The following is a 57,671-nucleotide window of genomic DNA, read 5'->3' as shown; positions in this document are numbered from 1 at the left end:
ATATGGATAGACGGGACTATTATGTGGAGTATTATGAAGTACTGGATAGGGTGCTGTCTGACTACGTGAACCATTTGAGGGAAGAGAAAGAGTATTGGCTGAAAATGGGGAGGCATGATGTGGGCGTGCCTTTGATCAATTTACTATTCTGGCAGTTCACATGGCATAGAGAGGAGTACGACCGGTTACGTAAAGAAGGAAAGAGCTGTGGGGAAGCATTGGGTAGCGTAAAGGAGATACTGGCCGATAAGCAGGTGGAAGAATGGGAGCGACAGGAAGAGGAATACAAAATCTACGACCATGAATGGTATGAAGCACTGGCACCTTATGGCGGGCAGTTGGTGATTTATATTTATAATGCCCGTCAATTGGCTTATCTGACTCCGTTGATTGAACGTCTGGAAGAACCGGTGTTGCTCTTGTCGGAATATGAGATTCCGGATGAAACGGAGTTGCCGGACTTTGTAACGGCCATTACTCTTGAATTTACCAAAACAGCTCCATTGGTTAATCCATTCCTGAAAGAGTGGTTTCCCTTGATTTTTCAATATGCGAATACATTTGATATATTGATGAGGATCTTGCAACCTAAAGGATTGATTTTTCTGGAAGGCTGCCATTACCAGCAGTTATTGCTTGCCACCATAGGGCGTGATTATGGAATACCGACCTTGTGTATCCAGCAGGGATGGCCGTCATTGATGCACACAGCTTTCAGGAGGATGCCTTACCGGTACTATCTGATGTGGGGGGAAGGTTTCCGGACTTTGTGGGAGAAGCATAATCCTCTGCCGGACTTTGTTCCGACGGGCTATATGTATCAGGTGGAACCGCGTAATGAGACGAAAAAGGAGTGTGTTACTTTTTTCTTGCAGGGACCTTTTTTTCTGAGTGACAAAAAGTATCTTCAAGAGATGATCCGTCTGATAGGGACGGTAGCCGCGGAATTTCCCGTCCGGCGGTTTCTGGTGCGTGAACATCCTGAGTTCAGGATAGGTGAGGAGGTACGCATGGAATGGGAGCAGATTCCCAATATAGAAATGGTAAGGGATGAAAAGCTGGCAGAGGTATTTGCCCGCACACGGGTAGGGGTGGCACACTATTCTTCTTCTTTAATGGAGGGAGTGGCGCACGGTGCTGTCCCGTTGGTGTACGATCCGACCGAGGGATCGCGGTATTCTCCGGATGTGGAAGCCGAGGGGCTGGGGATGATAGCGAAAACGAAAGAGGAGTTGATCGGCGGTTTGTCCCGGATACTGGAGAATTATGGAGATTTTGAACAGAGGATGGAAAAGGGGCAGCCTCTGTGGTTTCAGGCAACAGGAGAAGAAACTCTCCGGAATATGGTAGGGTTTATTAAAGAAAAAATGCCTCCTGTTACTTTGAAGGAGATTTATGTGGTTGATGCGGATACGTTGACACGCGAATGGCCCGTCGGGGTATCGGGGTTATTGCGTTGTAAGAATTGTGAGGATTTTTTGGAGATGTGCATTGATTCGTGTATCGACGGATTGGATGAGTTGATAGCTGTCTATCATGATTGTACGGATCGTACGCCGGAGATTCTCAGGCAGAAGGCGGCACAATATCCGGATAAAATCAGGGTCTTTGAGTATCGGCCTTCTGTATATCCGATCGATCTGGATGATGAGGAGTTTGAGAAGGCAAAGCTGTTGCCGCCCGACTCTATCCATACGTTGGCAGGTTATTGCAACTATGCATTGTCGAAAGCAAGCTATCGGTACGCAGTGAAGATCGATGCCGATCAGGTTTATTTTACGGATCGGCTGAAACATATCTGTGATGCTTACCGTTCTGATAAAAAAGTGCGGTTCAACGTGGCGGAATGTATCTCTTACAACCTGTATCGGGCTTATCTGGACTCTTTCAACCGTATAGAGATGCGACCGTTCAGGTGGCTGGAACGAATTGCGTTGTGGACACATGCGTTGTATGCTTCTTATCTGGAGAAGATGATCATCCGGTATAAAGTGCCTGTCTCGATGTCGGGCATTAACTTGTTCCGGAAAGACCGGGAGTGGATGGTAGGGTTGGGGCAGGAACATCCGGAGCCTGACTGCAAAGAGATACTCCCTCCGTTTAATGGCGTGCGTGATACTTTCTTTTTTGAGGTGTCTGCGGACCGGATATTCAGGTATATGACGGAAACGAAACCGGATGGCCGTCATCGGGGACTGGAAGTGATGCGCTGTCCGAATGAAATATTGGATGCCGGCTTTTGTTGGTTTCATTTGCGTGCCCTGATGAAGGAGCATGAAGAGGGCTATCGGCAGTCTTACCGGAAACATCCGGAGCGGTTTATACCTTTGGGGACCTTTGTGAAGCTGTCGTACAGGAGTTTACAACAGAGATATAAACCTTTTGTTGCCGTACGTTGGGCGGAACCGGTATTCGCTTATTTCTTTATGGCGGGTAAAGGAAGGATTCCGTGGAAAAAGTTGAAAGAGATAGAATGAATAGTGGCAGATAAATGTGTTTCGCAGCTTGATAAAAGATAGATGGTGGATGGATATATTGATTCTTTTTTATAATACGATGTGGGGATTCCCACTCGAGTTCCGGAAGGAAGACTTACCCGGGGGCTGTGTGATAACGACTGATCGCAACCTCCTTTCAAAGGCGGATGCCGTGGTTTTCCATTTGCCCGATTTACCTTCGGTGATGGAGGATGAAATCGATAAGCGGGAAGGACAGATTTGGGTGGGATGGAATCTGGAATGTGAAGAGAATTATAGTTGGACCAAGGATCCCGAGTTTAGAGAGAGTTTTGATTTGTGGATGGGGTATCATCAGGATGATGATATTGTGTATCCTTATTATGAACCGGATTATGGGAAGATGCTGGTTGCGGCACGGAGGAAAAAGCCTTATAAGAAGGCATGTATGTTTATCTCGAGCGATATGAACCGGAGTCACCGGCAAGAGTATCTTAAGCAATTGATGCAGTATACCGACATCGATTCGTATGGGAAACTATACCATAATTGTGAATTACCTGTTGAGGACCGGGGACGGGATACACTTCTTAGTGTGATTGGGGATTATCAGTTCGTAATAAGTTTTGAGAATGCGATAGGGAAGGATTATGTAACGGAAAAGTTTTTCAATCCTTTGTTGGCCGGTACTGTTCCGGTCTATCTGGGAGCTCCCAATATCCGGGAGTTTGCTCCGGGAGAAAATTGCTTTCTGGATGTGTCGGCTTTTGATTCTCCTGAGGGAGTAGCTGCTTTTATGAATCAATGCTATGATGACGAGGCATTGTATGAACGTTTTCACGCATGGAGGAAGCGGCCTTTATTATTGTCGTTCACAAATAAGTTAGAGCAAGTCCGGAGTAATCCGTTAACCAGGCTTTGCCAAAAAATACACGAACTAAAATTGAGAGGGATATGAAGGAGGTAAAAAGACCGGTAGTTTCGGTGGTGGTTCCGGTCTATAATACGGAACTTTTTCTGGAGGAATGTCTGCACTCTTTGGAGAAGCAGACTTTGACGGATATTGAGATCATTCTGGTGAACGACGGATCGACGGATAATTCCGGAGAGTTGCTGCGGGAGTATGCGGGTAAGGATGCTCGTTGCGTTTATGTGGAACAGGCGAATCAAGGACTTTCTGCTGCACGGAATACCGGAATAGAACATGCATCCGGGCATTATCTGGCATTTCTGGATAGTGACGACTGGTTGGCGGAAGATGCTTTGCAGGTGCTTTGTGCTATAGCGATGAAGACCCGGACGGACATTGTCTCAGGAAATACATTGGCGGTACATCCGGATGGGCAGGTGCGAAGTTGGGAAAGAAGGAGCAGGGAGTTGTTTGCGGCGGGAACCGTGGTGTCTGGAAGTACGTATTTCTCAAGAGTGATGGATTGCAGATGTTATGTCCCTATGGTGTACAACTATTTATATCGGAGAGATTTTATTGAGCAAAACGGTTTTCGCTTTGAGCCGGGGCTGATTCATGAGGATGAATTATGGACTCCGCAGGTGCTGACAACCGCTCAGAAAATGACGGTTGCCGATATTGATTTTTATTATTACCGGCAGCGGGAAGGATCGATTATGACAGCGACAGCAGCGGGTAGGCGGATTGCTTCCATTCAATTGATTATTGAGAAGTTACTGGAATATAGCCGTAAACATTTGTTTGAGAAAAAACATAGAGAGGCAAAAGAAGCGCTTTATGTGAGGCTGTTGCAGATATATTCTACCGCCTGTACATTGCATCCGGACGGAACTTATACTACTTTGTACGATAGGGCGGGAGAAATGCTTCGTGTTTGTGAGGAACTCAGTCGGCAAGAGTCTCTTGGAAGATGGTATAGTGAGGAGATACTGAACAGGATGAAACTGTACTATGACCGGCTCCAGACGATGGAAGGATAAGGGGCTATGGCAGGGAACTGAATCACTTTATTGTATGTATGTTGGACATCGAAAATCGTAGTATATCATGAAAGATATTGCAATGCTAAACAAAGCACCATTAGACTTCTTCGGATGTAATTTTTGTCTTGTAGAGAAGCATCGTATGGCTTTTGTCCTTATCTCGAAATGTGGACTCACTTTTTTGGAGAATATAGCTATCTATGCGTCTATAGGTATGATTCCTGATACGGAAGATCAGACTCATTTTTATATCGCCCGGGTAAAACCCGAACGTTTTTTGGTACCGGTTTCTGAGATGTCCGGTTATGAAAAGGAGCATAAATCGTATTTGAAGGTAGCGGTTTGGAGGGATCCGGTGGAAAGACTGATTTCTGCTTATAAATATTTTATACTTGAACGTACTTTTAACCGTTATATGTATATGTGTAATCTTTATCAGGATCATTCTTTTGAACGCTTTCTTTCGTTTGTTGAGTTTGAATTGGGGAAGACAAATCCGTTGTGGCAGGATGAACATATACGCAGGCAATCTGATTTTTATACTTCTGCTGATGTGGACTGTATCGTACCACTCAGTAAATTAAACTGTTTCTTAGAAGAGAAAGGAGTTGATATACCTGAGGAGAGGTCGAATGCGACATCCGTTCAGTTTGAGCTGAGAGATGAGAAACAGATAGCACGGATAAAAGAACTTTATCGCCTCGACTATGAAATACCTGTCAGTTATTAAAAAAGAAATGTTATGGATGCACAGATAGAAAAGATAGCAAAATCACTTTATTTCTCCTACAGACAAACTGACATAGGGCTGTTTTATGGAAAGATGGGATATTGTCTTTTCTTTTTTCATTATTCTCATGTTGCCGAATCGCGAATTTTTGGAGAATTTGCCGAAGAGTTGCTGGATGAAGTGATGGAGTATGTTCGCTTGGGTATGCCGGTCGGTCTGTCTTTCGGATGGGCTGGCATAGGTTGGGGGGTAGAATATCTTGTCCGGTACGGATTTGTGGAAGATGCCGGCAATGAAGAACGGAATAAGATTGATAAGAAAGTGATGGAATATGATGTCAGGCGTTTGGATGACTACTCTTTAGCTACGGGACTGGAGGGCATTGCGTGGTATGTCCTGCTTCGATTGTCTTCGGGGGATAAATGTGTACGGATCAGAGAAGAAACCTATTTGTTTGATTTGAGCAATGCTTGCGAAAGAGTTTTAAAGAAAAGGCAGTATAAGGGCATGCTTTTGCTGCTGAATTTTCTGAACGGGAAACAGATAAATTATCCTTTCAGGGAATTTTTTTCACAAATTCCGGGAGAAGCGCATTATATTCCGGATATGTGATGTATTTTTGCTACGTAGACTAATATTATGAATAAATGAAGCTAAGTTCTTTTCCTCATTACCTCCAGTTGGACGCTATGGATTGCGGCCCTTCCTGCCTTCGCATGATTGCGAAGTACTATGGTAAGAGCTATTCCCTGCAGACCCTCCGTGCACGTTCTTTTATTACCCGTGAAGGAGTTTCCATGTTGGGCATCAGTGATGCGGCGGAATCCATCGGTTTCCGTACTTCGGGGGTCCGTATCTCTTTGGAGCAATTGAAAGAGGACGTACCGTTGCCTTGCATCCTGCATTGGAACCAGAACCACTTTGTGGTCTGTTATGATATAAAGAAGAAGCGCAGTGGCTACCGTTTCTATATCGCTGATCCGGCACGTCAGTTGATTTCGTACAGTGAGGAAGAATTTAAAAAGTGTTGGTTGTCTACCAAGGTGAATGGAGAAGAGAAAGGAGCTGCACTTGCGCTTGAACCGGGCCCGGAATTCCAAGGGCAGGGGGACGAGGAAGAGTCCGGCAGTCGCAGTCTTCGTTTTTTTCTTAAGTATTTGTCTCCTTACCGTAAACAGTTGATACAGCTCGTTCTGGGAATGCTGACAGCGAGCTTGCTGCAACTTATCTTCCCATTTCTGACACAGTCGTTGGTGGATGTGGGTATCCGTGACGGTAACCTGAACTTTATCACTCTGATCCTGATTGCACAGCTGGTGATCTCCGTTTCGCAACTTTCGGTCGAGTTTATCCGTAGCTGGATCATGCTTCACATGAACACACGTATCAACATCTCGCTGATCTCTGACTTCCTGGCGAAGTTGATGAAGCTACCGCTCCATTATTTCGATACGAAGATGATCGGTGACATTATGCAGCGTATCGGTGACCACGGACGCATCGAGAGCTTTCTGACAGGCTCGTCCATCAGTACGCTTTTCTCTTTCGTAAACTTCTTTATTTTTGCTTTTGTGCTGGCTTATTATAATCTGGGTATTCTTGCCATCTTTCTGGTAGGCAATTCACTCTATATCTGCTGGATTCTTGTGTTCATGAAGTACCGGCGTGAACTGGATATCCGCCGTTTTGCCCAGGCGGCGGGCGAACAGAGCAGTTTGATTCAGCTGGTGACTGCCATGCAGGAAATCAAGCTGAACAACTGCGAGAAGCAAAAGCGCTGGCAGTGGGAGCGCATTCAGGTGAAACTTTTCAAGATCAGCGTGAAGGGACTGGCATTGGGGCAGGTTCAGCAAGTGGGCTCTGTGTTTTTTAATCAGACAACGAATATCGTAATTTCCTTTATTGCTGCCAAATCGGTTGTGGAAGGGGATATGACTCTGGGTATGATGATGTCTTTGACGTATATCATCGGTCAGCTAAGTGGCCCTATCGGCTCTTTTATCGGCTTTGCCCAACAACTTCAGGATGCAAAGATCAGTCTGGAACGCTTGAACGAGATTCACGGTCAGAAAGATGAAGAACAGGATATCACTTCAAAACTGACGGTTCTTCCGGATCGGCGTGATATTCGTATTGAAAATCTGTCGTTTAGCTATGACGGGGCGGACCGTGACTATGTGCTGAAGGATGTGAATCTGGATATACCCGAACATAAAGTGACAGCGATCGTGGGGGCGAGTGGTAGTGGTAAGACTACACTGATTAAGTTGATGCTCGGTTTTTATACTCCGAATAAGGGGGATATCAAAATAGGTGAGACTCCTCTGGATGTGGTGAATCCGCATCTCTGGCGTGCGAAGAGTGGTTCGGTGATGCAGGATGGCTTTATTTTCTCTGATACGATTGCGAACAACATTGCTGTTGGTGAGGAGCAGGTGGATGTGGAACGTTTGCGCCATGCTGTGACGGTTGCCAATATCCGTGATTTTATCGATTCTCTTCCTTTGGGCTATAATACGAAGATCGGAATGGAGGGGAACGGCATCAGTCAGGGACAGCGACAGCGCCTGCTGATAGCCCGTGCGGTTTATAAGAATCCGGAGTTCCTGTTTTTCGATGAGGCGACGAATGCACTGGATGCCAATAACGAGCGTGAGATTATGGAACACCTCCATACATTCTATCGGGGTAAGACGGTTGTGGTGGTAGCACATCGTTTGAGTACGGTTCGTGATGCGGATAAGATCGTGGTGCTGGATAAAGGTGCTGTGGCTGAAGAGGGCACTCACCGGGAACTGACGGAGAAGAAAGGATTGTATTATCAGTTGGTGAAGAATCAGCTGGAGTTAGGAAGTTAGGTATGGAAAAGGAGCACACACATAAAGAAATCGAGCTTCGCAGTGAAGAGGTACAGGAGGTGATGAACCGTGTTCCGGCGTGGATTCTGCGTAGTGGCATTACGGTATTGTTTATCATCGTAGTGGTGTTGGTGGCAGGCAGCTATTGGTTTAAATATCCGGATGTGATAACTGCGGAGGTGACGGTGAGTACACAGGAGCCTCCATCTTATGTAATGGCACGTTCGGCCGGTAGATTGGCGGACCTGTATGTACAGAACGGCCAGGAGGTGAAGCCGGATATGAATTTGGGTGTAATAGAGAATACGGCTCGTGCGGTGGATGTGTTTTCTTTGAAGGGGAAGATGCAGAAGTGGAAGCAGGAAGGATATACACCGGAATCGGGGAAAAGCCTTTTTCTGCTTTCGGAGACCGACCGCTGGCGGCTGGGTGAGATACAGTCGGCTTATGCAGGATTTGTGAGTACCCTCTCCGAGGTGGTTCGTATGAAAGAGTTGGGATATTATGCAAAGAAGTTGCAGTCACAGAAAGAATTGCTGGCTACACAGAAGAAATATTATGATCAGGTTCGGAGGCAATATTTTCTGATAGAGAAAGAATATGCTTTAGCTCATGCCTCATATGCAAGAGATTCGATTCTTTATCATCGTAAGGCGATGATTATTACGGAGTTTGAACAGTCCGGCAGTCGCTACTTGCAAAGCCTTCAGTCAAAGGAATCGGCCCGTATGCAGTTAACTCAGGTAGATATGCAGATAGAGCAATCGGAAGAGGCATTGCTTGATCTGGAAAAACAGGCGTTTGAAGAGCAGCAGACGCAGGAGGTGAATCTGAGAAATGCTACGGATCAGTTGTTGGGTCAGCTTGCGGCGTGGGAACAACATTACCTGCTTCGAAGTCCGGTCGGAGGAAAAGTTACTTTTCTGAATGTGTGGAGCGTGAATCAGTATGTGGAGTCGGGGGCTACCGTTTTTGTGGTTGCCCCGAAAGAGGAATCCTTACCTGTAGGGACGGCATTGCTGCCTTTACAGGGATCGGGTAAAGTAAAGGCCGGACAGCGTGTGAATTTGCGTCTGAATAATTATCCGGACCAGGAGTTTGGTTATGTAAGGGGGGAGGTGAGAAGTGTTTCGCCTCTGCCGACGGCGGAAGGCATGTATGTGGTCGATATTGCTTTGCCGGATGGGTTGACAACCAACTATGGAAAGATGCTGCCGTTGACTCGTGAGATGAAGGGAAGTGCGGAAATTATCACGGACGATCTTCGCCTGCTGGAAAGATTGATTATGCCGCTACGAAAAATTTTCATGGAACAAAAATAGGTCAAAGTAGCTTTGGAGCTATATATAATAAGGTGTATCTCCGGATCTTTGTAGAAAATGCTTCGGAAATTTTCATTTATCCAAAACCTTTTAGTTTCGTTGGTGTTATTTAAATAGTTTCAATAATAAATAGGAAGATTTGTAATAACCACTTTAACTATTAAGGTATATGAAAAAGATTCTAATGCTGCTGGCTTTAGCCGGCGTTACATCTGTTGCTTCAGCGCAACAAACTACGATTACGGGATACGAAGTTATCCAGGTACAAGACAAATATCAAGTGATCACTAACTCCTTCTGGGATAACTGGTTCTTTTCTATCGGTGGCGGTGCCGAAGCCATGTTTGGTGACAACGACCATGCCGGAAAGTTCAGAGACCGTATCAGTCCGACATTGAATGTGGCTGTCGGTAAATGGTTTACTCCCGGGTTGGGATTGCGATTGCAGTACAGTGGCTTGCAGGGGCGCGGCTTTGCCCATTCGGAAACAGCCGATTTTGTGAAGAGTGGTAAACTGGCCAATGGGTATTATAAACAGAAATTCAACTATATGAATCTTCATGGTGACGTGATGTTCAATTTGAATGCTCTGTTTGGCGGATACAACTCTCACCGTGTATATGAAATTATCCCTTATTTGGGAGCCGGTTTTACTCATTCATACTCTAAACCTCATCGTGAGGCATTTGCTATGAACGCAGGTATTATCAACCGTTTCCGCGTATCGAGTGCGGTAGATATCAATATCGAAATCGGTGGTATGCTGGCTGAAGATAAGTTTGACGGAGAAATTGGTGGAAAACATGGGTATGATGGCGTTGCCAGCCTAACTGCAGGTCTGACTTACCGCTTCCCGGCCCGGGGATTTGCCCGTCCGATGCCACAGATTATCTCTGAAATAGAATTGGCCAATATGCGTCGCCAGATGAATGAAATGGCTGCTGCCAACCAGTCACTGCAACAGCAGTTGGTTGATGCACAGAACCAGCCGGTGGCAGAAGTTGCCGAACAAGTAGTTGTAACGGATGCTAATATTGCTCCGCGTACTGTATTCTTCACAATCGGTTCTTCTGAACTGTCTCCGCGTGAAGAGATGAACTTGTCTTATCTGGCTGCTAAGATGAAAGAATTCCCGAATACACAATATACCGTATACGGATATGCTGACTCGGCAACCGGTACTCCTGCATTCAATAAGGAGTTGAGCCAGAAACGTGCTCAGGCTGTTGTCAATGCATTGGTTAAGAAATACGGAGTAGATTCCAGCCGCTTGAAAGTTGATGCCGGAGGTGGTGTGGATAAATTCGGTAAACCTATTTACCTAAACCGCGTTGTATTAGTAGAGTCTGCTAAATAAATTCAGACTCAACCTTCTTTAAAAGAAAGCGCCCTGTTGCCGGACTGGTAACAGGGCGTTTCTTTTTTTATTTATTGAATCGCTTTACTTGTTCGTTAATCAGTTCGGCATCATCGAAATAGTTTATCTTCATGGCCTTACGAACATCGGATAACGTATCGGCAGCGGCAGCTCTTGCCACTTCACAGCCTTTTCTCAACATTTCGTAGATGGCAGGAATGTCTTTCTCAAATTCTTTCCGGCGATTACGGATAGGTTCCAGTTCTTCTTGCATAATAGCGTTGAGGAAGCGTTTCACCTTTACATCTCCCAGGCCGCCGCGTTGATAATGAGCTTTCAGTTCATCGAGGCTCGGATAGTCGGGCAGATAACGTTCGAAATGTTCGGGACGGCAGAAGGCATCCAAATATGTAAATACGGTATTACCTTCGATTTTGCCCGGGTCTTGCACCCGTAAGTGATCGGGGTCGGTGAACATGCTCATTACTTTCTTCTGTACCTCGTCCGCTTCTTCGGAAAGGTAAATGCAGTTGCCTAACGATTTACTCATTTTGGCTTTTCCATCGGTACCCGGCAGGCGCAGGCAGGCTGCGTTGTCCGGTAGAAGGATTTCCGGCTCGACTAATGTTTCTCCGTAGATATAATTGAAACGGCGGACAATTTCTCTGGCCTGCTCGATCATGGGCTCCTGATCTTCACCTACCGGTACTGTAGTGGCACGGAAGGCAGTGATATCGGCAGCTTGGCTGATGGGATAAGTAAAGAAACCTACAGGAATGCTGGTTTCGAAGTTGCGCATCTGTATTTCCGTCTTCACGGTAGGGTTACGTTGCAGGCGTGATACGGTGACGAGATCCATATAATAGAATGTCAATTCGCACAGTTCCGGAATCTGGGACTGGATGAAGATTGTCGACTTTTCCGGATCGAGTCCGCAGGCCATATAATCGAGGGCTACTTCAATTACGTTTTGGCGTACTTTTTCAGGGTTATCGATGTTATCGGTCAATGCCTGCGCATCGGCGATGAAGATGAAAGTTTTGTCAAACAAGCCGGAATTCTGTAGTTCGACTCTTCGTTTCAGTGAACCTACGTAGTGTCCGATATGGAGTTTTCCGGTAGGACGGTCACCTGTCAATATGATTTTTTCTTTTCCCATTATTTTTATTTTTAATCGAAGGACAAAGATAGTCAGAATCAGCTGAAGTAACAAATAAAACGAATATTCTTACCAGATTCCTTTGTAATTATAGAAATAAGTCGTTACTTTGCACAAACTTTGAAATAGCAATGAATCAACAGGAAATCAGAAGCAAGTATTATCTCCGTTCGAGTGTATTTCACCCGGAATCAGCCTACTTCTTCTCTTTTCTCCAAAAACGATATTTAGTTCTTTGGTAATGCGTTAGTCCTTTATTGAGGGTAACGCATTTTTTTTGTGCGGATACGTAGAAATAACAACTTATAATGACAATAAAAGAAATGGAAAAGGAAATGAAAAAAGTCCTTGTTTTGGGTTCAGGCGCACTCAAAATCGGACAAGCCGGAGAGTTTGATTATTCCGGTTCACAGGCACTGAAGGCCTTGAAAGAAGAAGGCATCAATTCGGTATTGGTCAACCCGAACATCGCAACCATTCAGACTTCCGAGGGAATTGCTGATAAGGTGTATTTCCTTCCCGTGACTACTTATTTTGTAGAGGAGATTATTAAGAAAGAACGTCCCGACGGCATTCTTCTCGCATTCGGCGGACAGACTGCCTTGAACTGCGGTGCAGAGCTTTATACACAAGGTATTCTGGATAAATATGGTGTGAAAGTATTGGGTACTTCGGTTGAGGCTATCATGTATACGGAAGACCGTGACCTGTTTGTGAAGAAGCTCAACGAGATTGATATGAAAACTCCGGTCAGCCAGGCTGTAGAAAGCATGGAAGATGCTATTGCTGCTGCACGTCGCATTGGTTATCCGGTGATGGTTCGTTCGGCTTACGCGCTGGGAGGACTCGGAAGTGGTATTTGTGCCAATGAAGAGGAATTCCTCAAATTGGCTGAGAGCTCATTTGCTTTCTCTAAACAGATTCTGGTGGAAGAGTCGTTGAAAGGATGGAAAGAAATTGAGTTTGAGGTGATCCGTGATGCGAATGACCACTGTTTTACGGTAGCAAGCATGGAAAACTTTGACCCGCTGGGTATTCATACCGGCGAATCGATCGTGGTAGCTCCGACTTGCTCATTGGATGACAAGGAACTGAAAATGTTGCAGGAACTTTCAACTAAATGTATCCGCCATCTGGGTATTGTAGGTGAATGTAACATTCAGTATGCATTCAATTCGGATACGGATGATTATCGTGTGATTGAGGTGAATGCACGTTTGAGCCGTTCTTCGGCTTTGGCTTCGAAGGCAACCGGCTATCCGCTGGCATTTGTGGCCGCTAAGGTGGCATTAGGCTACACACTCGATCAGATAGGTGAGATGGGCACTCCCAACTCGGCATATGTGGCTCCGCAACTTGATTACTATATTTGTAAAATTCCTCGTTGGGACTTGACTAAATTTGCCGGTGTATCTCGTGAGATCGGTTCAAGCATGAAATCGGTTGGTGAAATCATGTCGATAGGCCGTTCGTTTGAAGAGATTATCCAGAAAGGTCTTCGCATGATCGGTCAAGGCATGCATGGGTTTGTCGGTAACGACGATGTGCATTTTGAGGATCTGGATAAGGAGCTTTCTCACCCGACGGATTTACGTGTTTTCGCTCTGGCTCAGGCCATGGAAGATGGCTATACGATAGAGCGTATCCATGAACTGACAAAGATTGACCCGTGGTTCTTGGGCAAACTGAAAAATATCGTTGACTATAAAGCGAAGTTGTCTGCTTATGATAAGGTAGAGGATATTCCTGCAGACGTATTGAGGGAGGCCAAAGTGCTGGGCTTCTCTGACTTCCAGATTGCGCGCTTTGTGTTGAATCCGGCAGGAAATATGGAGAAAGAGAACCTGATGGTACGTGCCCGTCGTAAAGAACTGGGTATCCTTCCGGCCGTGAAACGCATCAATACCATTGCTTCCGAACATCCGGAACTGACAAACTACCTTTATATGACTTATGCGGTTCAGGGTTATGATGTGAACTATTATAAAAATGAAAAGTCAGTAGTTGTGTTAGGATCGGGTGCTTATCGCATTGGTAGCTCGGTTGAGTTCGACTGGTGTTCGGTAAATGCTGTGCAGACTGCTCGCAAACTGGGATATAAATCGATTATGATCAATTATAATCCTGAAACGGTGTCTACTGATTATGATATGTGTGATCGTCTGTACTTCGACGAACTTTCGTTCGAACGTGTGCTCGACGTGATTGATCTGGAACAACCTCGCGGTGTGATTGTATCCGTAGGTGGACAGATTCCGAATAACCTTGCCATGAAACTGTATCGTCAGTCTGTTCCGGTATTGGGTACTTCTCCTGTTTCTATCGACCGGGCAGAAAACCGTAATAAGTTCTCTGCAATGCTTGATCAGTTGGGTATCGACCAGCCGGCATGGCAGGAGCTGACCAGTCTGGAAGATGTGAAAGGTTTTGTAGAGAAAGTGGGCTATCCGGTACTGGTTCGTCCGTCTTATGTACTTTCGGGAGCTGCGATGAATGTTTGCTATGATGACGAGGAGTTGGAGAACTTCTTGAAGATGGCTGCTGAGGTATCGAAAGAGTATCCGGTAGTTGTTTCTCAGTTCCTTGAAAATACCAAGGAAATTGAATTCGACGCAGTGGCACAGAATGGAGAAGTGGTAGAATATGCTATCTCAGAACATATCGAGTTTGCCGGAGTGCACTCGGGTGATGCTACGCTGGTATTCCCGGCACAGAAAATCTATTTTGCAACAGCACGCCGCATTAAGAAAATCAGCCGCCAGATTGCGAAAGAGCTTAATATTTCGGGACCGTTCAATATTCAATTCCTGGCTCGCAACAACGAAGTTAAAGTTATCGAATGTAACTTACGTGCTTCACGTAGTTTCCCGTTCGTTTCTAAGGTGTTGAAACGTAACTTTATCGAGACTGCTACCCGCATTATGCTCGACGCTCCATACAGCCGTCCCGATAAGTCGGCATTTGATATCGACTGGATTGGAGTGAAAGCTTCTCAATTCTCTTTCTCACGTTTGCACAAAGCCGATCCGGTTTTAGGTGTAGATATGTCGTCTACCGGTGAGGTGGGCTGCATTGGTGACGACTTTTCTGAAGCACTGCTGAATGCAATGATTGCTACCGGCTTTAAAATTCCTGAAAAGGGAGTGATGTTCTCTTCAGGTGCAATGAAGTCGAAAGTCGATTTGCTGGAAGCAAGCCGCATGTTGTTCAACCAGGGATATAAGATTTATGCAACAGCCGGAACTGCTGCTTTTCTGAATGCACATGGTGTAGATACTACTCCGGTTTACTGGCCGGATGAAAAACCGGGGGCCGAGAACAATGTGATGAAGATGATTGCCGACCATAAGTTCGACTTGATTGTGAATATTCCCAAGAATCATTCGAAACGTGAGCTGACAAATGGTTATCGTATCCGTCGTGGTGCGATCGATCATAATATCCCATTGATAACCAACGCGCGTCTGGCGAGTGCATTTATCGAAGCATTCTGTGATTTGAAGCTTGAAGATATTCAGATAAAGAGCTGGCAGGAATATAAATAGTACTGTCCGTAGCGATAAATAATAAGGGAGAGGGGGGAAACTTGGAAACAGTTTCTCCCCTTTTTATAGTGACCTGTTGTCTTTTTCTCGTCTTTTTCTTCTGCCTGTCTTATAATTAACTTATATTTGTAATCTACTTAATATTTGGTATCAGAAGAATGTTCGTCCTTTTTTAATTTACATAATTCAGATTTTAATATGTTTGGAAAGAAAAAGAATGAAGATTATTCTGTAAAGACTGTGAAAGTCGGTATTGATAAACTGACTACAATAGCATTGGGAACAATGGTGAAAGGAGCAATCACGGTAGAAGGGGATTTGCGTTTAGATGGAATAATAGAAGGAAATGTTTCCTGTAAAGGGAAAGTAGTGATTGGTCCTCAGGGAAGAATCAAAGGAAATGTGACGTGTACCGGTGCTGTGTTACACGGGATGTTACAGGGAGATATTCAGGTGGCAGAAGATTTGGTTATGAAATCGGGATGTACAATGAATGGCGATGTTTATACATGTAAACTTGAAATAGAATCGAAAGCCAGATTTAACGGTACTTGTAATACTACTGAGAAAAATACACTTGTGACAAGTCAGGTTGCGAAGCCTGAGACTGTGAATACTGAGAAATGATTGAAACGGCTTCTTGAGAAGAACCGGTTTTGTCTATTCCAATTGTGGTTAAAAGTTTTTCGAAGGCTGCAAAGTTATCTAAAAAAAAGAGATAATTATGCAGTTGGTTTGTTATGGCACTACGCTTTTTGCAATTTGTTGAAATATCAGTCTGATATATGAAATGGATAAGCAAAAGCTTGCAATAATCTAATTTGTAATCTTAACAGACTTAAAATGAAAAAAGAACTTTTGACTCGATTTATGGAGAAGCGAATAGTCGAACTGAAAAAAGAGCAACGTAATGGTACTGCCCATGTATATCAGAGCACTTTAAATCGACTGAAAAAATTTATGAACGGACGTGAAATCACCTTTAGCCAACTGACTCCCGAATGGTTAGCTTTGTTTGAACAGAAACTGCTGGCTGATCAACTTAAATGGAACACTATTTCTACTTACATGCGTATGCTGAGATCTGTGTATAATCAGGCGCTGGAGCGGGGAGTGGCAACTTATGTGCCACGTCTTTTCAATAAAGTGCATACCGGAATTGACTGTCCCGTAAAAAGGGCTGTTTCGCCGGAGGTGATATGTAAACTGATGACGGACCAGAAACCATTGCCGGAAAAATTAGCTTTCAGCCGGGATTTGTTTGTTCTTTTGTTTCTGCTTCGCGGGATGCCGTTTGTAGATCTTGCTTTTTTGCGCAGATGCGATTTACAGGGAAATGTAATTACGTATCACCGGCGCAAAACCAGTCGTAAACTGACTGTGGTGGTGGGCAAAGAGGCAATGGAAATTATACGGAGGTATATGTATGCGATTCCGGATTCACCTTATCTTTTTCCTATTATCCAAAATCCCGGTGAGAATGAATATGGGCAATATACCCGTATGTTGCGTCTTCTGAACCATCGCCTGACACAGGTGGCAAATACCTTGGGAATCAGGGAACGGCTAAGTACTTATGTGGCACGTCATACCTGGGCGACTACGGCACTCCGGCAGAATTATAATTCAAGTTTGATTTGTAATGCTATGGGGCATTCTTCGGTGAAAGTGACTGAGACTTATTTTCAACCTTACAGGGATGATGAGGTAAACCGGATGAATCGTTCTCTTATTACATATATTTTATCGAAGAAGAAAAGAGGAACAGATAAAAACATTAGAGGATAATCAGTTGATTATTAGTTGAAATATTATCCGTTACTTCGTAGGTAACGGAAGGTGATATCGGCGGCAAATTTAAATATATTTTTTGAAATACGCATAATAAAACAATTATTTTTGCAATAGATATTAAATAACTGAACATTTTTATTGGGTTGTTCTTCGAAAAAGACAACAAAAGATTCTTCCATTTTTCAGGTTGAAAGATGGGAAAGGATTTTATTGTCTTTTTTGAGACCGTAAAGATTAATTTTAGTAAAAACAACTCCTTGAAAGACGCCTCTTTGTCTTGGAATTTGTGTAGACCCGTTACCTACGAAGTAACGGGCAGATCGATTGAGATAAGAAACCAACATTCTGTCTGAATCAAATATTAAGTAGAAACTAAAGTGAATTATTTATGAAAAAGAAATCTGTGTTTTTATGGTCTTTGCTCGCTGCAATGGCCATGAGTGCTTGTTCAGAGCACAATGAACTTCCTTCAGGAGAAGTTCCTGGTGGGAACTCGAAGGCTAACTTTATAGTTAAGTTGAACTTTGAAGGAACAAGTATGGAACAAGGAGGTAAGACGAGAGCTGCGCAATCTACTGCAGTGCCGGAAACGTCGTGGAGTAATATCCGTCAGGTACAGATTTTGCTATATGACGCAAGCAATATCGTGCGGTTTTCCGATGTCGTTACTCCAACAACTGGAAATACAACCTTTACTTATACAGATGTACCTGTAGGAACTTATACAATGGTAGCCATAGCAAATGCGAAGAGTTCAGTGGATGCTATCAATACCTATTTGGATGGAGGTACAATTCCTGTAGAGTGGGGCATGTGGAATGTACGTCAGAAGCAGGCGCAGAACATGGTGATGAAGTATAAGCCGGGCATGTTTCCTACATTTTGTGCGGCTGACTTGTCTGCTAACGTAGCTTATACCGAGCCAGCCGAAATTTTTATGGGAGCTGTTCAAGGGGTGACTGTTTCTTCGGATGGTCCTGTAACTCCTTCTCCAATTGCTTTGAAACGTGAAGTTTCTTTGATGCGTATCCGTCTGAACGTAAAGGATAAAGAAGGAAATACGAATAATGAGAATACTGCGAATGGTGTTGACTTTGCACAGGATGCTTCTATTATGATTTATCGTTTACCGGACCATTTGAAAGTGATGGCAGGGAATGCCGGAAGGGTAAGTGCTACCTCGACTGCTACTAATATATTGTCTATTTCGGGTGGTGAGGTCTTTAAAACGGCTGATCCTACATCCGGTTATAATGCAGGAGGTAAAATTCTGAGTGGAAACTTCACTATGTGGAGAGATGTGGTTGTATTCCCTAATAACGGTGGACGTGCTAATAACTCTGCAACTACCGGTACAGCCGACAAGCAGCGTCAGTATTTTATAGTGGTATCAGGACGTGGCAAATCCGGACATATTTTGGGAGATGGTACTGCACTTTCCGGTGATGCTACCGTTTATTGGTCCGGAGTGGTTAAAGAGAATTTTGTACCGAATGTGATTCGTGAAGTGAACCTGACTTTACGTACCGGTGGAAGTGCGACTGTACCTGTAACTCCTACGGAATTTGGTGGTTTAGAAATCACTGTGAGTGCTCCTACAGCCTGGGATAGCAATATTGTAAATTCAGATATTATAATGTAAAAACTTTCTTTTTACTCCCCTTGGAATCATGGTCCGGGAGCAGAGAATAGGCAGAAACGCTTGCTGCTCCCGAGAGCCTCGGGGGGAGGATAATGAAATAAACTATAGAACATGAGAAAAAACAGACTTCTCATAGTATTATTTACTGGTGTAGCAGTCTTACTTTCGCTTGCGTCGTGTACATATGATTATTTTGAAGATGAAACGAATTATCAGGTTTTTGTACCCGAGGTTCTGAACAAGACTGTCAGTGATTGTCGAGTGCTGGTCTATAACGATGCCGGAACATTGGTCGGCGCACGTTATGCAACCTCTCCATGGGATAAAGATCCGCGCATGGAGGCGGGCTTGTTTAGTTTTAGGTTAACTCCCGGCGAATATAAAGTATACTGTTATACCAATACGGACAGTCTTACGTTTGTGGACGGGCAACATCTGGATGCTTCTGCTTTTATTCTGAAAAGCAGTTCTACCGGACCGAACAGATATGTACAGCCTTCGGATATATTATTCCAGAAGTTCGTACCCGCAATTGTACATCCGGGCATTTTACAGACCGATACCACAGCATTGGAACGCTATACCGGACGTATAACGGTTCGGTTTAAGAAATTTCCCGGTGATGTATCGCATATAAAGAAGGTACAATTGCTTGCGGAAGGAGCACCTGTGATGCAATACCTCAAAAATGATACTCTGACCGGCCGATTGACTCCCGAGGATAAAATGTTTCATTTCGGAACATTACCCGTACAGGAGAAAGCCGATGTATTAGAGGTAGATCATCGTTTTATTCCTTCTGTGGAGAATGAACCGATGAGGTTGAATTATACATTTCTCGATGAAAATGGAGCAGTTGTCAACCATTTGCCCGTGGAAGTTACGGAAAGGGAGACAGGATTGCCGTTACGGTTATTGCATGGTAAACGTATAATTATTGAAATCGAATCTTATACCGTTATTAAGATATCGGTTGTAGGATGGAACGAAGATATCGAGAGTGGAGATACGGACATGGAATGATACATATATACATATAAAAGAGAATTAGAATGAAATCAGTTATACGACATATTTTGAGTGTCGCCGTTTTATTTTGCTTAATCAGCGGAGTACAGGCACAAAGTGTCAAAGTGAATATTCCTTTTTGGCTGACCGGTTCGCCTAACGTTGGCTTTGAGTATACATTGACGAGACAACTCACGGTGAACGGTGAAGTGCTATGGATGCCGTATTTATTCAAGAAACATGAAGAAGTGTTTCGGGCACTCCAGAGCAGTGTTGAATTGCGCTATTATGTGAATCCGCGTAACTTCTATACTAATGATTCGTGGGATGGATTTTACATAGGTCCTTATGCCATGTACGGTAACTTTAATATTGGTTTGTTGAAGCATAATGATCCGTTACAGAGTTATCGTCGTAAAGGCTGGGGAGTGTCAGGTGGTATCTCAACCGGATATAAATTTGCTTTCAACTCTCGTTGGGGGCTGGATCTGAATATTGGGCTGGGATATGCGCACCTCCAATATAATAAATATTATTTGGGCGGAGAGTATGTAAATTTCCCTTTGGAACGTAAGAAAACCAAGAGATGGATTGGTCCGACTAAGTTTGGTGTAAATCTTACTTATAATATATTCCGCTAATGTTACTGATAAAAAGTTGCTGAAATGAGAAAGAAGAAGATACAGATTCTCCTGTCGGCTGCCGCATTCCTTTTTTTAATGGGAGGAACTATGCCTTCCGTTGCGCAGGAGCGGAAGATAGGGCGGATAGAACGGCGGGCAGACCGTAATTTTATCAGGCAGAAATTTGATAAAGCGATGGCCCAGTACGAAACGGCTATCAGGCGTGAAAAAGATGAGGACAGTCAGGCTGCCCTTCATCTCAAAACAGCACGTTTGTATTTCATGGTGAGGGAATACGGTCGCGCCTCAGAACATTATGATAAAGCAATGGGGTTGCGTCCGGATCTGCTCGGGGTAGATGATGTCTGTGACTATATAGATGCCTTGCGCTTTCAGGGACAGGCCCGCAAAGCAGAAGCTATCTGCCTGGATAATGCCTATAAGGATATATATAGTCGCTATCAGCGTTATCAGAATACGTTAGAGGCACTTGCCATGCGCCATTCGGTTCAGGAAGACCCCGGATTTTCGGCAAAACGTTTATCACTGAATACACCGAATGCTGAATTTTGGGTTGGAAATTATGGTGAGCAGCCGTTTTATGCCATTAGCTACAGTAAATTCAATGATCCGGGAAAGTTGTTCTTTCATCGTACTCACTATTATGCACTTGACGAAACCGGTGAACCCGGTGCCGAGGCTCAGAAACCTCCGAGATATTATGGATATTTTCGGAAGATACCTGCTGACTTGCAGAATGGTCCGGTGACCTTTTCGCCGGATATGAAGTCAATGGTAGCTACAGTCATTGAGTACCATAAAGAGAAGACAACAGTGGAGATGGCAGACCGGAAACTACGCCCTTTCCGTACAAAGTTGTTCTATTCTGTGCTAAAGAATAAAAAGAAACGGTTTACGAAGTATGTTCCGGCTTTTCCACAGGAGGAGATGTCTTCGTATGCCCATCCTTACTTATTCAATGAAGGTAAATCATTATTGTTCACTTCTGACATGCCGGGAGGATACGGAGGGTTCGACTTGTATGTTGTTCATTGGGATGACGAGGCCCGGACATGGGGAACCCCTGTAAATCTGGGACCGGATGTCAACACGGAAGGTGATGAGATCTTTCCTGTAATCTATAAAGGACGTCTCATCTTTTCGTCTAACGGGCTGCCGGGATTCGGTGGTTATGACCTGTTCAGTGCTTATTATGATAAGGATGGGGTAGTGCCGGGCAGTATCAGTCATTTTCCCTATCCGGTAAATTCCGTCTTCAACGATTATTATATGTGTCCGCTTGATTTGCGAACTGCTTATTTCGTATCCGATCGTGAGATGGCTTCAAGAGATGATATTTATTACCTCCGTACGGTAGAAGATTTAGGTACTCAGCAGGGGATGCCCTTTTACGGGATGAGTGAGGAGAATGCGATTTTGGGTGGCGCTTTGTTGTTGAACGGAGCTACGGAAACAGTTTTTCCGGAGTCTGTTACATTGAAGCAATATGCACCTGAAGGTTTGCTGATGACTCTTTATTTTGATTTCGACTCGGATGAACTGACCGATGAATCTGTACGGAGGCTTGAGCAGTTTATCAATGAAATGGGTACCTACCAGTTTTCGGAACTGAGGTTCGATGGTTTTGCCGATGAGATAGGAAGTGACAGTTATAACTATTCATTGTCAGAACGAAGGGCAGAGAGTGTTGCAGAGTTCCTGCGCAATCATGGTTTAAATGTACGTTTCGGTATACAGGCCCATGGTAGGATAAAACTTTCTCCGGAAGAGGTGAAAGAGGAAATTGAGTATCATCGCTGGCCGGAGGGAGGTATCGACTGGATACAAGTGAACCGTCGGGCAAGGCGTGTCGAAATATATAATAAGAGGTAGAAATATAAAAAAGTAAACGATATATGAAGAAGACAAGAATTCATAGAGTGTGGATACTGTTCCTGCTGAGCGTCATAGCCTGTCTGCAGGTGAGAGCCCAATATATGCCGGTGGTTTTCGATAAGAAATATGGCGATAAGAACCAGATACAACTGGTATGCCCGTTGGCCGGTGACGAAGTGGCTATGGTAGGCAAAGAGGGACAGAAGTACAATCTGACCTGGATAGGAAGAGAAGGTGAAGTACTCTTTTCGTTACCGTTGGCCGGGTTTACTGCTGTTAATGAGCTGACAGAGTTGGAGGACAATCGTATCCTGCTTGTCGGACAATCTGCTGTGATGAATACAAAAGGCAGAAAGGATAATGTGACGCTGAGCGGACGGGCGGTCATATTAGACCGTAGTGGTCATATTGTTACCAATATTTATGCGGGAGGACAAGGAAGCGAGCTTCTGAAAGGTGCCTTGCTACGAAGCGGATCATTGATACTTTCCGGTATGGAGCCGAAAGGAGGAAGCGGTCGGCAAGGTATTCTCTTGAAAGTAGATAAATCGGGTAGAGTGATTTATCAGTATAAGAACACCGGAAGTGGCTATTGTGACCAGTTTGAGGTGTTGGGCAACACGACTGAATATATCTGTGCGGCTTTCTCCGGAGACAGAGAAAAAGAACAGACGGTGGTGGTCCGGTTAGATGATAAAGGGAAACCTTATTATGTGACTGCCATTCCGGCTAAACGATTTATAGTGACAGGCCTGAACGCCAATATCAATGACGGTTCGGTGATTGTTACCGGTAATTCATCGACAGATGGAGGTATTATTTATAAGATTCGTCCGGAAGGTGATATTGTTTTTGCTAAAACACTGATACCTGCCAACCAGGGATTGGCAACGCTCAACCATCTACGGGTGGCCCGCAATGGTAATATATTAGTAGGAGGCAGTGGTAATAAAGGATATTACGCTTTATTGCGAAATGACGGAACAGCTTTGTACTCAGGTACTTCGAGCGGAAGTGTGAGAGGTGTGGGTATGAACCGGACTACCGGCGAATCAGTGGTAACCACTTATGACGTCAACGCACGCAGAGGAACATTTGTCCGTATATTGCCGACAGGAAAAGCTGAGTTTGACCGAACGATTGATGGTAACTTTGATAAGATTAAGGTGACTAACAACGGTGAAGTGTTGCTGCTGTCTTCGGATGAGGGCCGGGTTTGTATGTATTCTGCTACGGGTGAGAAAGAGTTTGACCGTTATGTGACGGATAATAAACCTACCATTTACCGTCAGGCCTTGACTGCATCATCCGGGGAGTTGCTTTTTCTGGGTAGTGGTAGCCGTCTTGTCAAGCTCGGACATGGACTCTATGTCTCGGACGTGAAAATAACCAAGCCGGTAAACGGAACAGCCACCGCTGTGTTTACTGTGACACTGACCGGATATGCCACCACGAAAGAGGGAGCGCCTGTTCCTGTGAGTGTAGGTTATGCCACTCGCGAAGCATCGGCTACAACGGCCAATAACTTTACTCCGGTGAAGGGAAAGCTCTCTTTCACTCCCTCACGCGGAACGGCTGACCGCTATCTGGTGAAACAGGATATTGAGGTTCCGGTAAAGGCGAATGATCTGATCGAAGGTGTGAAGGACTTTGAATTGTTATTGTCAGATGTTCAGCAGAGTTATCTGGTGAAGCCTGTAGGAAAAGCGGTTATCGAAGATCAGCAGGCGGTTGTAAAGTTGGTACGTACGGAGCGCGGAGAAGAGGGATCCAAAGATATTTTATATGAACTGGGATTATTTAAGACCGACGGAACTCCTTTGACTAATGCAACGGGAGCCAATATTATAGTGGATGGCATTTATGGAGAAGGCACAGCCGATGCGCTTGATTTCGATATGGGATTGACGCCGAGAGTGATATTTGCCAATGGTTCGCAAAAGTCATCTTTTAATGTCAGAACATTGGAGGATACCCGCTATGAACTTCCTAAAACCGTGGTGGTGAATTTCAATAAAGTACATAGCCTGAGTGGTTCCAATGTCGCTTTTGATGGTGAATTGCTGAGTTGCAGCGGAATTGTTGTTGATCAGCCGGCACGCCTGGCCATAACTTCACTTGGCGACCACAGAGTAAATAATAATGTGGTGTCAGGCTTCTTCACCGTTTCGCTGTTGCGTGCTTCAGACGGAGCCTTACTGACTAATGCCACAGGTAGTGATATTATTGTTAACTGTGTGACATTGCCCGATGCTACGGCAAAAGAAGGAAAAGACTTTGTCTTTACCAATCTGCATGACCTACGCATCAGTGGAGACGGCAACCATAGTTCGGCCAATGTGAATGGAGTGGTATTGTTCAGTACGGATGCTTTGGAAAAACAGGTGAAACTGAAAATCAAATCTGTAAACCAGCCTACAGGTGCACAGCCGATCAGTGTGTCTGACGCAGAACGTATGGCAGAGTTTACGATCCGGAAATAAAATGATTCTTAGGGATAAGAGTGCCTTGCATTTCAAATGCAAGGTCTTCTTGTCTGCTCAGAAGAAAATGGATGAAAAAAGAACTATGACAGGAAAAAGAATATATACAGGGTTGATGGGCTTGCTGCTTTTTCTGGCGTTTGCTTGTACGGATGACAGGGAATCGCCAGGGGGAACCAATGGTAATCCTTCATTGGTTTTCAGGATGACGAGAGCTTCTGCTGATATTATCAATAATACGCAAGTCTATCTGTTTGATGGAGATGGGGCTGCTGCCGGACAGTTCAGGCAGAAAGTGCCGGATGTGACTTACGCTGCAGACCGCCTTACCATGCCGGTTGCGGCAGGTACGTGGGATATTACGTTGGTCAGTGCCGACAGGGATATAAACAGTGAATTGGTTCAGCCTGTCCGTGGACAGGGGCGTTCATCACTGAAAATGTGGGAAACCCGTTCCTCCGGTGGAAATTTGCCGTCTATGCCTGAGTTGCGTACGGCTTATATTACCGGACAGCAGGTTATTGCCGGTCAGGATAATGTCGCTTCCGAAACAGCATTACTTTCACGGAACGTTGCATTGGTCAAAGTCGTGATAGCTGATGCCGGAGGACTGGATATCAATGGCACCCACACGATGAAATTGAGTAATGTGCCTACGACTCTTAATTGGGAAGGAGGGTTATACCCCAATAAAAACAACCCTACTGTGAGTGCGGAACCTATGACCGGTACCTTTACTATACATAATAATACTGCAATGGCGGGTCATCAGTATAGTGATACGCTTCGGTTTATTGTGCCGGCCCATAAAGGAACTGATTATCTGAATGCGCTTCCGACCGACACGACTACCAGCCATCTTAAACTGAGTGTCGATCTGGCCAGTGAAGGAGGTACACGTTTCGAGAAGACAGATGTGGTAATTCCTCGGGTTCCACGAGTAAACGGAATTTTGTTGGTACGCATTTTCCTTGGTGGAAAGCTTGATGTCTCTACTGAGATATTAAACTGGCAAGATACACAGTTGGAAGCCGATTTGTCACAGACCCAACTCTATACGGATAAAGCTTCGGTGGGGATGGCATTCAAAGACACGATACATGTAAATACCAATGCCCGGGAATATACAGTGGAGAAGGCACCTGAGGCCACGTGGATTACTTCGGTGAAAAAGTTGGATGGGAATGCGGTGGAAATTACTGCTGACCTGGATAGCTATGTGGATAATCATCCTCGTACTTCGTATATTACCATTAAAGCAAATAATGTGACCAAGAAAATACCGGTTACACAAAGACCGGATAGAGGTACTATCAAAGTTAGTGAACATAAACTTATATTTTGTCCTAAAGCACATGAAAATCGCTCGGTGGAGGTTAAGAGTATTGGAGGTGACTGGATATTCTTAGGTAGTAGTCCCAAAGCGACTTCAGACATACAGAGTGGGGTGAAAGGAAATACCACAGTCAACTTTACACGTACTTCGACGATTAAGCCGGATGATTTTGATACTTGTTATGGAGATGGTCAGATTGTTGTGAAGAATAAAACAACGCTTGATACGGATACGATTTCGTTAATGAACTGCTATATCCATGTGGATGATGGGGTAATAAATGCACTTGCTCCAACAGGTTCAGCGCAGACTGCAGTCACTAATTCACAAGATGTGACTGTGTTGGGTGGTAGTAGAAATATTATTTTCGATTCATGGGAGTCCTGGATTCATAGTGATTTGAGATGGAATCCGTTAACGCAAGTGCTGACTATGACAACCGACCGTGAACCTTCCGATGAGGCTCGTGACGGATCATTAACTTTCCATCATGCCGATTGCCCGGATTATCAGGTTACGGTTAAAGTACACCAGGATATTATAGTGACAATTCCTCCTTTCGACTATTTTGTTGTTAAATTTATGTGGGATAGGTCTGATGTGGATATTGCGGTTGAATTCCAAGGTAATAATGTATCTGGTGATGGAAGTAATAATTCTTCTTATGATAAAAAGCCTGTTGGATGGAGCAAGAATCAGACTGTTAATTATAATGGCAAACTGCTGCTACAGTGGGGTGGTGATGCACGTCAAGGACAGGGAGAAACTGCATTTTTTAATGCCCCTGTATTGGAAGGCGATGTAAACTCTCCCCGAAAAATAAAATTGGATGTTTATGCAACATGGTATAGTTCAGGGATAGCACCTGCTCCTATGACTTTTGAAATGACTGCCTATAAAGGAGGAACAATGTCTAAAGGAACTGCTGAAACCGGGGATTATAATAAATATAATTATTATAATGAAGGTGGTGAAAGGTTGTATAATGATACTTATCGGGTACTTATTACTACTACCGGAGGTAATGGAACGTATGATCAAGGAGGTTATACAAAAGTTGCAACAATTGTATATGACCGTATTAAACATTCGGCATCTGTAACAGTACTTGCTGCTGCCCCTGCCAATACTCGCTCATCTCATTCGGTAAAGGTGCCGTTCCGACCGGAAGAAAAGCCCTTCTGGACTCCCGTAATCGTGAATACCTATTCCGATAATTATCAGGGGGAGAGGAAATAGATTTTAGTGTAAACAATGAAAATGCGCTATAGTATGAAAATACAATATATAATAGGTATACTGGTTGCCCTTCTGTTTGTCTCGTGTAGTCATGAGGAAGAGGAACAGAAACCCGCTTATGGGAAGATAGATGTTGCTGTTTCGGTAACCTTGCCGCAGCCGGAGTCAGTGAATGCGCTTACTCGTGCCGGTGGCCTGTATACGGATACCGATATTAAGAACGTAGACTTGCTGATATTCGACAAAGACGCAAAGTTTATGGAGCGTGTCAAAGTAGAGAATGACAGGTTGGTTGTTACCGGAACGGGGATTAATTTCACAGTCCGTTTGGATGCTACTTCGGAACGGCGTATCATTCATCTGGTTGCAAACGGGCGGAGTGCTGATGGCTCTTCGGATCGTTTGAACTTTGGTGATATAACTCTGGGTATGGCGGAAAATGCGGCTATCTCTTCTTTGCAGACAGCCTCGCTCGAACATGTGGATGAAGGAGAGAGCACATTGTTAAACCATGTGATGCCTTTGGTCATGTGGGGACGTTTTGCCCTCAACGGAATCAATATCGTGACGAAAGCAGAGGGTGTGAAACTGTTGCGTTCCACTGCCTGTATACAAGTGAAGAAGGGTAGTGGGGGTGTAAATACCGGACTGGATGATTTTGTCATCGAAGGAATTACCGTCCATCAGGGAGCCTGTCATGGCTTCCTGGCTCCGACCGATTGCACAGGAGAAGTTAACACTCCCGTTACCGCAAATCCGGTTACCGGTGGAACCTATCTGGATTATCGTAAGGGCTGGGTTAATGGTGCGGAACCATCTTTATACATTTATGAGCGCAATTGTTCGGCTTCCGACTATATGGGAGTAGTGATTGCAGCCCGGTATAAGGGGAAAAAGGGCTACTATAAGGTAGTGATGAACGGTAATAACGGGGCTCCCCTGAACATTGTACGTAACCACCGTTATATTGTTACGGTGGTGGGCGTCAATGGTCCGGGATATGAAAATCCGGATATTGCTGCGGCTTCTGCACCTTCGAATGCTCTAAAAGTGGAGTTGACGGATGAAGACACGGATTTGCCCTGTATTGTGGCCGACGGTGAATACCGTATGGCATCGTCTAATAATGTATTCAGCCTATATGGAAAAACAGGTGTGACTACATCGGCGACGGGTGTAGATATTTGTATCGTATATTCCAGCCGTGGTGTTCAGCCGGTTCTGACCCTACCTGCCGATTGTAATTGGCTGACCAATCTGTCTGCACAGGCTTTAGGAAGTAATAAGTATAAAATAACAGGGGATTTTACCTCACCGGCCAATAGTGCCGTATCTACAACCTTGACTATGACGTGTGATAATCTGTCTCAGCCGGTTCGTGTCAGTTGGAATCCCATTATATCGGACCAGAAAGATACCGATTCGTTTGTTTTCGATTTGGTTGGTTCAACCGACCGTAACTGGACGGTCCGGGTATTGAATCCGACGTCTGCCGGCTGGCTCTTTCTGCACCCATCCGCCGCGTCTCCCGGAGCATTTCCGGGAGACGGTATGGTGTCGGAACTCAGTAGCAAATATAGTTCGCATGCTTATTTGCACGTAGCTTTCGGAGCGAACAGGAGAGGGACTGTACTGATGACTTCCTCCTCCGGCGGGGAAACTGTAGCCCGTAAGATAGTAGTTATTCAATAGAACGTTGCGGTAGTATGACCCTGGAAGAGATATTGCAAATAGAAGCACAGAATGTTGATTGTATTTTCCTGTATCAGGAAGAAGGAGCATGGTATGCCTATGAACATTCTGCCTTTTATTGTTATTCTCTTCTGGGCATACTTGATATAGACTGGTTGCCCTGTCCGGACGGAACTACTTCCGGACGAAAAACAATCAGGGTGCGTGTTTCCGAACCGGATAAGTTTTTATGTACACCTCTATTGCGTCTGATGCGGAAGCGTAAAACTGAATATGTTGTTTTATGCAAAATTTCGTGTGGAGGTTTTTACTACTGGCGGGAACAGCAGCAAATGAAATTTCGTGTATTACAGGAAAGAGAAAGCTCTTGTACGAAGGTAAATGAACATGCTGAATGATTAATCTTATCCTCTGTAGCCTTGAAAAGGCAGCTTTTTCACGAGCATACTCTTTGTATGCTATCTTTAGTGATATTCATCGGTATAGCCTGTGAAGGCTGTTGATGAATTATTGTTTGTTTTGTTTGTGTGCGCCCCTTCCGTATTTTAGCGAAAATACCGGAAGGGGCTTTTTACACAGATTGAATAAGTTTTTATTTGTCCAGAGTAATGATAAAACGGCGAAGATAAACTTCTTGTTCCGTATTGCCGGTATTGCTGAAACGGACAGCTTTCACCGGAGCTTGTTTCAGGTTAAGCGTGATCCGGTTCTTTTCCTGTTTGAAGTCAGCTTTTTGCCATTCTTTGCCATCGGCTGAAACTTCAAGTCGTCCCCAGGCGGCTACATCCGGTTTGCCGAAATCTATATCCAGGCTCTGTCCCGGATAGGCTTGATCCAGTTCGATGGTCAACGTACGTCCCGCTCCCCATTTGATTACTTCGTTGGCAGGCGATACCAATATACGGTTTGTTTTGATCTGTAACGGCTGATTGCGTAGTTGCTCTACGTCACTCGTCAGTTTGTGAGGCATATAGTCCGTTGCGGCATCCAGCTGTGTACCGTTTTGCTTGTTATAGCGTTCGGTCACCGTAGTGAACGTTTGGTCGATCAGTGGTTTGATCACTTTAGTTGCTGTTTTTACACCCGGCTGGTAAGGGTTTTGGTTATAAGTCTGGTCCACTTGGAACATCTGTTGTTGCAGTGCTTTCACATGGCGGTACTTCCGGATAAAAAGTGAGTTGTCGCCTTCTTTGTAAGCTTTGACCATAGACAATACTTCTTGTCCGGTTTCACCCAATAATTTGAATTGACGGAGCCAAGGCATCATTTCTGCAATCAAAGGTTGGTTTTCGGTGTTGGTCATCAGAATATCACCGGACTCTGTCATCTTGCCGAAGGTTGCTTTCAAGGAGTTGAAGTCTGCTTCGGTATACGAGCCGTTTTTCAGATAGCTGTCGAGAAAAAGCTTAGCTACAGGCTGTAATTCAACCGATTCGTCCCGGCGGTATTTATGTCCGTTCGGACCCAGGTCAGAGTTGTGTGCGGCGAAGAATTCCAGTTCCTCCGCAGCACTCGGCAAAATGGTGCGTATGGCATCTTTCCATGTCTGTTCACTGTCATATTTTTCCGGATTCCATGCATAACTGGCTACACTGTAAATTGCTATTTTAGATGCTTCGGCATGTTCCATCGGGTTGGTGACGAAGCCTGACATCTGATCGGCAATCTGGGTGTCGTTGCCGTAAACCGGTCCGAGCAGCAAATGGTCGCGTACGTAATCGGATACCGGAAAATTCCACCAGATATACGCCGGGCGCTTGATGCGCTTGTTGATCCAGGCAATACCATCTTTGGTTATGTCGGAAATCACACGGTCGCCCGTCCACATAATCTGGATAGAAGGGTTCAGTTTCTCACCCAAAGTAGTCAGGTAATTACCTTTCGGGTTCGACCAGCTTTTGTTATATTCGGTAGGGCACATGACCAGCGGGGTAACGTCCGGTTTGGCCTTTACAAATTTCTCGTCAATGTAGTTCAGTAGTTCAGCCTGTTTGTTCGGGTTGGTTCCTTCCCCCGAAATATCATCGAAGAATACTGCGAACGAACGTACTCCCAGATCATACATCTTCTCGAATTTAGCCAGCAGCAGATCACGGTCTTCCTGATTCCATTTGATATCTTGTCCCGGGTGAATGGCCCATACAAAGTCCACTTCGTTTTCATTGGCCACTTTTACCAACTCCTGTAACTGAAGCGCCTCTTTTTCCGGATAAGGCAAACGCCAGTTGGGGGAACTGTGATACGGGTCGTCTTTAGGACCATAGATATAGGTATTCATCTTATTTTCTCCGTAGAATTTCAACTGACGGAGACGGGCTTCGTGGCTCCATGGAGTTCCATAGAATCCTTCGACTACACCGCGGAAGCGGATGGAAGGATAGTCCTTGATTTCAACTACAGGCAATTGGTTATTGTTCAGCAGTTGTGATAGGGTTTGCAAAGCATAGAAGGTTCCCCGTTCGTCTTGTCCGGCCAATACGATTTCTTTGTCGTTGACAGCTAAATAATATCCTTCTTTCTGATTGGGAATTTGCCGGGCGAATTTACGGATAGCTTTATCCCCTTTTTCACCGATATAGATGCGAATTCCGTCCTTATCTGTCTTTTTTCCGGCAAGTAAAGCTTTCAGTGCACTGACGGCATGCGGGTTTGCTTCTGTTTCTCCGACAATCAGATAGGTATCCGGCAGACTCAGAGCCTGCGTTTCCGAAAGAATCTGTTGTGGTTGTGGTTGTGGTTGAATACTTGTGTTCTGGGCCGAAGCACTGACGCCCAAAAGGAGCCAGGCTCCCAGTAAGTAGAGTCGTTTAATCTTCATTTTAGGTAAAATGTTAGTTTTTCAGGTTTTAGTGACAGTACAAAAGTAAGAAAAAAAGTGCATACTCCCGTTTTTCTATTAATTTTGTTCCTTTGAAACATTGAAATAAGGAAAGAAGCCTATGCTGATACTTTTATCTTGCGCCAAAACCATGAGTGACGTTTCGAAAGTGAAAACGCCTCTCACCACATTTCCCCGCTTCCGGAAGGAGGCAGCGGAGGTCGCTTTGCAAATGTCTCAATTCTCTGTCGGAGAGTTGGAGCGCCTGTTGCGGGTAAATGCTAAGATTGCTGTTGAGAATTATAAGCGCTATCAGGACTTTCATTCCGAAGCGACTCGGGAGCTGCCTGCGCTGTTGGCTTATACCGGGATTGTTTTTAAAAGACTTTCTCCCAAAGATTTTTCGGATGAAGATTTCCGATATGCTCAGGACCATTTGAGGTTGACTTCGTTTTGCTATGGGCTGCTGCGTCCTCTCGACGTGATTCGACCTTACAGGCTCGAAGGAGATGTCCGATTGCCCGAACCCGGTACCCGAACCATGTTTGAGTATTGGAAGCCGGTTCTTACCGACTTGTTTATAGAAGATATTAAAAAAGCCGGTGGGATACTTTGTAATCTGGCGAGTGACGAGATGCGGGGACTTTTTGATTGGAAACGGGTGGAGAGAGAGGTCCGTGTGGTGACTCCTGAGTTTCACGTCTGGAAAAACGGGAAACTGGCTACAGTAGTGGTCTACACTAAAATGTCGAGGGGAGAGATGACCCGTTACATCCTGAAAAACCGGATAGAATCCGTTGACCAGTTGAAAACATTTGCTTGGGAAGGATTTGAGTTCAACGAACAGCTTTCGGATGAAAAGAAATATGTATTTACGAACGGGAAAACAGAATAATCCAAATGACTGAAATAGAAAAAATGCGTAGTGGCGAACTGGCTGATATGTCAGCACCCGAGTTGCAGGTACGGTTTGAGCATGCTAAAAAGTTATTGGCACAGATGCGGGGACTGAGTACGTATGACGATACTTACAGGGAGTTACTTGAGGAGCTGGTGCCCGACCTTCCGCCTACCTCTGTTATTTGCCCGCCTTTTCATTGTGACCATGGTGACGGCATCCGTCTGGGCGAACATGTATTTGTTAATGCCAATTGTACCTTCCTTGACGGAGCATTCATCACTATCGGAAGTCATACACTGATAGGTCCGTGTGTGCAAATCTATACTCCACATCATCCGATGGACTATCTGGAACGCCGTAATCCCAAGGAATATGCTTATCCGGTTACTATTGGTGAAGATTGCTGGATTGGGGGCGGAGCGGTCATTTGCCCTGGGGTGACGATAGGTGACCGTTGCGTGATTGGAGCCGGTAGCGTGGTTACAAAAGATATACCGGATGATTGTGTGGCGGTAGGCAATCCCGCACGTGTTATTCGGCGGCAGGCATCGGACGGATAACCTAAGTTAGGTTCTTCTTCAAAATTTGGTAGTAAGTTTTCTTTTACTCATGGAAATCTAATTCAGTTTTCGGAAGTGTAAGCCCTCGTTTATAGTTGATAAAAAAGCAAGTATCCCGGCTTTCCTCCGAAGAGTCCATCCGTGAGATGAAAAAGCGAATTTTAGAATAAACCATCTGAAAATCAATATCTTTAAAAAGTAAGATTTCTATCCTCAAAAACTTTGTTTTAACACAGAGTTAAAGCTTGTTCTTTGGATGTGAATAACAAGTTCTTTAAATGCAAAAGACTTGTTATTTACGCATAAGAACCTGACAACCTGCAAAAGGCGTTAACAATGTTAATTGAAGAAAGGTATAAGGATGAAGATACCGGTCCGGACGGCGTAAATTCACTTCCGAGACTTGAGCAATCTTATTCAGCCGGTGTCTGTTTTTTCCTATTAAAGCAAGCAAAAAGGACAATTATCAACTTGAAAATAAAGAAATAAAGAATTTACCACCTAATTTGAAGAAGAATCCTATAGTTACTGAGAAAACAAACGAAGTAAAACAAAATGGATTCTATTGTTTGAAAAACAGAGACTTACTGATGATGTTGGAAACTTTTTGAAAAAAAAGATCGTAAATAATTTGTAGATTTCGAGAAAAGCGATACCTTTGCATCGCTTTTAAAAGGAAAGTGTACGGGCGTTTAGCTCAGCTGGTTCAGAGCATCTGCCTTACAAGCAGAGGGTCGGCGGTTCGAATCCGTCAACGCCCACAGCCGAACACTTTCGAAGAAGAATATATGGGCGTTTAGCTCAGCTGGTTCAGAGCATCTGCCTTACAAGCAGAGGGTCGGCGGTTCGAATCCGTCAACGCCCACATTGAAAAGAGATTCAATTTTGCTATATATTCTTTGAGAAAGATACATCGGGCGTTTAGCTCAGCTGGTTCAGAGCATCTGCCTTACAAGCAGAGGGTCGGCGGTTCGAATCCGTCAACGCCCACAACATAGAGTCCTTGCAGAATATTTCTGTGAGGACTTTCTTTTTTATGGCTGATCTGGTTGCGGTGTATTAATTCAAGTTATTTTTTATAAGAAAACGACGGGAAAGTTGGTGAAAAAGTGATTTATTTCTTTACTTTGCTTCATCAACAAACCTATTAATGCTACCATGCGAACAAAATCTATTTATTTACTTTTGCTATTGGCTATCATGCCATTATGTGCATTCTCGCAGTCAAAGTCTGCGTTTGAAATCAAAGACGGACATTTCTATCGTAATGGAAAAGTGACACCTGTTCTTTCTGGTGAAATGCACTATGCCCGTATCCCTCATCAATATTGGCGTCATCGTTTACAGATGATGAAAGGTATGGGGTTGAATACGGTTGCGACTTATGTTTTCTGGAATCTTCATGAACCGGAGCCGGGGAAGTGGGATTTTACCGGTGACAAGAATTTGGCCGAGTTTATAAAAACAGCCGGTGAAGAGGGAATGATGGTTATTTTACGCCCCGGCCCTTATGTTTGTGCCGAGTGGGAATTTGGCGGCTATCCCTGGTGGCTGCAGAATGTGAAAGGAATGGAAATCAGGAGAGATAATCCGGAGTTTCTGAAATATACAAAGGCATATATTGACCGGCTTTATAAGGAAGTGGGCGATTTGCAGTGCACAAAAGGTGGCCCGATCGTGATGGTGCAGTGTGAGAACGAGTTTGGTTCGTACGTTGCCCAACGAAAAGATATACCTTTGGAAGAGCATCGTGCTTATAATGCCAAAATTAAACAGCAATTAGCCGATGCAGGATTTAATGTACCCTTGTTTACCTCTGATGGCAGCTGGCTTTTCGAAGGCGGAGCTACACCGGGTGCCTTGCCTACAGCGAATGGCGAAAGTGATATTGAGAACTTGAAAAAGGTGGTTAATCAATATCATGATGGTAAGGGACCGTATATGGTTGCTGAGTTCTATCCGGGTTGGTTGTCGCATTGGGCGGAACCGTTTCCACAGGTGGGTGCTTCCGGAATTGCACGTCAGACCGAGAAATATCTGCAGAATGACGTATCTTTCAACTTCTATATGGTGCATGGAGGAACTAATTTCGGCTTTACAAGTGGTGCCAATTATGATAAGAAACGTGATATTCAGCCGGATCTGACCAGTTATGATTATGATGCTCCTATCAGTGAAGCTGGTTGGGTGACTCCGAAGTATGATTCAATCCGTAACGTGATCAGAAAATACGTTAAATACACGGTCCCCGAGGCTCCGGCTCCAAATCCGGTTATTGAGATCCCCTCTATCAAATTGACCAAAGTTGCTGATGTATTGGCATTCGCCGAAAAGCAAAAGCCGGTGTCGGCCGATACTCCTTTGACTTTTGAGCAGTTGAATCAAGGGTATGGATATGTGTTATATACCCGTCATTTTAATCAACCTATCAGTGGAACGCTTGAGATACCGGGACTGCGTGACTATGCGGTTGTGTATGTGGATGGAGAGCAGGTAGGTGTGTTGAACCGGAATACCAAGACTTATTCAATGGAGATTGAGGTGCCGTTTAACGCTACTTTGCAGATACTGGTTGAAAATATGGGACGTATTAATTATGGTAGTGAAATTGTGCATAATACCAAAGGTATCATTAGTCCGGTCAAGATAGCGGGTAAGGAAATTACAGGTGAGTGGGATATGTATCAGTTGCCGATGAGCGAAATGCCCGACCTGGCAAAACTGAAAGCTGATGCACATGCGAATGTGCCTGCTGAGGCCGCAAAACTGAAAGGTTGTCCGGTGCTTTATGAAGGGACCTTTACGTTGGATAACGTCGGAGATACATTTATCGATATGGAAAATTGGGGAAAAGGTATCATCTTTGTAAATGGTGTCAACATCGGGCGCTATTGGAAGGTGGGACCGCAGCAAACCCTTTATATCCCGGGAGTGTGGTTGAAGAAAGGAACAAATAAGATTGTTATTTTTGAACAATTGAATGAAGTTCCTCAGGCCGAGGTGAAGACGGTGAAGACACCGGTGCTGATGAAACTGAATAATTGATGATGAATGATTGACGGACTGTGATCGACACGGAATAATAAGTGATCAACGATAAATGAGGAACGGTGAATTGCTTGCGGCAATATTATAATGCGGGCTGTTCACCGTTTGTCATAGATCACTCATCGTTATTTTAGTCTCTTTTATACAAACTTTCTCACTCCTTATGCCTTATAACTCAGGAAAAAGAGTTAATTTTGCAACCTGATAATTATCTAAACGACAATATGAAACTTGATTTACTTACGGCCATATCTCCGATTGACGGCCGATATAGAGGCAAGGCTGAAGCTTTAGCGGCATATTTTTCCGAATATGCGTTGATTAAATACCGCGTGCAGGTAGAAGTAGAGTATTTTATTACTTTGTGTGAACTTCCGTTGCCGCAACTGAAAGGAATTGATAAGAGTGTGTTCGAGTCATTACGCAATATCTATCGTAATTTTACGGAAGCCGATGCACAGCGCATTAAAGATATTGAAAGTGTGACTAATCACGATGTAAAGGCCGTAGAGTATTTCCTGAAAGAAGAGTTTGATAAGTTAGGCGGGTTGGACAAATACAAGGAATTTATCCATTTCGGACTGACCTCGCAGGATATTAACAACACTTCAATTCCTCTCTCTATCAAAGAGGCGTTGGAGCAGGTTTATTATCCGCTGATTGAGGAACTGATTGCTCAGTTGAAGACATATGCTGCCGAATGGGAAACTATTCCGATGCTTGCCAAAACTCACGGTCAGCCGGCATCTCCGACACGCTTGGGTAAAGAAGTCATGGTTTTTGTTTACCGGCTGGAACGCCAGTTGGCAACTCTGAAGGCATGTCCTGTAACAGCTAAGTTCGGTGGTGCAACCGGAAATTATAATGCACACCATGTGGCTTATCCCGAATATGATTGGAAAGCATTCGGAAATCGCTTTGTTGCAGAGAAACTGGGATTGGAACGCGAAGAATATACAACACAGATTTCAAATTATGATAACCTGTCGGCTATCTTCGATGCCATGAAACGTATTAATACGGTAATGATTGATATGAACCGTGACTTCTGGCAATATATCTCAATGGAATATTTCAAGCAGAAAATCAAGGCCGGAGAGGTAGGATCGAGCGCAATGCCGCATAAGGTGAATCCGATTGACTTTGAAAATGCGGAGGGTAACTTGGGTATGGCTAATGCTATTCTGGAACACCTCGCAGTGAAACTTCCCGTATCACGTTTGCAGCGTGACTTGACGGATTCTACCGTATTGCGTAATGTAGGTACTCCGTTCGGACATATTGTGATCGCTATCCAGAGTTCGTTGAAGGGATTGCGCAAGCTGTTGCTGAACGAGACCGCAATCTGCCGTGACCTCGATAACTGTTGGAGTGTAGTGGCTGAGGCTATTCAGACTATTCTTCGTCGTGAGGCTTACCCGCATCCGTACGAAGCCCTGAAGGCATTGACTCGTACCAATCAGGCTATTACAGAAGCTTCGATCAAGGAGTTTATCGAAGGACTGGATGTCAGTGAAGAAATAAAAAAAGAATTAAGAGTAATCACTCCCCATTCGTATACGGGAATTTAAGGGTGATTATTGTTATATATAATATAAGTGTTTGAAATCAGGCCGTGAGGCCAAAAGTTTAATTTTTATTCGAATAAGAAAATGAGCACAGAAAACGAAGAATGGCGCGAAGACTCCAAGAGCGAGAATACAGACGCCGGCCGTGATGGTAACAGAAGTTATAACAGAGAAGGTGGATACAATCGTCCTTCATACAATCGTGAAGGTGGCGACCGTCCTTATCGTCCGAGATTTAATAGTAATAGTGAAGATCGTCCGCAGCGTTCTTATGGCGACCGCCCTCAACGTCCTTCATACAACCGTGAAGGTGGCGACCGTCCTTACCGCCCGCGCTTTAACAGCGAAGGTGGTGATCGTCCGCAGCGTTCTTATGGCGACCGTCCGCAACGTCCTTCATACAACCGTGAAGGTGGCGACCGTCCTTATCGCCCGCGCTTTAACAGCGAAGGTGGTGACCGTCCGCAGCGTTCTTATGGCGACCGTCCGCAACGTCCTTCATACAACCGTGAAGGTGGCGACCGTCCTTATCGTCCGCGCTTTAACAGCGAAGGTGGCGACCGTCCGCAGCGTTCTTATGGAGACCGTCCGCAACGTCCTTCATACAATCGTGAAGGTGGCGACCGTCCTTATCGTCCGAGATTCAATAACGATAACAGATCGCAAGGGTTCTCACGTCCGGTGCGCCGTACGGGAGATTACGATCCGAATGCTAAATACAGTAAGAAGAAACAGATTGAATACAAAGAACAGTTTGTTGATCCGAATGAGCCGATTCGTCTGAATAAGTTTCTGGCCAATGCGGGAGTTTGCTCTCGTCGTGAAGCAGATGAGTTTATCACAGCAGGTGTGGTTTCTGTTAATGGCGAAGTCGTTACAGAATTGGGTACAAAGATCAAGCGTGCCGATGTGGTGAAGTTCCATGACGAAACAGTCAGTATTGAACGCAAAGTGTATGTGTTGCTGAATAAACCGAAAGATTGTGTGACTACTTCGGATGATCCTCAGGCTCGTCTGACTGTTATGGATCTGGTGAAAGGAGCTTGTGCTGAACGTATTTACCCGGTAGGACGTCTGGACCGTAACACAACAGGTGTATTGCTGCTGACCAATGACGGTGATTTGGCATCGAAGTTGACACATCCGAAATACCTGAAGAAGAAGATTTATCATGTATATCTGGACAAGAACCTGACAAAGGCGGATATGGATCAGATTGCAGCCGGTATCCAGTTGGAAGACGGCGAGATTCATGCAGATGCTATCAGCTATTCCGATGAAGTGAAACGCGATCAGGTGGGTATCGAGATCCACTCGGGAAAGAACCGTATTGTACGCCGTATATTTGAATCATTAGGCTACAAGGTGGTGAAACTCGACCGTGTATTCTTTGCCGGACTGACTAAGAAAGGATTGCGTCGCGGTGAGTGGCGTTACCTTACGGAACAGGAAGTAAACTTCCTCCGGATGGGATCTTTTGAATAATAAAGGAATTTAAAAGATGGTAGTCGGAAGCCGATAGTCTGGTGTTTGTTGTTCTCCAGCTACTGGCTTCTGACTACTATATATAATAATGTATATAAAATAGTTTTATGGAAAAGATTAGTAGAACAAAAATTGTCGACCTGATAAAGCGTGAAGATTTTGGCGCTATGGTCAATGTGAAAGGATGGGTTCGCACCCGCAGAGGTAGCAAACAAGTTAACTTTATCGCACTGAATGACGGTTCTACAATAAATAATGTGCAGGTCGTAGTCGATCTGGCAAACTTTAATGAAGAGATGCTGAAGCAAATCACTACCGGCGCTTGTCTGAGCGTGAACGGTGTATTGACGGAGTCGGTAGGTTCCGGTCAGAAGGCTGAAGTGCAAGCTCGTGAGATTGAAGTGCTGGGTGCTTGTGACAATACATATCCGCTACAGAAGAAAGGTCACTCAATGGAGTTCTTGCGTGAGATTGCCCATTTGCGTCCACGTACCAATACTTTTGGAGCAGTATTCCGTATTCGTCATAATATGGCTATTGCCATCCATAAATTCTTTCATGAAAAGGGATTCTTCTATTTTCATACCCCCATCATTACGGGATCTGACTGTGAAGGTGCAGGACAGATGTTCCAAGTGACTACCATGAACTTGTATGACCTGAAAAAAGATGAAAACGGCTCTATCATATACGATGACGACTTCTTTGGCAAACAGGCTAGTTTGACTGTTTCTGGTCAGCTTGAAGGCGAATTGGCTGCCACTGCTCTCGGAGCTATCTATACGTTCGGTCCTACTTTCCGTGCGGAAAATTCTAACACTCCGCGCCATTTGGCCGAGTTCTGGATGATCGAACCGGAAGTGGCTTTCAATGAAATTCAGGAGAATATGGATTTAGCTGAAGAGTTCATTAAATATTGTGTGAAGTGGGCTTTGGATAACTGTGCCGACGATGTGAAGTTCCTGAACGACATGTTCGACAAGGGGCTGATAGAACGTCTGGAAGGTGTACTGAAAGAAGACTTTGTGCGTTTGCCATATACGGAAGGTATCAAGATCCTGGAAGAAGCTGTTGCCAAAGGACATAAGTTTGAGTTCCCGGTTTATTGGGGAGTTGACCTGGCTTCTGAACATGAACGTTATCTGGTGGAAGACCACTTTAAACGTCCGGTGATCTTGACCGACTATCCAAAGGAAATAAAGGCATTCTATATGAAACAGAATGAAGACGGCAAAACTGTACGCGCCATGGATGTGCTTTTCCCGAAGATCGGGGAGATTATCGGTGGTTCGGAGCGTGAGTCGGATTACAATAAGTTGATGACACGTATCGAAGAGATGCATATTCCGATGAAGGATATGTGGTGGTATCTGGATACCCGTAAGTTCGGTACTTGTCCGCACTCCGGATTCGGACTGGGATTTGAGCGCTTATTGCTCTTTGTAACCGGGATGTCTAATATCCGTGATGTAATTCCATTCCCGCGTACTCCGCGTAATGCCGATTTTTGATGAATCATACCTGAATATTCATACAAATGATAAGAAACTCGCATATTCTTTTGATTATGCGAGTTTTTTTATGTCTTAAGATTGCTTATTTTATAAAAGAAATCTTTATATTTGTGACAGACAGACGAATTAAAGTGTTAACTAAAATCGTACAGATATGAAAAAACTTTATTTTTTTACCATGCTGGCGGCAATGCTGTTTGCGGTAACGAATGTGATGGCACAAAAAGGTAACTTTAAACCTGCTAATCTGAAAGGAATCTGGCAATTGTGCCATTATGTTTCAGAGAGTCCGGATGCTCCGGGAGTGCTTAAACCGAGTAACACTTTCAAAGTGCTGAGTGATGATGGAAGAATTGTGAACTTTACGATTCGTCCGGGATCGGATGCTATTATAACCGGCTATGGCAACTATGAACAGTTGTCAGACCATACTTATGCTGAAAGTATTGAAAAGAATATTCATTTGCCGATGCTCGATAATCAGGATAACGTTCTTACTTTTGAACTTATCGATGATAAAATCTTGCATCTTAAATACTTTATAGAGAAGGACCTGAATGGCAATGAATTGAACTGCTGGTATAATGAAACCTGGAAACGCATTGAGATGCCTGATAAATTCCCGGATGATATTGTAAGATAATTCAGATTATAACAACGGATTTACGGACTGCAGGTAGCAAGCTGCCGATTATGCCTTGTGGCGTTGATTGAGTGGTGAATTGTTACTTGCAGTCTCTTTTTTTGTCTGCCGGCTGCTGTTCATAGTCGATAGCTTGGTGCTCGTTATCAATCGGATAAATCCAAAAAAAGGCAGAAATAGTTTGCCAATTCAAAGAAAAGCCGTACTTTTGCAAGCCGATTATTATCTCAAAAGGATAAGAGATTAATTCATAGCAAGTTAATCTTCCTTTGTCCGGGGAAGGTTGATAAGTGGTGAAGAAAATTTTTAGTAGTAACATTTAAAAAACAAATTAAGAGTGGATACTTTAAGTTACAAGACCATTTCTGCAAACAAGGCAACTGTAACCAAAGAATGGGTTATCGTTGATGCTACAGACCAAACATTAGGTCGTCTGGGAGCAAAAGTTGCGAAACTGTTGAGAGGAAAGTATAAACCAAACTTTACTCCTCATGTAGACTGCGGTGATAACGTTATTGTCATCAATGCAGACAAAGTAAAATTAAGTGGTAATAAATGGAATGACAGAGTTTATTTGTCTTACACCGGCTATCCCGGTGGTCAGAGAGAAATGACTCCTGCTCGTTTGATTGCCAAACCTAACGGTGAAGACAGATTACTGAGAAAAGTAGTGAAGGGCATGCTTCCTAAAAACAGATTGGGAGCTAAGTTGCTGAGCAATATGTATGTATACGCTGGTAGCGAACACAAGCACGACGCTCAGAACCCGAAAGCAATTGATATAAACTCACTTAAATAAGATATAATGGAAGTAGTAAATGCATTAGGCAGACGTAAACGTGCGATTGCACGCGTATTCGTAAGCGAAGGTACAGGAAAGATTACTATTAACAAGAGAGACCTTGCAGAGTACTTTCCATCAACTATTCTTCAGTATGTTGTTAAACAACCATTGAACAAACTTGGTGTTGCTGAGAAGTATGACATTAAGGTTAATCTGTGTGGTGGTGGTTTCACTGGTCAGTCTCAGGCTTTGCGTTTAGCTATTGCCCGTGCACTGGTTAAGATCAACGCTGAAGATAAGTCAGCTCTTCGTTCGGAAGGCTTCATGACACGTGATCCGCGTTCTGTTGAACGTAAGAAACCGGGTCAGCCGAAAGCTCGTAGAAGATTCCAGTTCAGCAAGCGTTAATGGGCTGTCTGACGGAATATGTTTAGTATCTAAACTACCGGGACTCTTAAACAGGCTACCCGGCGGTTGGTTTAGAAAAAACAAAAAAGAAAGTAAACGATTTAAAGAAAAAACAAGATGTCAAGAACAAATTTTGATACATTACTGGAAGCCGGTTGCCACTTCGGACACCTTAAAAGAAAGTGGAACCCTGCAATGGCTCCTTATATTTTCATGGAACGCAATGGTATTCATATCATTGACCTCCACAAAACTGTTGCAAAAGTTGACGAAGCTGCAGAAGCTTTGAAACAGATTGCAAAATCAGGCAAGAAAGTCCTTTTTGTTGCTACTAAAAAACAAGCTAAACAGGTGGTTGCTGAAAAAGCTGCATCTGTAAACATGCCTTATGTTATCGAACGTTGGCCGGGTGGTATGTTGACTAACTTCCCTACTATCCGTAAGGCAGTGAAGAAGATGACTACAATCGACAAGCTGACAGCTGATGGTACTTACTCAAACTTGTCTAAGAGAGAAGTTCTTCAGATTTCTCGTCAGCGTGCTAAGTTGGACAAGACTTTGGGTTCTATCGCTGATCTGACTCGTCTGCCGTCTGCGCTGTTCGTTATCGACGTAATGAAAGAAAATATCGCTGTTCGCGAAGCTAACCGTTTGGGTATCCCTGTATTTGGTATCGTTGATACTAACTCAGATCCTACAAACATCGACTTCGTTATTCCGGCAAATGATGACGCTACTAAATCAGTAGAAGTTATTCTCGATGCTTGCTGCGCTGCAATGATCGAAGGTCTGGAAGAAAGAAAAGCTGAGAAGATCGATATGGAAGCTGCCGGTGAAGCTCCTGCTAACAAAGGCAAGAAGAAATCAGCTAAGGCAAGACTCGATAAATCTGACGAAGAAGCAATTAATGCAGCTAAAGCTGCTGCTTTCCTGAAGGAAGACGAAGAGGCTTAATATAATAATGTGCCAATTTGCTAATGTGCCGGTGCACCTGTAAGGGTGTTGGCATTTTGATTGGCAGATTGGCACATTTTGTTTATTCAAACGATTATTCATTTTAAAATATAAAAGATATTATGGCTGTAACAATGGCTGATATAACCAAGCTCCGTAAAATGACCGGTGCTGGTATGATGGACTGCAAGAACGCGTTGACTGAAGCTGAGGGCGATTTCGACAAAGCAATGAAGATTATTCGCGAAAAAGGACAGGCAGTTGCTGCAAAACGTTCTGACCGTGAAGCTTCTGAAGGTTGTGTTCTGGTAAAAGTTGAAAATGGCTTTGGTGCTATCATCGCTTTGAAGTGCGAAACCGACTTCGTTGCTCAGAATGCTGATTTCGTGAAACTTACTCAGGATATTCTGGACGCTGCTGTAGCTAACAAGTGCAAAACTCTGGAAGAAGTTTTGGCTCTTCCGATGGGTGACGCTACTGTTGCTCAGGCTGTAACAGACAGAAGCGGTATTACCGGTGAAAAGATGGAACTGGATGGCTACATGGTTTTGGAAGGTGCTACAATTTCTGCTTACAACCATATGAACAGAAACGGCCTTTGCACTATGGTTGCTTTCAATAAGAATGTTGACGAACAGCTGGCTAAGCAAGTGGCTATGCAGGTTGCCGCTATGAATCCGATTGCAGTTGACGAGGATGGTGTTTCTGAAGAAGTGAAGCAGAAGGAAATCGAAGTTGCCATTGAGAAGACAAAAGTTGAACAGGTACAGAAGGCTGTAGAAGCTGCTTTGAAGAAAGCTAATATCAATCCGACTCATGTGGACAGCGAAGACCACATGGAAAGCAATATGGCTAAAGGCTGGATTACAGCCGAAGATGTTGCGAAGGCAAAAGAAATCATTGCTACTGTTTCTGCTGAAAAGGCTGCAAATATGCCTGAACAAATGATTCAGAACATTGCTAAAGGACGTTTGGGCAAGTTCTTAAAGGAAGTTTGCTTGCTGAACCAGGAAGATATCATGGATGCCAAGAAGACAGTAAGAGAAGTGTTGAAAGAAGCTGATCCTGAATTGAAGGTCGTTGACTTCAAACGTTTCACTTTGAGAGCTGAATAATCTTAAGGAATCAAGTATATAGAAACGGCCGCACAGAAACTCTGTAGCGGCCGTTTTTTTGTGGCTGTCCATAATGTTGCGGTTCTCTGTTTATACAGAATCCGGGACAGTGCTTTTGTGCATAAAGTGAATGGATTTATCCTCCTACTGCTTTTGTTTTCGTATACCCTTCTTTCTTCAGTAGTTCTACTATTTTTTGTTTGAAGTCTCCCTGTATGATCATCTCTCCGTCTTTGGCCGATCCGCCTACTCCGCATTTCGTCTTGAGGAGTTTTCCCAAATCTTTCAGATCGTTCTCGGTGCCGACAAAGCCGGTAATCAGGGTTACGACTTTACCGCCCCGGTTCTTCCGGTCCAACTGTACCCGTAAGTTCTGTTGTGGCGGTTCCAGGGTTACTTGCTCTTCGTCATCATCCATTTCGTAATTATAATCCGGGTTAGTGGAGTAAACCACGTTCAGCCGGTCTTTCCAATCGCTGTTCTTCATTTTTCCAGTCTATTAATTAAGCTCAAAAATAATATATTGTTCCGAACCTTGCAAACTCTTAAGTGTCCCCGGGCGTTTTTGTATGTAGAAATTATGTTAAGCTTCTATGACATCCTTATGGCATTTCGGAAAAAATAGTGTAATTTTGTCAATCGCTAATGTAAAAGCAGAATGAAGTGACTATGAATAATCAGATACAGCATAAAGACAGTACAAAGGTTCCGGAGCCTACTTTACGTAGGTTGCCTTGGTATCTTTCGAATGTAAAGTTGCTGAAGCAGAAAGGCGAACGCTATGTCTCTTCCACTCAGATATCTAAAGAAATAAACATCGATGCTTCACAGATTGCGAAAGATTTGTCGTATGTTAATATTTCCGGCCGTACTCGTGTGGGTTATGAGGTAGATGCGCTGATTGCTGTTCTGGAAGATTTTCTTGGCTTTACGAATATGCACAAGGCTTTCCTTTTCGGTGTGGGTAGTCTGGGAGGAGCGTTGCTACGTGACTCCGGTCTTAGCCATTTCGGTCTGGAGATTGTGGCAGCTTTTGATGTGAACCCGACATTGGTAGGTACTACGCTTAATGGCATTCCGATTTTCCATTCCGATGATTTTCAGGAGAAGATGAAAGAGTATGGTGTACACATCGGTGTGCTGACTGTGCCCATCGAGATTGCCCAATGCATTACGGATACGATGGTAGCCGGTGGTATTAAAGCCGTCTGGAATTTTACTCCCTTCCGTATTCGCGTCCCGGAAGATATTGTGGTGCAGAATACGTCACTTTATGCCCATCTTGCTGTCATGTTTAACCGTTTGAACTTTAATGAAACAGAATAGATCATGAAGATTATAGCTGTTGGAATGAATTATGCCCGGCACAACGAAGAGCTGGGACATACGTTGGAGAATAAAGAGCCGGTAATCTTCATGAAACCCGATTCGGCTATCCTCAAAGACGGAAAGCCTTTCTTTATTCCCGATTTCTCAAATGAAGTGCATTATGAAACCGAGCTGGTGGTACGTATCAACCGCTTGGGGAAGAATATTGCTCCGCGCTTCGCTCATCGTTACTACGATGCACTAACGGTCGGTATCGACTTCACTGCGAGGGATTTGCAGCGTCAGTTCCGTGCAGCCGGCAATCCTTGGGAGTTGTGCAAAGGTTTTGATAGTTCCGCTGCGATTGGTACATTTGTACCGGTAGAACGCTTTGCCGATGTGCAGAATCTCCGTTTTCATCTGGATATAGACGGAAACACCGTGCAGCAGGGGTATACGGCTGATATGCTGTTTAAGATAGATGATATTATTGCTTATGTCAGTCGTTTTGTGACCCTGAAAATCGGCGATTTGCTCTTTACCGGGACTCCTGTGGGAGTGGGTCCGGTCAGTGTCGGCCAGCACTTGGAGGGGTATCTTGAAGCAGAGAAGTTGCTCGATTTCTATATCCGGTAAATCCGGGAATTCCTTTATTCATCTATAAAAATAACTCTTATGAAAATAAAAGTAGGTTTTGGTTTCGACGTCCACCAACTGGTAGAAGGGCGTGAACTTTGGTTGGGGGGCATTCTTTTGGAACATGAAAAAGGGTTGTTAGGACACTCGGATGCCGATGTACTGGTACATGCTATTTGCGATGCCTTGCTGGGTGCTGCCAATATGCGCGATATCGGCTATCACTTCCCCGACAATGCCGGTGAGTATAAGAATATAGACAGCAAGATTTTATTGAAGAAAACAGTGGAACTGATCGCCACCAAGGGGTACCAAATAGGTAATATCGACGCAACGATCTGTGCGGAGCGTCCTAAACTAAAAGCCCATATCCCTTCTATGCAGCAGGTGCTTGCCGAAGTGATGGGCATTGATGCGGATGATATCTCGATTAAAGCCACTACTACCGAGAAGCTCGGTTTTACCGGGCGGGAAGAAGGCATCTCCGCTTATGCAACCGTGCTGATCAATCGCGTGTGATTAAATTCAACTCCTAAACGTAATATAGTATGAAAAAGATTCTTGGGACCTTATTGGCCGTTTTGTTTTCTTTCATGGCAATAAATGATGGTGTTGCCCAAAGTTCCGTCTTACGATTCAATAAAGACGGTAAATTTAAAATCGTCCAGTTTACCGATGTACATTTTAAGTATGGCAACCCGGCCTCAGATATAGCCCTTGAGCGTATAGGGGAAGTGTTGGATGCCGAACATCCCGATCTCGTAATTTTCACCGGTGATGTTGTTTATTCTTCTCCTGCCGATAAAGGTATGCTCCAGGTACTTGAACAAGTGGAACGCCGTAAGCTTCCGTTCGTTGTTACTTTTGGCAACCATGATAATGAACAGGGAAAGACCCGTGCCGAACTCTATGACCTGATTCGTGGTGTACCCGGCAATTTGTTGCCCGATCGTGGCGCTTCTCCTTCGCCCGACTATGTACTGACAGTGAAATCCTCTGCCGATGCCGTAAAGGATGCCGCATTGCTCTATTGTATGGACTCACATTCTTACTCTTCACTCAAGGATGTAGACGGATATGCATGGCTGACTTTCGGTCAGATCTCGTGGTATCGTGATCAAAGCGCCGCTTATACAGCGCAGAACGGTGGTAAACCTTATCCGGCACTGGCCTTTTTCCATATTCCCCTTCCGGAGTATAATGAAGCTGCTGCCAATGAAAATGCCATTCTTCGTGGTACCCGTATGGAGAAAGCCTGCGCACCGAAATTGAATACCGGTATGTTTGCTGCCATGAAAGAGGCGGGCGATGTGATGGGTGTTTTCGTAGGACATGATCACGATAACGATTATGCTGTGATGTGGAAGAACATCCTTTTGGGCTACGGTCGTTTTACCGGTGGTAATACAGAGTACAATCATTTGCCTAATGGTGCGCGCATTATTGTGTTGAACGAAGGTAGCCGTACGTTTGATACCTGGATTCGTCAGAAAGGCGGGATAGTAGACTCTACTTCCTATCCGTCCAGTTATGTAAAAGACGACTGGACAAAGCGTTAACTTACCTGACGAAACTTCACATGGCTCAAACGTGTATACTTTGAGCCGTAACTTTCGTAAGTGCGCGCTACCCTTGCCGAGGCGATGTGGACTATTTCACCCGGACGGAACTCATGTTCCAGGGCCGGGAGCTGACAAGATACAGGACTGGGTGTCTTTGAGGAAATCTTCATGATCACCAGATTTCCCGATGGGTCGGTCAGTGTCACTATCTGCCGTACAAAGAACTGAACGACGCTTCCCAAGACTCTTGTTTTATATGGATCATCTTCAAGCCGTACCTTCACTACTTTGAGATTCAGACTCTCTAATTTTTCCCCTTCGTTACCCAGAAGGCGGCTGGTTTCGCGCTTTTGGCGTGCTTTTCGTTGCATGATGTCCAGATGCACCGAGTGGTATACTTGTGCGATTGCAACAAAACGCTCCTGTTTCGGGATTTTAGGAGTGTATTTGTAGGCTATCCAACTCAGGTAAGCCGGATCGATTTTCAGGATTTCGTGTAAATAATGTCCGTGATATCTGCCGAACGATATAATGTCGTCTCCATTGTTTTGCATTCTTTTTTCATTGTATTCCACGATCAGCAGACAGCGTCTGGAGAAGAAAAACAGCGTACTTGCCATCCGTAATGATTCGTTGATGTCGGCGGAAAGCTCGTGGATAAACAGAAGTCTGTTCTTTTCAAGTGAGGGAGAGTAAACCCAAACCGAATAGGTGGGATGTCCCGGTCTCGGCAGAACCACAAAGTAGGCTCCTGCCTCTTTGTAGGACATGCGGCCCCGGTTGTATTCATTCAGTTTGGCATACAACAGAGCTTGTTCAGCTTCGGGTATTCCCGGTAGTTTTGGGTTTGCCATATCTGAGTTTCTTATTACTCAAATATACAGATTCTTTTTGAAGAAAGCAAATGGTTTTAGCTGTTTTTTTTATTCTTCGTATTTCTTGTATCTCTTTTATTATTGCGGAAAGAGTGAAGATAATGTAATAACATTTTGGAGCTTCCCGGCAGTGACAGTTGGAAATGACGGAGAAGAGAACCATTGTCTGCGCTGATTAAATGAAATTGTGATTTTGATATATCTCAGCCTGTTTTGTGTGCAAAAAGTAATGATAATATAGTTTTTGCTAACAGCCCTTTCCTTCCGGAACTGCAAACTGGAGGGGACGGGGCGGAAGAACGGTGCTTTTGATGACGGAAAGCCGGGGTTTTGAAAGATTAGAGCTGGGGTTTGGGAGTAAAAGACGGTTGGTTTTCCGGAAAAGAAGGAAGCATTTCTTCCAAAAGACGGTTACATTTTCCGAAAATGCTTATATGTTTTCCAAATATCTCTATATGTTTTTCCTAATAACTCCTATTGTGCCGGAATCTGGCCTCCGAAGTGTTTGAATTTCCTCTGGTTGTCAGTGGAAAAGAGAGCTTGCTGAAGTAATAAAAAGAACCTCTCTCTCTTGTTGCACTGTCCCTATGTTCCGGTTTTGTTTCTTTTTCTGTCTCACGGCTTGTCTCTTTCCTGATTCCCTGCCAAAAGGATAATCTCCTAACCGGAAATAAGCCGTTTTTCTCCATGAACCTTGCCGGAGCTTCGAAAAACTGAAACGTGGAGAGGTTCTGTTATCAATTTGACAAACAGACAAAAGGGGACTGTGTCAAAACTCACCACAGAGTTACACAGAGTAACACAGAGACGATTTTAGGTTGTTGATCATCAATAAAAAGACTCTGTGACACTCTGTGTTACTCCGTGGTGAAAGAAGTTTCGACACATCCTCATGGTAATCGCATCGATTATACATCCTTTAGTTTTAAAGTTTGTATACTAACTTGTCCAATTGATTGTATTCTGCCGGGAATCTCGTACATTTGCATTCTTCGTAAAAAGAGAATGAATATGAAAGAATCCAATAAACGTGTTCTTGTCGGCATGAGCGGGGGAATAGACAGTACCGCCACTTGCCTGATGCTGCAAGAGCAGGGATACGAGATAGTAGGTGTCACCATGCGTGTCTGGGGCGATGAGCCGCAGGACGCCAGAGAGTTGGCGGTACGTATGGGGATAGAACATTATGTGGCCGACGAACGTGTTCCTTTTAAAGATACTATTGTCAAAAACTTTATAGACGAGTACCGGCAGGGACGTACGCCGAACCCTTGCGTGATGTGCAATCCGTTATTTAAGTTCCGCATGTTGATAGAATGGGCTGACAAACTGGGCTGCGATTGGATAGCCACCGGACATTACTCCCGGTTGGAAGAACGGAACGGGTACATCTATATTGTTGCCGGTGATGATGAAAAGAAAGACCAGTCCTATTTCCTCTGGCGATTGGGGCAGGACGTCCTGCGACGCTGTATCTTTCCTTTGGGCAACTACACCAAGCAGACTGTGCGCGACTATCTGCGTGAGAAAGGTTACGAAGCCAAGTCGAAAGAGGGGGAAAGCATGGAAGTCTGCTTCATTAAAGGTGATTATCGGGACTTTCTTCGTGAACAGTGCCCGGAACTTGATGCGGAGATCGGCCCGGGATGGTTTGTCAGTTCCGAAGGCGTGAAGCTGGGGCAACATAGGGGTTTTCCTTATTATACCATCGGCCAGCGTAAAGGACTCGAGATCGCACTGGGCAAACCGGCTTATGTCTTGAAAATTAATCCGCAGAAGAACACTGTCATGCTGGGGGATGCCGAACAGTTGAAAGCCGGATATATGGTGGCGGAACAAGATAATATTGTGGATGAGGACGAACTGTTTTCGTGCCCGGAACTCGCAGTACGTATCCGTTACCGTAGCCGTCCGATTCCTTGCCGGGTGAAAAGGCTTGAAGACGGACGCCTTTTGGTTCGTTTTCTCGCAGAAGCCTCGGCGATTGCTCCGGGACAGTCGGCCGTGTTCTATGACGGACGGCGAGTGATAGGTGGAGCATTTATCGCTTCGCAACGCGGCATCGGATTGGTGATAGAACAAAACAAAAACTGGGAATAAATACGGAAAAATAAAAATACGAAATGAAAAAATTAGCACTTATTGCCTTAGCCTTCGTAGCCTTGGAGGCATCGGCACAACAGGATACGTTGAAGTATCGCATCAGCCTGAAAGATAAGGCTGCCACAACCTACTCACTGAAGCATCCCGAGAAGTTTCTGTCAGAAAAGGCGATTGCCCGCCGCCAACGTCAACAGCTGCCCATCGATTCGACTGATTTGCCGGTATGCCGTCAGTATGTGGATGCCATCCGCGACAAGGGAGTGAAAATCGTAGTCACCGGAAAATGGGATAATTTCGTCACCGTATCTTGCAACGACAGTACTGTGATAAGCGAAATAGCTGCGCTGCCTTTTGTGCGCGCCACGGAGAAGGTGTGGGTTGCCCCGTCGAAACCTGCTGCGGAAGATAAACGCGACTCTCTGGTGAACAGTCCGGCCAGGAGCGAAGCCTATTATGGTCCCGCTTTCCGGCAAATAGAGACCAGCAATGGCGAGAAACTGCATGAAGCCGGATTCAAGGGGCAAGGCATGACCATCGCCGTGATCGATGCCGGATACCATAACGTAGACAAGATTGATGCGATGAAGAATATCCGTATCCTGGGTACAAAGGACTTTGTCGAACCGGGAAGCGATATCTATGCCAAAGGCTCGCATGGGATGGCCGTTTTGTCTTGCATGGCAATGAACGAACCTTACGTGATGGTGGGTACGGCTCCCGAAGCTTCCTACTGGCTGCTTCGCAGTGAAGATGAAGCGTCCGAACACCTGGTAGAGCAAGACTATTGGGCGGCGGCCGTAGAGTTTGCCGATAGTGTGGGAGTGGATGTGGTGAATACTTCGCTGGGATATTTCACGTTCGATGATTCTACCAAGAACTATAAATATCGTGACCTGGACGGGCACCATGCACTGATGTCCCGCCAGGCGTCGAAAATGGCAGATAAAGGAATCGTACTGGTATGCAGTGCCGGTAACTCGGGCGCCTCCTCCTGGAAGAAGATCACGGCACCGGGTGATGCGGAGAATGTGCTGACGGTAGGTGCTATCGACCGTAGAGGTGTGTTGGCTTCGTTTTCTTCTATCGGCAACACAGCCGATAATCGCGTGAAACCCGATGTGGTTGCCGTGGGACTGAACTCGGATGTGATGGGGACAAACGGTAATTTGCGCAAAGCGAGCGGCACTTCGTTTGCTTCACCGATCCTGTGCGGCATGGTGGCTTGCCTGTGGCAAGCTTGTCCGCAACTGACTGCTAAGGAAATCATCGAACTGGTGCGTCAATCCGGCGACCGGGTGGATTTCCCCGATAACATCTATGGATACGGAGTGCCCGATCTGTGGAAGGCCTATCAATCTGCTTCTAAGAAAAAATAAAGTATGCAAGACACCCTTTCTCTTCACGAACTGAATGCTTTGGTCCGGCGGAGCCTGGAACAGTGCCTGCCCGATGAATACTGGGTACAGGCGGAGTTGAGCGATGTCCGTACAAACAGTACGGGACATTGCTATCTGGAGTTTGTCCAGAAAGATCCCCGCAGCAATAATCTGATAGCCAAAGCGAGGGGAACGATCTGGGCCAATATCTACCGGCTGCTGAAGCCCTATTTCGAAGAAGCCACCGGGCAGTCGTTTACTTCCGGCATTAAGGTGCTGGTTAAAGTGACCGTTGCTTTCCATGAATTGTACGGTTACAGTCTGACTGTGCAGGACATCGATCCTACCTATACATTGGGGGATATGGCACGCCGGCGCCGGGAAATACTCAGGCAACTTGCAGAAGAAGGAGTGTTGACGCTGAACAAAGAACTGGAAATGCCTTTGCTGCCGCAACGCATTGCGGTCATCTCTTCGGCTACGGCTGCGGGGTATGGTGACTTCTGCCATCAATTGCAGCACAACTCCCGTGGATTTTACTTCAATACGGAACTTTTCCCCGCTCTGATGCAGGGCAATCAGGTGGAAGAGTCCGTATTGGCCGCTCTCGATGCAGTAAATGCCCGGATGGAAGAGTTCGACGTAGTTGTCATTATTCGTGGGGGAGGGGCAACTTCCGACCTTTCCGGATTCGACACCTACCTGCTGGCCGCTGCCTGTGCCCAGTTTCCGCTGCCTGTTATAACCGGAATCGGGCACGAACGGGACGATACCGTGCTCGATTCCGTAGCACATACCCGGGTGAAAACTCCGACAGCTGCGGCCGAATTGTTAATCAACCGGATGGAAGAGGCCGCGGATCGGCTTGAAGAGTTGGCCGGAGAATTGCATGCCCGCATCTATCACCGTCTGGAGCAAGAGCGAAAGAGACTTTCACTGTTACAATCGCGCATTCCTTCACAAGTGATGCGCAAGCTTTCGGAATCGCGGATAAAGTTGCAAATGGCAAAGAGCAACCTCTCTCATGCTGCTGAGACCTTATTGGCTCGTCAGCATCATCGGTTGGAACTTTTACAAAACCGCATTGCGGATGCTTCACCACAAAAACTACTGAAACGGGGATACAGCATAACGCTGAAAGAGGGGAAGGCGGTGAAGAATGCTGCCTGTCTGCGACCGGGAAACGAGTTGATTACCCGTCTTTACGAAGGTGAAGTGAAATCGAAAGTAGAAAGTATTCCTTTATAATGATAAATATGCCAGCAAAGAAAAAAGAAACCTATTCACAGGCCATGGAACGTCTGGAAAAGATCGTTCGCCAGATTGACAGTAACGAACTGGAGATTGACGAACTGAGTGAAAAAATAAAAGAAGCCAATGAAATAATAGCTTTCTGCGCCGGAAAGCTGACAAAGGCGGATCGGGAAATTGAAAAATTACTGCAAGAAAGGAGGCTATCTGAAGAATAAAGGTTATTTTTGTTGCTCAATCGAAAATAACTAATAACTAACGATATGAAAGAGATAGACTGGGCCAATCTGTCATTCGGCTATATGAAGACAGATTACAATGTGAGAATCAATTTCCGTAACGGCAAATGGGGCGAACTTGAGATAAGCAGCAGCGAAGTGCTGAATCTGCATATGGCTGCCACTTGTCTTCACTATGGCCAGGAGGCTTTCGAGGGCTTGAAAGCTTTCCGTGGTAAAGACGGTAAGGTACGTATTTTCCGTCTGGAAGAGAATGCCGCACGTCTGCAATCCACCTGTCAGGGCATCATGATGGCAGAATTGCCGACCGAACGTTTTAAGGAAGCTATTCTGAAAGTAGTGAAATTGAACGAACGCTTCATCCCGCCTTATGAGAGTGGGGCGTCCTTGTACATTCGTCCGTTGCTTATCGGAACCAGTGCCCAGGTAGGGGTTCATCCGGCAGATGAATACATGTTTGTCGTGTTTGTCACACCGGTAGGTCCTTATTTCAAAGGTGGTTTTTCTACCAATCCTTATGTCATTATCCGCGAGTACGACCGTGCCGCTCCTCACGGAACCGGTATCTACAAAGTTGGTGGTAACTATGCAGCCAGCCTGCGTGCCAACAAGAAAGCGCACGATCTGGGCTACTCCTGTGAGTTCTACCTGGATGCCAAAGAAAAGAAATACATTGATGAATGCGGAGCAGCCAACTTCTTTGGTATTAAAGACAATACATACATCACACCGAAGTCTACTTCTATCCTTCCTTCCATCACCAATAAGAGCCTGATGCAGTTGGCAGAAGATATGGGCATGAAAGTAGAGCGGCGTCCTGTACCGGAAGAAGAACTGAGCACTTTCGAAGAAGCAGGAGCTTGCGGTACTGCTGCTGTCATCAGTCCGATCGAACGTATCGATGACCTTGAGAATGGTAAATCATACGTAATTTCGAAAGACGGAAAGCCGGGTCCTGTTTGTGAGAAACTCTACAACAAGCTGCGCGGTATCCAGTACGGTGACGAGCCCGACACTCACGGATGGGTGACCATTGTAGAATAAACGTTCGATAAATGAACTACAAAATAACAACCCTCGCAGAAAACAGCGTTTACGGTAAGGGATTACAGGGAGAGCATGGGCTTTCCCTGCTTGTTGAAGCGGGGGAACACAAGGTGCTGTTTGATACCGGTGCTTCGGATTTGTTTATCCGGAATGCCCGTTTGATGGGAGTCGATCTGACCGATGTGGAATTTGTAATACTGTCTCACGGACATCGTGACCATACAGGTGGATTGCATACTTTCCTGAAAATGAACAGCAGGGCAAAGGTGGTATGTAAACAAGAAGTGTTCCGCAGGAAGTTCAAGAATGAACGTGAAAACGGAATGTTGCATCCCGAAGCATTGGATAAGTCCCGCTTTTGGCCGATCGACGAAACTACGGAGATTGTACCGGGTGTATTTGCGTTTCCGGATGTCAGGATAGTAGACAGGAACGACACGCACTTTGAGCATTTCTTCGTGGAGATAGGAGGCGAGATGCGTCCCGATACCTTTGAAGATGAACTGGCATTGATATTGAAGAGTGAAAAATCCCTTTCAGTGCTGAGCGCCTGTTCGCACCGGGGGATTACCAATATTATTCGTGCCGTGCAGACTGCATTTCCGGGATTGGGACTGAAACTGGTGATGGGAGGCTTTCATATCCATAATGCAGGCATAGAAAAGTTCAATGTGATTTCCGCTTTTCTGGGCATGAAGCTTCCCAAACGTCTGGGAGTCTGCCATTGTACGGGCATTGACAAATATGCGTTGTTCCGCCAGCAATTTAACGACCGGGTGTTTTATAACTATACCGGTTGGGTAGAAACGATTTAACTTTTTTGAATGGGAAAAAATAAATTAGAGAAGTTTGCCGATATGGCAAGTTATCCGCATGTTTTTGAGTATCCTTACTCGGCAGTGGACAATGTGCCTTTTGACATGAAGGGAAAATGGCACAAAGAGTTTTTTAAGAACGATAACCCGATTGTACTTGAGTTGGGTTGCGGGCGCGGCGAATATACCGTCGGACTGGGACGGATGTTCCCTGATAAGAATTTTATTGCGGTAGACATTAAGGGAGCCCGCATGTGGACGGGAGCCACCGAATCTCTTCAGGCAGGTATGAAGAACGTTGCTTTTCTGCGTACCAACATCGAGATCATCGACCGTTTTTTTGCGGAAGGCGAAGTGAGTGAGATCTGGCTGACTTTCTCTGATCCGCAAATGAAGAAAGCGACCAAACGCCTGACTTCTACCTATTTTATGGAACGTTATCGTAAGTTTTTGGTGTCCAAGGGTATTATCCATCTGAAGACAGACAGTAACTTTATGTTCACTTATACCAAATATATGATTGAGGAGAACAAACTGCCGGTGGAGTTTATCACCGAAGATCTTTATCACTCCGATCTCGTTGATGACATTCTGGGCATCAAGACCTATTATGAACAACAATGGCTCGATCGTGGTTTAAGCATTAAATACATCAAATTCCTGTTACCGCAGGAAGGAGAATTGAGAGAACCGGATATTGAAATTGAACTCGATTCGTACCGGAGCTATAACCGTAGCAAGCGGAGCGGATTGCAGACATCTAAATAATACAAACTATGACAATCTATCCTAAATTGATACTCGATGCACTGGCTACAGTGCGTTATCCCGGAACCGGAAAGAATCTTGTGGAGGCCGGTATGGTGGAGGATAACATTCGTATAGAGGGAATGAAGGTTTCATTCTCCCTGATTTTTGAAAAACCGACCGATCCGTTTATGAAGTCGGTGATAAAGGCTGCTGAAACAGCTATTCTTACCCATGTGAGCAAAGACGTGGAGATAGCAGGAAATATCAGTGTGAAAACAGTACAGGCTGCACGTCCCGAAGTCGGTAAATTGTTACCCCGGGTAAAGAATATCATAGGTATCTCTTCCGGTAAAGGAGGGGTGGGCAAATCTACCGTGTCGGCCAATCTGGCTGTAGCGTTGGCTAAGTTGGGCTATAAAGTCGGTTTACTGGATGCCGACGTTTTCGGTCCTTCCATGCCGAAAATGTTTCAGGTAGAAGATGCCCGTCCGTACGCTGAAAAGATAGACGGACGCGATATGATTATTCCTGTTGAAAAGTATGGTGTAAAATTACTTTCTATCGGTTTCTTTGTCGATCCTGACCAAGCTACTTTATGGCGTGGGGGGATGGCGAGCAATGCGCTGAAGCAGTTGATCGGAGATGCTGCCTGGGGAGATCTGGACTATTTCCTGATCGATCTGCCACCGGGAACAAGTGACATTCACCTGACCGTAGTTCAGACATTGGCCTTGACCGGTGCCGTTGTGGTTAGTACTCCGCAGGCTGTGGCTTTGGCCGATGCACGTAAAGGGATCAACATGTTCACTAATGATAAG

47 protein-coding genes and 3 tRNA genes (1 of these 50 cut by a window edge) are annotated in these 57,671 nt (G+C 44.8%); 45 read left to right on the top strand and 5 right to left on the bottom strand.

Annotation, left to right across the window (positions count from 1 at the left end):
• Window positions 1-2 precede the first annotated feature (2 nt).
• The 8 genes from R3O62_RS01275 to R3O62_RS01240 all read left to right on the top strand — a co-directional run bounded on the left by R3O62_RS01275 (window position 3) and on the right by R3O62_RS01240 (window position 10,676).
• A complete protein-coding gene (locus R3O62_RS01275) occupies window positions 3-2,477 on the top strand; it encodes a hypothetical protein (protein WP_317473011.1) in 2,475 nt (824 codons plus the stop codon).
• Between the two features lie 49 nt (window positions 2,478-2,526).
• Window positions 2,527-3,414 (top strand): glycosyltransferase family 10 domain-containing protein, encoded by an 888-nt coding sequence (locus R3O62_RS01270; RefSeq protein ID WP_032541894.1) that lies wholly within the window; start codon window positions 2,527-2,529, stop codon window positions 3,412-3,414.
• On the top strand, window positions 3,411-4,406 hold the full coding sequence (locus tag R3O62_RS01265) for a glycosyltransferase (RefSeq protein WP_032536217.1): 996 nt from the start codon (window positions 3,411-3,413) through the stop codon (window positions 4,404-4,406). Before R3O62_RS01270 ends, R3O62_RS01265 begins: the two co-directional genes overlap by 4 nt.
• 67 nt (window positions 4,407-4,473) lie before the next feature.
• Window positions 4,474-5,139 carry a sulfotransferase family 2 domain-containing protein gene (locus tag R3O62_RS01260; protein WP_220576099.1) on the top strand — a complete coding sequence of 222 codons (666 nt, stop codon included), beginning with the start codon at window positions 4,474-4,476 and terminating at the stop codon, window positions 5,137-5,139.
• Between the two features lie 12 nt (window positions 5,140-5,151).
• Entirely contained in the window at window positions 5,152-5,751 is a 600-nt protein-coding gene (locus R3O62_RS01255; protein WP_032536215.1) for a hypothetical protein, read from the top strand.
• A 35-nt stretch (window positions 5,752-5,786) separates the two neighbouring features.
• On the top strand, window positions 5,787-7,997 hold the full coding sequence (locus tag R3O62_RS01250) for a peptidase domain-containing ABC transporter (RefSeq protein WP_022011532.1): 2,211 nt from the start codon (window positions 5,787-5,789) through the stop codon (window positions 7,995-7,997).
• Window positions 7,998-7,999: 2 nt separating this feature from the next.
• Entirely contained in the window at window positions 8,000-9,319 is a 1,320-nt protein-coding gene (locus R3O62_RS01245; protein WP_032536214.1) for an HlyD family secretion protein, read from the top strand.
• A gap of 169 nt (window positions 9,320-9,488) precedes the next feature.
• On the top strand, window positions 9,489-10,676 hold the full coding sequence (locus tag R3O62_RS01240) for an OmpA family protein (protein WP_234070593.1): 1,188 nt from the start codon (window positions 9,489-9,491) through the stop codon (window positions 10,674-10,676).
• Window positions 10,677-10,743: 67 nt separating this feature from the next.
• Here the strand turns inward: R3O62_RS01240 and trpS are convergent, their stop codons facing one another.
• A complete protein-coding gene (trpS, locus tag R3O62_RS01235; protein ID WP_032542437.1) occupies window positions 10,744-11,835 on the bottom strand; it encodes a tryptophan--tRNA ligase in 1,092 nt (363 codons plus the stop codon).
• A 323-nt stretch (window positions 11,836-12,158) separates the two neighbouring features.
• Here trpS and carB point away from each other — a divergent pair, with 323 nt between their 5' ends.
• The 11 genes from carB (at window position 12,159) to R3O62_RS01180 (ending at window position 29,491) form a co-directional block, all read left to right on the top strand.
• Window positions 12,159-15,380 carry a carbamoyl-phosphate synthase (glutamine-hydrolyzing) large subunit gene (gene carB, locus R3O62_RS01230; RefSeq protein ID WP_005811211.1) on the top strand — a complete coding sequence of 1,074 codons (3,222 nt, stop codon included), beginning with the start codon at window positions 12,159-12,161 and terminating at the stop codon, window positions 15,378-15,380.
• Window positions 15,381-15,578: 198 nt separating this feature from the next.
• Window positions 15,579-16,007, top strand: a complete 429-nt coding sequence (locus tag R3O62_RS01225; protein ID WP_005811209.1) for a bactofilin family protein — start codon at window positions 15,579-15,581, stop codon at window positions 16,005-16,007.
• Between the two features lie 216 nt (window positions 16,008-16,223).
• Window positions 16,224-17,168, top strand: a complete 945-nt coding sequence (locus R3O62_RS01220) for a Tsr15 family tyrosine-type DNA invertase (RefSeq protein WP_032542436.1) — start codon at window positions 16,224-16,226, stop codon at window positions 17,166-17,168.
• A 394-nt stretch (window positions 17,169-17,562) separates the two neighbouring features.
• Entirely contained in the window at window positions 17,563-18,816 is a 1,254-nt protein-coding gene (locus R3O62_RS01215; protein ID WP_317473010.1) for a FimB/Mfa2 family fimbrial subunit, read from the top strand.
• 111 nt (window positions 18,817-18,927) lie between these two features.
• A complete protein-coding gene (locus tag R3O62_RS01210) occupies window positions 18,928-19,839 on the top strand; it encodes a FimB/Mfa2 family fimbrial subunit (protein WP_032536212.1) in 912 nt (303 codons plus the stop codon).
• 29 nt (window positions 19,840-19,868) lie between these two features.
• Window positions 19,869-20,465, top strand: coding sequence for a DUF3575 domain-containing protein (locus R3O62_RS01205; RefSeq protein ID WP_005811199.1), 597 nt, complete (start codon window positions 19,869-19,871; stop codon window positions 20,463-20,465).
• 24 nt (window positions 20,466-20,489) lie between these two features.
• Window positions 20,490-22,340 (top strand): OmpA family protein, encoded by a 1,851-nt coding sequence (locus R3O62_RS01200; protein ID WP_317473009.1) that lies wholly within the window; start codon window positions 20,490-20,492, stop codon window positions 22,338-22,340.
• Window positions 22,341-22,363: 23 nt separating this feature from the next.
• Entirely contained in the window at window positions 22,364-24,826 is a 2,463-nt protein-coding gene (locus R3O62_RS01195) for a Calx-beta domain-containing protein (protein ID WP_250703324.1), read from the top strand.
• Complete coding sequence (locus R3O62_RS01190) at window positions 24,765-27,401, top strand: BACON domain-containing protein (protein ID WP_317473008.1); 2,637 nt, start codon at window positions 24,765-24,767, stop codon at window positions 27,399-27,401. Before R3O62_RS01195 ends, R3O62_RS01190 begins: the two co-directional genes overlap by 62 nt.
• A gap of 33 nt (window positions 27,402-27,434) precedes the next feature.
• On the top strand, window positions 27,435-29,093 hold the full coding sequence (locus R3O62_RS01185; RefSeq protein WP_269095613.1) for a FimB/Mfa2 family fimbrial subunit: 1,659 nt from the start codon (window positions 27,435-27,437) through the stop codon (window positions 29,091-29,093).
• 14 nt (window positions 29,094-29,107) lie between these two features.
• Complete coding sequence (locus R3O62_RS01180; protein ID WP_005782415.1) at window positions 29,108-29,491, top strand: hypothetical protein; 384 nt, start codon at window positions 29,108-29,110, stop codon at window positions 29,489-29,491.
• Between the two features lie 194 nt (window positions 29,492-29,685).
• Here the strand turns inward: R3O62_RS01180 and R3O62_RS01175 are convergent, their stop codons facing one another.
• Window positions 29,686-31,911, bottom strand: a complete 2,226-nt coding sequence (locus tag R3O62_RS01175; RefSeq protein WP_317473007.1) for a beta-N-acetylglucosaminidase — start codon at window positions 31,909-31,911, stop codon at window positions 29,686-29,688.
• Window positions 31,912-32,032: 121 nt separating this feature from the next.
• On the opposite strand from R3O62_RS01175, the gene yaaA reads away from it, so the two are divergent.
• The 10 genes from yaaA to R3O62_RS01125 all read left to right on the top strand — a co-directional run bounded on the left by yaaA (window position 32,033) and on the right by R3O62_RS01125 (window position 41,630).
• On the top strand, window positions 32,033-32,806 hold the full coding sequence (gene yaaA / locus R3O62_RS01170; protein ID WP_005811183.1) for a peroxide stress protein YaaA: 774 nt from the start codon (window positions 32,033-32,035) through the stop codon (window positions 32,804-32,806).
• Between the two features lie 5 nt (window positions 32,807-32,811).
• A complete protein-coding gene (locus R3O62_RS01165; protein ID WP_032541020.1) occupies window positions 32,812-33,372 on the top strand; it encodes a sugar O-acetyltransferase in 561 nt (186 codons plus the stop codon).
• 686 nt (window positions 33,373-34,058) lie between these two features.
• Window positions 34,059-34,133, top strand: a tRNA-Val gene (locus tag R3O62_RS01160).
• 29 nt (window positions 34,134-34,162) lie between these two features.
• Window positions 34,163-34,237, top strand: a tRNA-Val gene (locus tag R3O62_RS01155).
• A gap of 50 nt (window positions 34,238-34,287) precedes the next feature.
• Window positions 34,288-34,362, top strand: a tRNA-Val gene (locus R3O62_RS01150).
• Window positions 34,363-34,530: 168 nt separating this feature from the next.
• Complete coding sequence (locus R3O62_RS01145) at window positions 34,531-36,417, top strand: glycoside hydrolase family 35 protein (protein ID WP_005811179.1); 1,887 nt, start codon at window positions 34,531-34,533, stop codon at window positions 36,415-36,417.
• A 227-nt stretch (window positions 36,418-36,644) separates the two neighbouring features.
• Complete coding sequence (gene purB / locus R3O62_RS01140) at window positions 36,645-37,991, top strand: adenylosuccinate lyase (RefSeq protein WP_005821980.1); 1,347 nt, start codon at window positions 36,645-36,647, stop codon at window positions 37,989-37,991.
• 81 nt (window positions 37,992-38,072) lie between these two features.
• A complete protein-coding gene (locus R3O62_RS01135) occupies window positions 38,073-39,473 on the top strand; it encodes a pseudouridine synthase (protein ID WP_005782428.1) in 1,401 nt (466 codons plus the stop codon).
• 107 nt (window positions 39,474-39,580) lie between these two features.
• Window positions 39,581-40,984 (top strand): asparagine--tRNA ligase, encoded by a 1,404-nt coding sequence (gene asnS / locus R3O62_RS01130; protein WP_005782430.1) that lies wholly within the window; start codon window positions 39,581-39,583, stop codon window positions 40,982-40,984.
• Between the two features lie 157 nt (window positions 40,985-41,141).
• Window positions 41,142-41,630 carry a DUF4488 domain-containing protein gene (locus tag R3O62_RS01125; RefSeq protein ID WP_005782431.1) on the top strand — a complete coding sequence of 163 codons (489 nt, stop codon included), beginning with the start codon at window positions 41,142-41,144 and terminating at the stop codon, window positions 41,628-41,630.
• An 82-nt stretch (window positions 41,631-41,712) separates the two neighbouring features.
• On the opposite strand, the gene R3O62_RS01120 is transcribed toward R3O62_RS01125, so the two are convergent.
• Window positions 41,713-41,949: a hypothetical protein gene (locus R3O62_RS01120; protein ID WP_005811169.1), complete on the bottom strand. Its 237-nt coding sequence runs from the start codon at window positions 41,947-41,949 to the stop codon at window positions 41,713-41,715.
• An 18-nt stretch (window positions 41,950-41,967) separates the two neighbouring features.
• Between R3O62_RS01120 and rplM the strand changes: the two genes are divergently transcribed.
• From rplM to tsf, 4 genes are all read left to right on the top strand, one after another.
• Window positions 41,968-42,429 carry a 50S ribosomal protein L13 gene (gene rplM / locus R3O62_RS01115; protein ID WP_005811166.1) on the top strand — a complete coding sequence of 154 codons (462 nt, stop codon included), beginning with the start codon at window positions 41,968-41,970 and terminating at the stop codon, window positions 42,427-42,429.
• A gap of 6 nt (window positions 42,430-42,435) precedes the next feature.
• On the top strand, window positions 42,436-42,822 hold the full coding sequence (gene rpsI, locus R3O62_RS01110; protein WP_005782436.1) for a 30S ribosomal protein S9: 387 nt from the start codon (window positions 42,436-42,438) through the stop codon (window positions 42,820-42,822).
• Window positions 42,823-42,939: 117 nt separating this feature from the next.
• On the top strand, window positions 42,940-43,776 hold the full coding sequence (gene rpsB / locus R3O62_RS01105) for a 30S ribosomal protein S2 (protein ID WP_005782438.1): 837 nt from the start codon (window positions 42,940-42,942) through the stop codon (window positions 43,774-43,776).
• A 122-nt stretch (window positions 43,777-43,898) separates the two neighbouring features.
• Window positions 43,899-44,891, top strand: a complete 993-nt coding sequence (tsf, locus tag R3O62_RS01100) for a translation elongation factor Ts (RefSeq protein WP_032531434.1) — start codon at window positions 43,899-43,901, stop codon at window positions 44,889-44,891.
• A 136-nt stretch (window positions 44,892-45,027) separates the two neighbouring features.
• Here tsf and R3O62_RS01095 read toward each other — a convergent pair whose 3' ends face one another.
• Entirely contained in the window at window positions 45,028-45,378 is a 351-nt protein-coding gene (locus R3O62_RS01095) for a translation initiation factor (RefSeq protein WP_005782442.1), read from the bottom strand.
• A 176-nt stretch (window positions 45,379-45,554) separates the two neighbouring features.
• Here R3O62_RS01095 and R3O62_RS01090 point away from each other — a divergent pair, with 176 nt between their 5' ends.
• From R3O62_RS01090 to R3O62_RS01075, 4 genes are all read left to right on the top strand, one after another.
• The gene (locus R3O62_RS01090) at window positions 45,555-46,217 is read left to right on the top strand and encodes a redox-sensing transcriptional repressor Rex (protein WP_005782443.1); all 663 of its coding nucleotides are present in this window, start codon (window positions 45,555-45,557) and stop codon (window positions 46,215-46,217) included.
• A gap of 3 nt (window positions 46,218-46,220) precedes the next feature.
• Complete coding sequence (locus R3O62_RS01085; RefSeq protein ID WP_269110379.1) at window positions 46,221-46,835, top strand: fumarylacetoacetate hydrolase family protein; 615 nt, start codon at window positions 46,221-46,223, stop codon at window positions 46,833-46,835.
• Between the two features lie 39 nt (window positions 46,836-46,874).
• Window positions 46,875-47,354, top strand: a complete 480-nt coding sequence (gene ispF / locus R3O62_RS01080; RefSeq protein ID WP_005782445.1) for a 2-C-methyl-D-erythritol 2,4-cyclodiphosphate synthase — start codon at window positions 46,875-46,877, stop codon at window positions 47,352-47,354.
• Window positions 47,355-47,428: 74 nt separating this feature from the next.
• On the top strand, window positions 47,429-48,394 hold the full coding sequence (locus tag R3O62_RS01075; protein WP_250746876.1) for a metallophosphoesterase family protein: 966 nt from the start codon (window positions 47,429-47,431) through the stop codon (window positions 48,392-48,394).
• Here the strand turns inward: R3O62_RS01075 and R3O62_RS01070 are convergent.
• Window positions 48,391-49,251 (bottom strand): hypothetical protein, encoded by an 861-nt coding sequence (locus tag R3O62_RS01070; RefSeq protein WP_317473006.1) that lies wholly within the window; start codon window positions 49,249-49,251, stop codon window positions 48,391-48,393. The two genes, R3O62_RS01075 and R3O62_RS01070, sit on opposite strands and share 4 nt — an antisense overlap.
• A gap of 1,032 nt (window positions 49,252-50,283) precedes the next feature.
• Between R3O62_RS01070 and mnmA the strand changes: the two genes are divergently transcribed.
• The 8 genes in view from mnmA to R3O62_RS01030 are tightly spaced (at most 45 nt apart) and all read left to right on the top strand, a layout consistent with a single transcriptional unit that may run on beyond the window.
• Entirely contained in the window at window positions 50,284-51,372 is a 1,089-nt protein-coding gene (gene mnmA / locus R3O62_RS01065) for a tRNA 2-thiouridine(34) synthase MnmA (protein WP_005782449.1), read from the top strand.
• A 23-nt stretch (window positions 51,373-51,395) separates the two neighbouring features.
• Window positions 51,396-52,751: a S8 family peptidase gene (locus R3O62_RS01060; protein WP_005811149.1), complete on the top strand. Its 1,356-nt coding sequence runs from the start codon at window positions 51,396-51,398 to the stop codon at window positions 52,749-52,751.
• Between the two features lie 3 nt (window positions 52,752-52,754).
• A complete protein-coding gene (gene xseA / locus R3O62_RS01055; protein ID WP_317473005.1) occupies window positions 52,755-53,999 on the top strand; it encodes an exodeoxyribonuclease VII large subunit in 1,245 nt (414 codons plus the stop codon).
• An 8-nt stretch (window positions 54,000-54,007) separates the two neighbouring features.
• The gene (gene xseB, locus R3O62_RS01050; protein WP_005782452.1) at window positions 54,008-54,220 is read left to right on the top strand and encodes an exodeoxyribonuclease VII small subunit; all 213 of its coding nucleotides are present in this window, start codon (window positions 54,008-54,010) and stop codon (window positions 54,218-54,220) included.
• A gap of 45 nt (window positions 54,221-54,265) precedes the next feature.
• Complete coding sequence (locus R3O62_RS01045) at window positions 54,266-55,285, top strand: branched-chain amino acid aminotransferase (RefSeq protein WP_005782453.1); 1,020 nt, start codon at window positions 54,266-54,268, stop codon at window positions 55,283-55,285.
• Between the two features lie 11 nt (window positions 55,286-55,296).
• Window positions 55,297-56,103 (top strand): MBL fold metallo-hydrolase, encoded by an 807-nt coding sequence (locus R3O62_RS01040; protein ID WP_220654662.1) that lies wholly within the window; start codon window positions 55,297-55,299, stop codon window positions 56,101-56,103.
• 9 nt (window positions 56,104-56,112) lie between these two features.
• Window positions 56,113-56,871 (top strand): tRNA (guanosine(46)-N7)-methyltransferase TrmB, encoded by a 759-nt coding sequence (gene trmB, locus R3O62_RS01035; protein ID WP_220654661.1) that lies wholly within the window; start codon window positions 56,113-56,115, stop codon window positions 56,869-56,871.
• 8 nt (window positions 56,872-56,879) lie between these two features.
• Window positions 56,880-57,671 carry the 5' portion of an Mrp/NBP35 family ATP-binding protein gene (locus R3O62_RS01030; RefSeq protein WP_005782459.1) on the top strand. It continues 315 nt past the right edge of the window, so only the first 792 of its 1,107 coding nucleotides appear in the window; its start codon is at window positions 56,880-56,882; the stop codon falls past the right edge of the window.

This window comes from Bacteroides hominis, assembly GCF_033042785.2.
Taxonomy (GTDB): Bacteria; Bacteroidota; Bacteroidia; order Bacteroidales; family Bacteroidaceae; genus Bacteroides; species Bacteroides hominis.
This window is presented reverse-complemented; position numbering and strand designations above follow the sequence as displayed.

Excerpts from the sequence above, each read along its gene's own strand:
- R3O62_RS01275 (WP_317473011.1), top strand. The coding sequence starts at position 3 with ATGGATAGACGGGACTATTATGTGGAGTATTATGAAGTACTGGATAGG.
- R3O62_RS01270 (WP_032541894.1), top strand. The coding sequence starts at position 2,527 with ATGGATATATTGATTCTTTTTTATAATACGATGTGGGGATTCCCACTC.
- R3O62_RS01265 (WP_032536217.1), top strand. The coding sequence starts at position 3,411 with ATGAAGGAGGTAAAAAGACCGGTAGTTTCGGTGGTGGTTCCGGTCTAT.
- R3O62_RS01260 (WP_220576099.1), top strand. The coding sequence starts at position 4,474 with ATGAAAGATATTGCAATGCTAAACAAAGCACCATTAGACTTCTTCGGA.
- R3O62_RS01255 (WP_032536215.1), top strand. The coding sequence starts at position 5,152 with ATGGATGCACAGATAGAAAAGATAGCAAAATCACTTTATTTCTCCTAC.
- R3O62_RS01250 (WP_022011532.1), top strand. The coding sequence starts at position 5,787 with ATGAAGCTAAGTTCTTTTCCTCATTACCTCCAGTTGGACGCTATGGAT.
- R3O62_RS01245 (WP_032536214.1), top strand. The coding sequence starts at position 8,000 with ATGGAAAAGGAGCACACACATAAAGAAATCGAGCTTCGCAGTGAAGAG.
- R3O62_RS01240 (WP_234070593.1), top strand. The coding sequence starts at position 9,489 with ATGAAAAAGATTCTAATGCTGCTGGCTTTAGCCGGCGTTACATCTGTT.
- trpS (WP_032542437.1), bottom strand. The coding sequence starts at position 11,835 with ATGGGAAAAGAAAAAATCATATTGACAGGTGACCGTCCTACCGGAAAA.
- carB (WP_005811211.1), top strand. The coding sequence starts at position 12,159 with ATGGAAAAGGAAATGAAAAAAGTCCTTGTTTTGGGTTCAGGCGCACTC.
- R3O62_RS01225 (WP_005811209.1), top strand. The coding sequence starts at position 15,579 with ATGTTTGGAAAGAAAAAGAATGAAGATTATTCTGTAAAGACTGTGAAA.
- R3O62_RS01220 (WP_032542436.1), top strand. The coding sequence starts at position 16,224 with ATGAAAAAAGAACTTTTGACTCGATTTATGGAGAAGCGAATAGTCGAA.
- R3O62_RS01215 (WP_317473010.1), top strand. The coding sequence starts at position 17,563 with ATGAAAAAGAAATCTGTGTTTTTATGGTCTTTGCTCGCTGCAATGGCC.
- R3O62_RS01210 (WP_032536212.1), top strand. The coding sequence starts at position 18,928 with ATGAGAAAAAACAGACTTCTCATAGTATTATTTACTGGTGTAGCAGTC.
- R3O62_RS01205 (WP_005811199.1), top strand. The coding sequence starts at position 19,869 with ATGAAATCAGTTATACGACATATTTTGAGTGTCGCCGTTTTATTTTGC.
- R3O62_RS01200 (WP_317473009.1), top strand. The coding sequence starts at position 20,490 with ATGAGAAAGAAGAAGATACAGATTCTCCTGTCGGCTGCCGCATTCCTT.
- R3O62_RS01195 (WP_250703324.1), top strand. The coding sequence starts at position 22,364 with ATGAAGAAGACAAGAATTCATAGAGTGTGGATACTGTTCCTGCTGAGC.
- R3O62_RS01185 (WP_269095613.1), top strand. The coding sequence starts at position 27,435 with ATGAAAATACAATATATAATAGGTATACTGGTTGCCCTTCTGTTTGTC.
- R3O62_RS01180 (WP_005782415.1), top strand. The coding sequence starts at position 29,108 with ATGACCCTGGAAGAGATATTGCAAATAGAAGCACAGAATGTTGATTGT.
- R3O62_RS01175 (WP_317473007.1), bottom strand. The coding sequence starts at position 31,911 with ATGAAGATTAAACGACTCTACTTACTGGGAGCCTGGCTCCTTTTGGGC.
- yaaA (WP_005811183.1), top strand. The coding sequence starts at position 32,033 with ATGCTGATACTTTTATCTTGCGCCAAAACCATGAGTGACGTTTCGAAA.
- R3O62_RS01165 (WP_032541020.1), top strand. The coding sequence starts at position 32,812 with ATGACTGAAATAGAAAAAATGCGTAGTGGCGAACTGGCTGATATGTCA.
- R3O62_RS01145 (WP_005811179.1), top strand. The coding sequence starts at position 34,531 with ATGCGAACAAAATCTATTTATTTACTTTTGCTATTGGCTATCATGCCA.
- purB (WP_005821980.1), top strand. The coding sequence starts at position 36,645 with ATGAAACTTGATTTACTTACGGCCATATCTCCGATTGACGGCCGATAT.
- R3O62_RS01135 (WP_005782428.1), top strand. The coding sequence starts at position 38,073 with ATGAGCACAGAAAACGAAGAATGGCGCGAAGACTCCAAGAGCGAGAAT.
- asnS (WP_005782430.1), top strand. The coding sequence starts at position 39,581 with ATGGAAAAGATTAGTAGAACAAAAATTGTCGACCTGATAAAGCGTGAA.
- R3O62_RS01125 (WP_005782431.1), top strand. The coding sequence starts at position 41,142 with ATGAAAAAACTTTATTTTTTTACCATGCTGGCGGCAATGCTGTTTGCG.
- R3O62_RS01120 (WP_005811169.1), bottom strand. The coding sequence starts at position 41,949 with ATGTTACTACTAAAAATTTTCTTCACCACTTATCAACCTTCCCCGGAC.
- rpsI (WP_005782436.1), top strand. The coding sequence starts at position 42,436 with ATGGAAGTAGTAAATGCATTAGGCAGACGTAAACGTGCGATTGCACGC.
- rpsB (WP_005782438.1), top strand. The coding sequence starts at position 42,940 with ATGTCAAGAACAAATTTTGATACATTACTGGAAGCCGGTTGCCACTTC.
- tsf (WP_032531434.1), top strand. The coding sequence starts at position 43,899 with ATGGCTGTAACAATGGCTGATATAACCAAGCTCCGTAAAATGACCGGT.
- R3O62_RS01095 (WP_005782442.1), bottom strand. The coding sequence starts at position 45,378 with ATGAAGAACAGCGATTGGAAAGACCGGCTGAACGTGGTTTACTCCACT.
- R3O62_RS01085 (WP_269110379.1), top strand. The coding sequence starts at position 46,221 with ATGAAGATTATAGCTGTTGGAATGAATTATGCCCGGCACAACGAAGAG.
- ispF (WP_005782445.1), top strand. The coding sequence starts at position 46,875 with ATGAAAATAAAAGTAGGTTTTGGTTTCGACGTCCACCAACTGGTAGAA.
- R3O62_RS01075 (WP_250746876.1), top strand. The coding sequence starts at position 47,429 with ATGGCAATAAATGATGGTGTTGCCCAAAGTTCCGTCTTACGATTCAAT.
- R3O62_RS01070 (WP_317473006.1), bottom strand. The coding sequence starts at position 49,251 with ATGGCAAACCCAAAACTACCGGGAATACCCGAAGCTGAACAAGCTCTG.
- mnmA (WP_005782449.1), top strand. The coding sequence starts at position 50,284 with ATGAAAGAATCCAATAAACGTGTTCTTGTCGGCATGAGCGGGGGAATA.
- R3O62_RS01060 (WP_005811149.1), top strand. The coding sequence starts at position 51,396 with ATGAAAAAATTAGCACTTATTGCCTTAGCCTTCGTAGCCTTGGAGGCA.
- xseA (WP_317473005.1), top strand. The coding sequence starts at position 52,755 with ATGCAAGACACCCTTTCTCTTCACGAACTGAATGCTTTGGTCCGGCGG.
- xseB (WP_005782452.1), top strand. The coding sequence starts at position 54,008 with ATGCCAGCAAAGAAAAAAGAAACCTATTCACAGGCCATGGAACGTCTG.
- R3O62_RS01045 (WP_005782453.1), top strand. The coding sequence starts at position 54,266 with ATGAAAGAGATAGACTGGGCCAATCTGTCATTCGGCTATATGAAGACA.
- R3O62_RS01040 (WP_220654662.1), top strand. The coding sequence starts at position 55,297 with ATGAACTACAAAATAACAACCCTCGCAGAAAACAGCGTTTACGGTAAG.
- trmB (WP_220654661.1), top strand. The coding sequence starts at position 56,113 with ATGGGAAAAAATAAATTAGAGAAGTTTGCCGATATGGCAAGTTATCCG.